Origin of the sequence: Cohnella nanjingensis, from assembly GCF_014212125.1 — a bacterium.
GTDB classification, from domain to species: Bacteria; Bacillota; Bacilli; order Paenibacillales; family Paenibacillaceae; genus Cohnella; species Cohnella nanjingensis.
Genome location: NZ_JACJVP010000040.1, coordinates 44,205 through 101,875, shown reverse-complemented (window position 1 = coordinate 101,875; position 57,671 = coordinate 44,205). Strand labels below are relative to the sequence as shown.

Sequence of the window (57,671 nt, the reverse complement as noted above, 5' to 3'; positions counted from 1 at the left end):
CCTGCCTCGCTACCGCCCTACCGCATCATCTCCGCCTCGCCGCCCATCTTTCCGTATTTGTCTCTGCCTCCCCACAGCCTGCCGCCGCGCTTATCCCTTCATGTCCGCCAGCCAGTTCGTCAAGTTGGTCAACTGTTCCTCCGTCAGCCTTTTGCCGAACCCCGGCATCCCGCCTCCGCCGTTCTTGATCTGCTTGTAGATCTGTTCCGGGGTCATGCTCGTACCTACCTCCGCGAGGCTCGGTCCCAGTCCGCCCTGCCGCTGATCGCCGTGGCAGGACAAGCAGTTGCTCTTGTACACCTGCGCGGCGCCGGCGGCATCGGCCGGTTGGGCCGGAACGGCGATAGACGCCGAAGGCTCCGCCGCTTCCTGCCGCGGCGGCAGCTGGCTGACCAGCAAGTACAAGCCAAACACGCAGGCGATCGTCACGATGCCTGCCAGTATCCATTTCCCCATCTCGCACCACTCCTTGTGTTGGACTTCTGCGCAGGATCGTCCACGCCTCTTCATTGTAGAAGGAGAGGAGAGGCTCTCGCTATGACCCGGTGGAGCTATGCCGGCCTGCATATGGCGCTACTCCTTCACCGAATTGTCATGAGTTCCCCCGCGATATAGCTAGGTTGAGGCATCCTGAAGCAATCGTTCCTCGGGGTAAGATGAGGAGGGCTGCAGGAGATGAGCCTGGATGGGAGTGGAGGAATATTGAGACGGCCGGCATGCACGGCGCTCTTAGTCGATCGCGACGAAGAGGCGAGAGGACGATGGCGGTCGCTGCTGGAGCTGGAGGACGACATTCGGATCGTCGGGGAAACCGACAACGGCGCCGCGGCGATCCGCTTGGTTCAAGCGCACGCGCCGCAGCTCGCCTTGATTCACCTGACGCTGCCGGACATGAGCGGCCTTGCGGTGCTCCGGCAGATGAAGGAGAGGCATCCCGCTCTGAAGGCCATTGTCCTATCCGAGACGGCAGACCTGGGGCGGCTGTTCGAAGCGATGAAGACGGGGGCGCACGGCTTTATGCTGAGCGACATGCATCCGGCGTGGGGACACGAGTATCTGCGCTCGATCGTCTGGGAGGACGCCTCCATGTCCAAAGCGCTCGTCGATCACTTCCTGAATGCCTTCATGGGCGCGTATATCCGGGAGCTTGCCGCCCAGCGGCCTCCGCTGCATGAGGAGTGCTTCATGCGCGAGAGTCCCGCCGGGCGGAAGGGGGAATAAGATGGAACCTGCCGATCGAGGCGTCCATTGCCGACGGTCTGCCGTTCAGAGGCATGCGGACCGTGCGCGCGAGGAAAAAAGAAAGGCGAAGTTCAAGCGAAGACCCGGCGGATGGGGATGGGCGGGCGCGTTCCGCAGCATGCTTTTCACGGGCCTTCTGTTGGGCGCATGCGCATCGGCCGCGTGGGGGAGCGGGGCCGAAGAGGCTGCCCCGCTCCAGCCGCTTATCGACGATACGCCGGCAGGAGGGACGCTCGTGCTGGTAAGCGATCGGGCGTATGCGGGGCCCGCTGTCATCGACAAGACGCTTGCGATCCGATCGGACGGCGAGGCGCTGGTCATCAACCATAGCGATAAGCCCGCGCTGTCGCTGCAAGCCGATGGCATCCGCCTCCAGGATCTCTTCGTGAAGGACGGCCAGATCGACCCGAAGAAGCCGGCCATTCTCGTCCAATCCGATCATAACCGCCTGGAGCGGCTGCGGATCGAGACCCAAGCCGGCGGCATCTACCTGCGCGAGGCCCACGACAACGCGATCTTGAACAGCCGTATCGAAGGGGCGCGCGGGGGTGCGAGCGAGGCTTATTCCAGGCGCGGCAACGGCATCGACCTGATGAATGCGAACCGCAATCGCATCGAGGGCAATACGCTCGTGCACGTTCACGACGGCGTGTATGTCGAGAGCAGCAACGAGACGCGCGTACAAGGCAACCACGCCGTCGATTCCCGGTACGGCTATCACTTCATGTTCTCGGGCAAGCCGGAGCTGCGGAACAACACGGGCTCGGGGAACGTGACCGGCGGCATGATCATGGGGGTCGAAGGCGCGGTTGTCGAAGGCAACCGCTTCGACAAGCAGAACGAGAACGTCAACTCGCAGGGCATCCTGCTTTTCGACGTGCGCCGCTCGATGATCGGCCATAACCGCGTCGAAGGCAATCGCGTCGGGATCTACATGGAGAACGCGACGGAGAACGCGTTGACGGATAACGAGATCGTACGCAACTTTATCGGGATGCAGATGATTCGTTCCCATGCGAATACGCTCCGAAACAGCGCATTTGTCGCGAACGTCAATCAAGCGCAATCCGTCGATAGCCAGGACAATGTGCTGGAGGGGAATTATTGGGACGATTTTCAGGGCTTGGACACGGACGGAGACGGCTTCAGCGAGATGACGTATGAGATCGATCCGTTTTTCCTCCAGTTGACGAAGGATACCGACGCCTATCAGGTTTTCTTCCAAGCGCCGGGCCTACCTTTCCTCGCCCAGATGTTCCGAGCCGATACGACGAATTGGCTGAAGGACAGGCGGCCTCTGCTCGCCTCTTCCTTCGTTCCGGACGGGCATGTAGACGAGGACGGCCGCATACTTATGCTTTTTGCCGGAGCGGCGCTGCTCCTCTCCACGCTATTTATCATTTATCGCTGGGGGTATAGAAGATCATGAAAAAAGCATTTGCCTGGATCAGCCTGATGATGGCAGCGATCCTGCTCATGGCCGGATGCGGCCAAACGAAATACGAGCCCGTCGCGATCGACGAGGCGGTGGACAAGTGCCCGGTGTGCAACATGGCGGTCGCGGACGATCAATACGCGGTGGAGATCATCCTTAAGAGCAAAAAGGCGCTCAAGTTCGACGATCTGGGAGATCTGTTCGTCTGGAGGAGGGACAATGGCACCCAAGATATCGGAGAACAGTTCGTCCGTGACTACCATACCAAGGAATGGGTCAAGCTGAGCGAAGCGGCGTATGTATATGACAAGACGATCCGGACGCCGATGGCGTTCAACATCATCTCGTTCAAAGAGAAGAAGGATGCGGAGAACTTCATCGCGACGGAAGGCAAAGGCCAGCTCCTGACCGCCAAGGACCTCGACAGCCGCAAGTGGGAACCGAACGAGGACATGATGAAGTCGATGATGGCGGAGCATGCGAACGAGATGAAGGACATGAACGGTATGGACGGCAAGGATATGAACGGTATGGACGCGGACGGCACGGGCGCAAAGGACGACGGCGGCAAGAAGACGGGCGCCGATTCGAAATAAGGAGTTGAATGCGGTGCGTCATACGCGTACGATCGCGCTTCGGGAGCTCAAGCTGGGCTTCCGCAATCCTTGGGCTTACTCGTTTATGGCTTTGTTCGCCGTATTCAGTCTGGCCCTGGTCCTGATCCAATCGAAGGCGGGCCTATCCGGGTATACGAGTACGACGGGGACGATGATCAACCTGATCCTCTATCTGCTGCCGCTCATGACGCTGCTGCTGGGCGCGTTCTCGTTGACCGCGGAGAAGGAGGAAGGGGGATGGCGGCTGCTGTCTTCCTTCGCCCTGAGCACCCGCGCCTTCATCTGCGGCAAATATATCGGCTTGGCCGGCGTTCTGATCTTGATCGTCTCGTTCGGCTTCGGCCTCTCGGGCATGATCGGCGCCATCTTCGGCCATGCGTTCCCGCCGTCGTCGTTCGGCCGCTTCCTCGTCTTCTCCGTGCTGCTAATCCTGCTGTTCCTGGGCATCTCCGCCATCCTAGGCGCGATCTGCCGCAACCGTTGGCAGGCGTTGACTTACGGGGTCGCAATCTGGTTCTTCCTCGTATTGGGCTGGCCGACGCTGCTGATCGCCGTGCTCGGCTTCTTGCCCTATCTGTGGATCAAGCCGGCGCTCATCGCGCTGATCTTCGCGAATCCGGCGGAGCTGAATCGGCTCTTCCTCATCGTGAAGATGGGGGGAGGCTCCATTCTCGGGCCGGAGTATTACCGCTGGGTGGCTTGGATTGAACGGCCGACAGGCAGTCTCGTATTCGCGGCTGTATGCGTCCTATGGATCCTCGCGTCCGTAGGCATCTCGATCATTCTCTGGGAGAGGGGGCGAAGAAGTGAGTGAACCATTGCTCTGCGTCAGCCAATTGTCCAAGTCGATCGGCCGAAGCACGCTGCTGCACCCTTGCTCGCTGGAGGCGGCTAGAGGCGAGATCGTGGCGCTCTGCGGCGGCAACGGCGCGGGCAAAAGCACGCTCATCCGGATGATCGCCGGCATCTCTCAGCCCACCCAAGGCCGCGTGCAGATCGGCGGGCTGAGCTGGGCGCAGCATCGGGCCGCCTATGCCGACAGCATCGGCTACATGCCGGACGAGTTCCAGTTCGGCTCGGCGCTGACCGCGCTGGAGACGCTGCGATTCTACGCGGCGCTGCGCCGCGTGCCGGACGATCGCGTCTTGGAGCTCCTGGACACGGTCGGCCTGAGCGAAGTCCGCGGCCGCCGAGTATCCACGTACTCCAAGGGGATGCGCCAGCGGCTGCTGTTCGCGCAAGCCATGCTGGCCCGCCCGCCGCTGCTGCTGCTCGACGAGCCGACCAACGGGCTCGATCCCTATTGGATGGAGGCATTCGGGCGGCTCATCCGCCAGGCGGCAGGGGAGGGGCAGACGGTCGTCTTCTCCACGCATCAGCTCAATATCGCGGAATCGTACGCCGATCGGGCACTGTTCATGGCGTCCGGGCATGTCCGATATGCGGGAGACGTCGGCGCGTTGAAGGCGCAATACCGGCACGACGGGGGATTGTACGGCGCGTTCCATGCGCTGGTCGCCGCCCAAGCCGAAGCATAAGGAGGAAGAGGAAGCTATGCGCAATCGGATACGACTACGAATGGGGTTCGGGGTGCGGATCGCTCTGTTCCTGGGGATCGTCTGCCTGCTCGCGGGATGTACGGAGTCGGGCAAACGCGACAAGCTGGCGTTCGGCGAGGTCGTGCTGTCCAGCGAGCCCGCGGCGCCTCATGCCAAGCAGGATACGAAGCTGACCGTGACCGTCAACAACGCGGACTATGCGGCGCGGGATGCGGAGGTTCAGTTGCAGATCAACGCGAAGAGCGCGCTCCCGAAGCTGATCGATACGGTGAAGGAAGGAGACGCATATACCGCGTCGTATTCGTTTCCCTCGGCGGACGACTATACGATTACGGTGCATATGAGCTATGAGGACGAGCACTTTTCCTTCGCCAAGCCGCTGAAGGTCGAGGAATAGCGTCTGCGAATGCATGAGTTGCTGAGAAAAACTGCTTAAGTCGCTTGCGGAAACACTTTGGCGGAGTCATAGGCTTCGCTGCTTTCGGCCAGACCGAACATGCGGGCGACTTTGCCGCACAATTTCATAAGCCGTTTACGTTTAACTTAAAAATAGCGGACATCGGGATCGGCAGTATGACTTTGTTTTGGGAATAGGAATCTTTCGAAGTAAGGCGACGATTGACCTTTTAATCGAAGTCCTTTTTCGATTTCAGTTGCAAAACGACGTGCATCTGCTACGTTTCGCTTGCCAGTAACGATGTCGTTCATCAAGTTTAAAGCCATAAAATTAGCCGCTTCTTGATCGCATTTAGCCGTAGCTTCGCCAGCAGTTCGGTCTGGATATAAGCTGCCATCGAACTGTGCCAATTCATCAAAAAATGGAACAGGCACTTTATAATCGATGGTTTGTTCCAAATAATCAAGATGGGGAGTCGGAAAGTTATGAAGTACTGTATCAAGATGAACAATCGTACGCTTCCAAGGACTATTGTTATACCAGATGATTTTTGTCCAGCTCGCATCGTTGGGTAAACCATATTTATTGATTAACAAATGAACAGTCTCTTTTTGTTCCCCGGTCCACCTCTCCAAAATTTGATCTATAATCGGATGAATACGGAGATGTTGATGATGATATCCGGTTAATCCGGTATCCATTTCAAATTCCTCCTGCCACATATCGTTTTATCATAATATATACAGATACAGGGCATCTGTGCATTTTAGGTGAACACCTGATACGTTTCACCTTAAAAAGGCTAAGCGAAACAATCGCTTAGCCTTTTAAGCATAGGCGGGTACGATTTTACGTTTTTTGTTCACATTCGGTTCATAAATGGGGGCCAAAATCGAGAAATAAAGACCAAGTAGAGGGGTATGACGCATATGAACAGAGATCACGAAAAGCAAGCAACGGGTGATGAGCGTTTCGTAAATAGCTTTTTCTATCGAATGGGAAAGTGGAGCGCACATCGAAAATGGCTCGTTATTTTGGCATGGCTCGTTATCCTGGCGGGTGTAAATATGGGCAGTAGCGCATTAAACGGTACGTTTAATGCACATTTGTCGCTTCCGAATTCTCCGACTCAAATAGGCGCAAACCTTATAAACAGCCATACGAATCAACCTATATCAAATTCGAATATCCAAACAGGATCGGTCGTCTTTCATGTATCTGACTCGACGCTCATGAATCAGAGAAGCGTAATAGAAAAGGCTGTTCAGTCGATCTCTTCTATAAAAAACGTTAAAACGGCAAGCGATCCTTTCAAAACGATTTCGCCCAATAATCAAGTGGCAATTTCTTCTATAGAATACGCATCAAACGTCACCACGTTGACGCGAAGCGATGCCGCAGCAGTCGATAGCGCAGTGAGCGAGGCCCGAGAGAAGGGAGTCTCGGTCGATTATGGCGGGGATTTAGGATCGGCTGCATCTCCATCTGCAAAGAACGCTAATTCCGAGATTATCGGCATTGGAATTGCGATCCTGGTTCTCCTGTTCACATTCGGCAGCGTTTTAGCGACAGTCGTACCCATTCTCAGCGCGGTGATCGGTGTCTTTGCCGGACTCGGTACGCTAGGAATTTTAAGTGCTTGGTTTCAATTTCCTAGCGAGTCTCCGACCATTGCCGTAATGATGGGCCTTGGTGTAGGCATTGACTATGCGCTCTTTCTCGGAACGAGGTTCCGGCAGCTCGTAAAAAATGGAGTCGAACCCAAAGAAGCGGTCGGTCAAACGGTAGCGACAAGCGGCCGCGCGGTCGTCATTGCTGCAATCACTGTTATCATCTCGCTCCTTGGGCTTTACGCGTCAGGCATCGTTTTCATCGGTCAACTCGGTTTGTCTGCATGCATTACTGTTTTCGTTGCCGCATTGTCGTCAATTACGCTTGTCCCTGCACTATTAGGCGTAGCAGGGAGGCATATCGATAAACTAAAAGTTCGTAAATACCCCGTTGCTGAGGCGAGTAGGGAGTCGACTGCATGGCAACGTTATGGAGAGAAGCTTAGCCGACATCCCGCTGTCTATCTCGCCGTTGCTGTCGTTTTTCTCATTATTCTCGCACTCCCGGTTATAACAATACAAATTGGTAATCCCGGCGTTCATGCAACTTCAAGTCAATACACGCAAAGAAGAGCGTCAGATGCGATTGACGCTGGCTTTGGCATTGGGTACCAAGCGCAACTGGCCATAGCCTTAAAAGTACCAAATGGTCAGACCGATTCACAAATCCAATCGACTGCTTTATCTTTAAGACAATCTCTTCTTTCTACGCAAGGTATTCAGTCTGTAACACCCTTGCAGCTCACCTCAGATCGCGCACTCTTATTGAGTAAGGCGATACCGACGACAAGCTCGACTGATCCCGCAACCGCAACGCTTGTTCATACCCTGCAAAATAAAATACTTCCAGATCAGCTCTCTGCCAAAGGCTATGCGGGATATGTAACAGGAGGGGTTGCATCGTCGTTTGCGCTCCAAGAATCCGTTGCGTCTTCTTTGCCGATTATTATCCTGGTTGTTGTTGCAACTGCAGTGTTATTTATGCTCCTTACGTTTAGATCGCCGCTTCTTGCCATAAAAGCAGGAGTCATTAATCTGCTTTCTATTGGTGCATCGTATGGCGTACTTGTCGCAGTATTTCAATGGGGCTGGGGATCAAGCTTCATTGGCATGCCGGAGGCCGTAACGATCGTGCCATACGTCCCTATGTTGATGTTTGCGATCATCTTCGGTCTCTCGATGGACTATGAAGTCTTCTTGCTCTCGCGCGTCCGAGAATCATGGATGGAAGGGAAGTCTAATAGCCAGAGTGTGATTAACGGCCTTTCGATAACTGGTCGCATCATTAACTGCGCTGCAGTCATTATGGCTTGCGTCTTTCTTTCATTCCTGCTTCTGCCCAGTGCAACCATTAAGATGCTGTCTCTTGGACTAGGCGTCAGCGTGATCATAGATGCCACTATCGTTCGATTAGTTATCGTGCCGTGTGCCATGTTTCTTTTCAGTCGCGCAAACTGGTGGACGCCTCGCTGGCTCGACCGTATTCTCCCGCACCTCGAACCGTAAGGAAAACGCAACATGAAATACAACAGGTACAGAAACCCTGAAGGAGATCTGCAAGGTGCTGAAAAAGAAGACGTTGAAAAAACTAGTAATCGCAGTTATGGCGATCCTGGTGTTGGCCGTCGTAATGTCCGTAACCAAGCCTTCAGTAGAAAGGTATAACCGTTGGGCTCTGGACCTGGTATCCAAAAGATCGGACCCCAAAAATCCTCTCATGGGTTTGGGCTTATCGATATTTGGAGAAGGCATGATCGACAAAGGGACTACGGTGTCCGATTACGGAGTCGTCAGGGTATTTCATACGGAGATCCTGGGCAAAAGAATAAAGGTAGTGGGAATTCTGGGCACCTTTATACCGATGGGGAAGCCGGAAACTTCGCCATCGGCGCATGAGGACTTCACCGGGGAGATGGAGTAAGTGGCAGCCAAAATAATGATTGTGGACGATGACCCCGATATTCGGGAGTTGATCCGATTTTATTTAGCCATGGAAGGCATAGACGTATTGGAAGCAAGCAACGGCGAAGAGGCGTTGGCGGAATTGGAGTCGTGGCAAGCGGACCTTGTCATCCTGGACATCATGATGCCACTCATGGATGGCTGGGAGCTGAGCCGCGAGTTAAGAAGGCGATATAAAGATATTCCGTTGCTCATGGTGACCGCGAAAGGGGAATCCGTCCACAAAGTGAGAGGCTTTCATCTGGGGACGGACGACTACGTGGTCAAACCATTTGATCCGATTGAGCTTGTCATGCGCGTGAAAGCGTTGCTCAAGCGTTACCGAATCGCATCCTCGCAAATCGTAAAATTCCATAATATCTTGATCGATCAAGCCACCTATGAAGTTACTGTGCAGAATCGGCGTATTGCGCTGCCGCCTAGAGAATTCGAACTGTTGTACAAGCTGGCTAGCCATCCCTCGCAAATATTCACCAGAGCTCAGCTTATCGAGCAGCTATGGGGAATGGACTTTGAAGGGGATGACCGTACAGTAGATGTACATGTTAAACGGCTGCGCGAGCGATTTGAGTCTATTACCGACGAATTCCGAATTTCTACCATAAGGGGGCTTGGTTATCGCCTTGAGGTGAAGCCGTGATTAGGTCGTTATATTTGAGAGTGGTGTTGACCTTCTCTATCGTGGTTGTCGTCAGCGTATTATTGGCTTATCCGATCGCGACCTATTTAAATATGGATCATATGAGAGCCGAAAAAGAGGGAAGACTGCTTAGAGCCGGAGAGAGGCTGGCTACGATGAGCAGGGAAGTGAAGACCGGCAATCTCGAACGATTCCTCGAAAACAGTACTGGACTCAGCGACGATTTCGCTCTGACCTTGTTTGACGACAGCGGCAAGTCCGTATCAATCGGATTGCTTGATGGCGGAGAGAACGTGCCTATTCTACGAGCGGCAGCGGAAAAAGTTCTTCAAGGCGAAATTTACAAGAGCTATCAAGCAAGCGACTGGTTCGTTTTTAGTCCGGTACGTATAGTTGTTGGAGTGCCTCTTGCCGTGGAAGGCAAGTCGTATGCGTTGTTTCTAAAGCCGAAACCCGTTGATGATGATAGGCGGATCGTCATCTTGGTGTTGTCCGTCGTGTTATTGATCGGCAGCGCTCTCATATTGATCGCATCGCGGTATATTGTGGGTCCGATCAAACAATTGACCAGGGCCACGCACCTTGTAGCCAGAGGCAATTTCAACATCAATATGAGGGTCAAACGTAAGGATGAACTTGGCTTGTTGACTGAAAGCTTTAATCATATGGCCGGCGAGCTCAAGCAGTTGGAGCAGATGAGGCAGGATTTTGTTTCGAATGTCTCCCATGAGATTCAGTCGCCGCTGACATCCATACGCGGATTTTCCAAGGCATTGAAGCAGCAACCTGATTTGAAGGAGGAGGTGCGCGATCGATACTTGGGGACCATTGAGCGGGAAAGCGAGAGATTGTCGAGGCTGGTCGATAATTTGCTGCAACTTGCGTCGCTCGAATCGGATCATCATCCGTTTCATTTCACCACCTTCGAGCTGGATGAGCAGCTGCGAAGAGCCGTCTTGGCATGCGAGCCGCAATGGGCGAATAAGCGATTGGAGATCAGACTGGATCTACCCAAGGTTAAATTGACGGCCGATGCCGATCAAATGAATCAAGTGTGGATCAATTTGCTCAGCAATGCGATCAAATTTACTCCACCGCAAGGCGTTATCCACGTAAGCTTGACCGTGTACACGGATAAAGTGACCGTCACCATCCTCGACAGCGGAATCGGCATTGCGGCAGAAAACAAGGAACGGATATTCGAACGCTTTTATAAAGCGGATGCATCCAGGCAACGTAAGATCGAAGGCAGCGGCCTGGGACTTGCGATCGTTCGCAAAATCATCCATTTGCATAACGGTTCGATCACGGTGAAGAGCGATGTCGGCAAAGGGACGGAATTCACAATCATCCTGCCAAATCATTGAGGAATTTAAGGAGGAGTATACGTTGATCCGTGGAGAGAAGCTAAAGTTAAGTACGGGAAGTCATCTGGTCACCATTTTATTGGGATTATGGCTAATCATCGGGGTTTTTATTGATGGTTTCGCGCATGGTCATTTGGACTCGACGTTGGAAACCTTCTTCACGCCTTGGCACGCCATTCTATATTCGGGATACATTGCCTCAGCATCCTGGCTCGTTTGGTTGATTTACCGTAATCATAAAAACGGCGTCACCGGATTGAAGAATATGCTGCCTAACGGATATGGACTTGGTTTTATTGGTGTCATCATATTCGCAATCGGCGGAGTTCTGGATGCCTGCTGGCATATTCTACTAGGCATTGAGAGAGGAATCGAGGCCCTCTACAGTCCAACGCACCTATTATTATTTCTAGGAGGCACTTTAATCGTTACTTCTCCTTTCCGAACGGTTTGGAGAGAGCTAGGCGATTCCCCTCGGCTGAAGGAGCTGTTCATTGGCTTGCTTCCCTAGCGATGGGGACTAGCTTCACCGGTTTTTTTGCGATGAACTTTTGGGCGTTTAATTCATCTAATCCAACATTGAAGTTTGGAGAAATATCAAATTCAAGTTTGCAAAGCATCTCGGATCCGGATTTGCAGCATTTCCTGGCTCAACAATCGCAAATTAGCGGAATCTCGGGAATATTGATTACGAATACGATTCTGCTTCTCCCCTTAATATGGATAGCGAGAAGGTGGAGGCTGCCTTTCGGAAGCTTTACGATTTTATTGAGCTTGCCTATCATCTTGATGGGCGTCTTGGATGTGGATTTCAAAATGTCGATAATCGGAATTGTCAGCGGATTAGCCGCCGATTTTATTTATAAAATATGGCGTGTCACGCCTGCTATTCGATATAAAAATCATGCCGTTTTTACAATGGTGCCTTTCTGTTTATTCAGTTTATACTTTCTCGACCTGCAAATCGCAACAAGCGGCATTGTATGGATTCCCGTTTTCTGGGGCGGATCAATCGTGTTATCCATGCTAAGCGGTTTAGTTCTTAGCGCATTTGCTTACAGTAAACCGCCTAAGCATGTGAATATGTCTATTTTGAATTAGCCTAATTCATATCGTTCTGTTGAATAGGATCAAGGAATTAAAAAAGCTTCCCTGCACAGGAAGCTTTGGTTTAACTCGACTGGTATTCGTCGGCATGGTTCTTCGCCACCGTCCGGTATTCCGTCACCCTGTTGCGGCCATTCGCTTTGGAAGCGTAGAGCGCCTGATCCGCTTCCTCGATCAGGCGTTCCGGCAGACCGCTTTCCTTCGGCTGGAGCGTAGCGACCCCGACGCTGATCGTGACAACAGCGCCAACCGTCGATCCTGCATGGGGAATGCTTTCGCTTTCAACGGCGGCCCGCAATTTTTGGGCAATCCTCAACGCTCCTTCGACATTCGTCTCCGGCAGGATAACGGCGAACTCCTCGCCTCCGTAACGGGCGACCGTATCCGATGGACGACCGACAATGCCTTTTGCAAGCGCCGCGACCTTCCGCAAGCAAACGTCTCCGGCCAGGTGTCCGTATACATCGTTGTAAGCTTTGAAACTATCGATATCGAACAAGATGAGCGACAATTCGCACGGCTTGTCGCTCCGTTCCGCCCTTCTCCATTCCTCATGAAGCGATTCATCGAAGTAGCGGCGGTTGGCGATCTCCGTAAGCCCGTCTAGTAGTGACAACTGATGGAGCGTCTCCTCCAACTTTTTCCGCTCCGTAATGTCTGTTGCCGTGCCGATAAAACCGATGGCCTCCCCGTCCAATAGAAGAGGCGACACGGTAAGCAATACCGTCAAGCGGGAGCCATCCTTCCGAATATAGGACCATTCCCGCCCCTCCGAGGGTTCTTCCATCGCGTAGTAAATGAACACATCCGCTTGGCTGAACGGTTTACCCTTCATTCTGGACAATTGTTCGGCACAGGCGGTTACTTCCTTGGGGTCGGTGAAGATCAGCGGCGTTTCCCGGCCGATCAACTCGTCGGCCTGGTATCCGAGCATTTTTTCCGCTGCCTTATTGAAATGCGTGATCCGTCCTTCAGAATCGCAGACGGTAACCGCCGTGCCTACCGCCGATTGAAAAATCGCCTCCTGAAGCGTAAGCAGAGTGCGATACCTGTTCTCGCTGTTTTCCAGTTCTTGCGCCAGCCGGTTGGAAGTGGAGAAAAACGCGATGAGCGCTGCCGAGAACAGTCCCCCCGAACCGATGAGCGTCAAATAGAGAGACGTGTCCGCCGAGATTCCCCACTCGAGGAATGACCTTAGCGTGATGAGACTCAAGCTCAGAAGCAAGGAGAGAAGCCAGCGCCGCCAATAGAGGCCGACATATTGCATAATCAATCCGCTCCCGATGCCTACCAATGCAATCGTGATGATCGCTGTTGTAGCCGAAGGGGTAAATCCGCCGAAGAAAGCTACCCGGCCGATCGCGACAAAGAGAGCTGTCACCAAAGAGGCAGGCAAACCTCCGAAGTAAGCGGAGCAGATCACGATAATATGCCGAAAGTCGATAACGGTATTCTCGTTAACCCTGAAACTGAACAACAGGAGCAGGAGGGCGCAGCCCCCATGCAGGGCTCCAATCAGCAGCCTCAACCGAAGGGAACGAGGGCCGTCATTCAAATAACGACGAAATAACTGATTGAAGAGAAAGAGGAACGCTGTTAATAGCGCGAAATTGGCAATCATATAGCGTAACAAGGGGCAACACTCCCAAAAATGGATAAATATTATGTCCAGTTTACTATGTTTGTAGGTCTAAAGAAATATATTTTCAAGTAGACAAAAACCCCGACATAGACATTCGCCATGATGGGAAGGGAAAACCCTGAAAAGAGAGAGAGGAGAGGTTTTAGGGGCGGGGTTTGAAAATTTCGCGTAGGACTTGGAGCGATTTTTTGCGGTCAAAGTCGTCGCATTGAACCAAGAGGGCCATTATTTCATTGAGGGTTTCATCTTCCGATTCGAGTTTAAACATAGTGAAAACGTCCATATTGCAAGCCGCGCCAATACGTTCCAGCGTTTTGATCGTCACATTTCGTTCGCCGCGTTCCAATGAGCCGATATAGGTATAGCTGGTACCGACCAATTCCGCTAATTGTTCTTGCGTCAGATTTTGGCTTCGCCGGCAATCTCGGATCACGTTGCCGACCCGTTGAAGTATTGCATTTCCCAAACGGATCACACCCTTTCCCTAATTGAGTGTAGTCAACTTGGGGAGAACTATGCAGATGAATGAAAGGTGCAATTTTGATTATTTATGAATCGTAAAGTATATTATTATCAGAAAAAAACACCTTTTATGATACTTTTGGGTAAAAATTGGATCTTAAAAGATTTACCGGCAAGCGCGTGAGAGGAAGAGGCGTGATGGTGGAGCGGGCCCTTGTCGAAGTTGGGGTGTAAGATGTCGCACGGACCGTCTTCGGGATATTTTATTGCGCGTTTGCATTCGCTCGCTTTGTATGGCATCAGGGAGGAGAATGCTGATGATGCTTAATTTTATTCTGAACATGTCCATGGAAGTTCGATTGACTTTTTTTCTCCTAGGCGCGGTCTGTTTTGTGATCTTGGGACTCTTGGATCGCCAAGAGCGGAGGCGGCAGAAACGCGCTCTGAAAGATCGCTCGATGCCCCAAAATAAAGGTGATATGGACAACGGCTGATCGGACAGATCATGGATGCGCAATGCGGCAGAACGGCGTTACCCGGTTCGCCTCGCAGCGCGAAGACGACCTCTGGCTATCGGCATTCCCTCCGATCGATTGCAGCGAACCGCATGCGGTTCGCTGTTTGCCGTTTCGTGGGTTTTTAGCAGTTTCGGCGCCTGCCTGTTATAGCATTTCTCTATACAACGAATTTTTTTATAGTTCTCTCTTTACAGAACCAACCTTCCTTCCTATAATGAAATCAACCGACGCACGCCCATTAATCATACTTAATGCATCGGAAATATCGGAACAATAATCTACAGAGAAACAGGGAGGAAATCATGAAGAAAAGCATCTCGACAGTATCCGCAATTCTGATTGCCGGTTCTATGCTCCTAGCCGCTTGCGCGAAAAACGACAATGCGGCCGGCCCGTCTCAGGCGAGCGGAGGCGCATCGCCAAGCGCATCCGCCTCGTCCTCGGCGTCCGCCAGCCCCGCCGCCGGCGCGGAAGGACTTATTCTCGCTTCCGATCTCTCGAAGCTCCCGGGCACGGCGCAGCAGCGGACGGACACGATCATCGTCGGCCTAACGGATCCGAGCGGCGCCTTCACGCCGTATTTCCATCAGAGCGGCTACGACGGCAACGTCTCCTCGCAGCTCTTCACGCCGCTCGTGTCGACGGACGACAAAGGCTTGCCGATCCCCGCGCTGGCGGAGAGCTGGGACATCTCCCCGGACAATCTGACGTATACGTTCCATCTGCGCAAGGACTTGAAGTACAGCGACGGCAGCCCGGTCTCGGCCGACGATGTCGCGTTCACGTGGACGATTCTGTACGACAAAGCCTACGACGGCGACGCGCAGGTGAACACGCTCGGCGTTAAGGGCGGCGAGGCTTACAAGGAAGGCAAGGCGGACAGCATCGAGGGGATCAAGGTCATCGATCCGCTGACGGTGTCCGTCACGCTAGAGAAGCCGAACGCATCGGCGCTCATCGTGCTCGGCTCCGACGTGCTGTCCAAGGCTTATTACGGCAAGGAATATAAGCCGGGCCAACTCGACTACATCAAGAACCTCCACGCCAAGCCGGTGGGCACCGGCCCGTACAAGCTGGAGAAGTTCATCCCGGGCCAGGAAGTCCGCTTCGTCGCCAACGAGTATTATTACAAAGGCAAACCGAAAACGGAGCACTTCATCTACAAGACGTCCGAAGGCGACACCTGGCAGTTTATCGAGACGGGCGAGATCGACTTCGCTTCGTTCAGCGCCACGCAGGAGAACATCGACAAGCTCAAGAGCCTGGGCTTCGTGAACATTCTTCCTTATACGCCGAGCACCTATGGCTACCTGCAGGTGAATCTGGAGCATGAGGCGCTGAAGGACAAGAAGGTCCGCCAAGCGATCGCTTACGGTCTGGACCGCCAGAGCATCTACGTCGACGCCAACCAAGGCGCGGGCGCCGTCGCCAACATCCCGTCGTCCCCGATCTCCTGGGCGTACACGGAAGACGGCATCAATCCGTACAAGTTCGACGCGGACAAAGCGAACGCGCTGCTCGACGAAGCGGGCTGGACCAAGGGCTCGGACGGCATCCGGCAGAAGGACGGCAAGCCGCTGTCGATCCACTACCTGGGGTCGAAGAGCAAAAACACCGATATCTTCATCGCGGTGGCCAAAGAGAACATCGAGGCGCTCGGCATCAAGTTCGAGCCCGAAGTGTTCGCGGACTTCAATTCGCTGGTATCCAAGGTGGAAGGCGGCGATTACGATCTCGTCTCGTTCTCCACGCCGATGTTGACGGATCCGGCGGACGGTCTGCTGCAATTCGTCGACGGCGAGATCAAGGGCTACGACAACCCGAAGTTCAAAGAGCTGTACGACAAAGGTCTCGCAACGAGCGATATCGAGCAACGGAAGGCGATCTACAAGGAGACGTTCCAGCTGCTTAACGACGAGCTGCCGGTCATCTTCACGAACTACAAGAAGACCGTCTACGCCTACAACGGCCGCATCCAGAATCTGTCGGTCAGCCCGTTCAACGGCATCGCGCCGAGCCTGCCGGACTGGTCGCTGAAGTAACGCCATCAACCGTCCCCTGTCCGTCATCCGGCGGCCAGGGGACGGCATGTTAAAGGAGCCGATCATGGGTACGTTCATCACCAAACGATTGCTCTACACCATCCTCATCCTGCTCGCCGCTTCCTTGCTCATCTTCAGCCTCTACGCATGGACGCCGGGGGACTTCATCACGGGCAACATCAAGCTGACGCCGGAGCGCAAAGCCGAGCTCCGGGAGATCTACGGTCTCAACAAACCGCTGCTCGAACGGTACGGGATCTGGATGAAGCACGCGCTGCACGGCGACTTCGGCTACTCGATGGCGCAGCAGAAGCCGGTGTTCACGCTGTTCAACCAATATATCTGGAACTCCTTCCTGCTCGCGGCCGTCTCGACCTTCTTCACCTGGCTGATCGCCGTCATCATCGGGGTCGTCGCCGCATACCGGCAGTATTCCTGGTTCGACACGCTCGTCATGGTCGTCATCTTCGCGGCGATGTCCCTGCCGTCGTTCTTTATCGGCTTGTTCCTGATCAAGATCCTGGCCGTCGACTGGAAGTGGCTGCCGCCCGGCGGCATGCTGACGACCGGGAGCAACGCGACCGGCATGGCCTACGCGGAAGAAGTCGTCCGCCACATGGCGCTGCCCGTCATCGTCATGACGCTGCTCGGGATCGGGTCGCTGACCCGCTATATCCGCGGCAACATGATTGACGTCATGAAGCAGGACTACATTCGCACCGCGCGCGCCAAAGGGTTGAAGGAACGTCAGGTGCTCTTCACCCACGCGCTCCGCAACGCGCTGCTGCCGGCCATCACGCTCGTCGGCTTCGAGCTGCCCGCGCTGTTCGGCGGCTCTCTCATTATCGAGAAGATCTTCAACTGGCCGGGGATCGGACAGCTGTACATGCAATCGTTCGGACTCCGCGACTACCCGCTGCTGATGGGGTTCACCGTGTTGATCGCGATCCTCACGGTCATCGGGACGATGCTGTCCGATATTCTGTACCGCGTGGCGGATCCGCGCGTCAGATTGCAATAAGGAGGAGTGGACGATGTCAACGATTACCGGCGGCGTAGCGGAGAGCGAGGTCGCCCCGGCCAAGCGGCCGCTCGCCCGCTCGTCGCTATGGCGGCTGGCGGCGAGGAAGCTGCTGAAGAACAAGCTCGCGCTCGCAGGACTGTTCGTCGTGGTCTTCATGTTCGCGCTGTGCTTCATCGGACCGCTGTTCTCGCCCTATACGGACAACAAGATCCATATGGCGCTCATGAACAAAGCGCCGAACCTGAAGCACTGGCTCGGGACGGACGCGCTCGGGCGCGACGTGCTCACCCGGGTCATGCAGGCCGGCCGGATCTCCCTGACGGTCGGACTCGCCTCCATGGTGTTGTCCGTCTTCCTCGGCTCGCTGCTCGGCGCGATCGCGGGCTACTATCGCGGTATCGCGGACCAGGTGATCATGCGGATCGCAGACCTGCTCATGACGATCCCGAGCTTGCCGCTGCTGTTCATCCTCGGCGCGCTCCTGTCCGAATGGAAGGTGCCCACGGATTACCGGATGTACATCGTCATGCTGATGCTGAGCTTCGTGAGCTGGCCGGGCCTGGCCCGGATGGTGAGAGGAGAGGTGCTGAGCCTCCGGGAGCGGGAGTTCATGCAGGCGGCGACCGTGCTGGGGCTGCGGGACCGGCGCAAGCTGTTCAAGCATCTCCTGCCGAACCTGGTGCCGCTCCTGATCGTCATCGCTTCCCTGAACGTAGGCGGCGCGATCCTGAGCGAGTCGGTCCTGAGCTTCTTCGGGCTGGGCGTCATGCCGCCGACGCCGACTTGGGGCAATATGATCGATTCGGCGAACAACTTGATCGACTTCCAGCAGCGGCCGTGGCTGTGGATTCCGCCGGGATTCTCGATCTTCGCGACGGTGATCGCCATTAACATATTCGGGGACGGGCTCCGCGACGTGTTGGACCCGAAGCCCAAGAAGTGAGGGATGCAGCATGGCGACAGCAGACTTGTTAGAGATCGAAGGCTTAAGCACGTATTTCGATACGGAGGAAGGCACGGTCCGGGCCGTGGACGGGGTGAGCCTGCGCGTCCGGCCGGGGGAGACCGTCTGCATCGTCGGCGAATCCGGCTGCGGCAAGAGCATCACCGCGATGTCGATCATGGGCCTGGTCGGGACGAACGGCACGGCGGGGCGCATCGCGGGCGGGCGCATCCGGTATGAGGACCGGGATCTGCTGCGGCTGAACAAGCACGAGCTGCGGACGATCCGCGGCCACGAGATCGCGATGATCTTCCAGGAGCCGATGTCCTCGCTGAATCCGGTGCTGCCGATCGGCGAGCAGATCATGGAGCCGCTGATCGAGCACCTGAAGCTGAGCAAGAAGGCGGCGCGGGCGCGGGCGATCGAGCTGATCGCGCAGGTAGGCATCGCGAGGCCGGAGCAGATCGCGAAGGCGTATCCGCATGAGCTGAGCGGCGGGATGCTGCAGCGGATCATGATCGCGATCGCCATCTCGTGCGGTCCTAAGCTGCTCATCGCGGACGAGCCGACGACGGCGTTGGACGTCACGATTCAGGCGCAGATCCTGGATATGCTGCGGCAGTTCAAGGCCGAGTCCGACATGTCGATCCTGCTCATTACGCACGACCTGGGCGTCGTGGCGGAGATGGCCGACTACGTCGTGGTCATGTATGCCGGCAAGGTGGTCGAGGAGGGCGAGGTCGTGGAACTGTTCGAACGCCCGAAGCATCCGTACACCCAAGGGCTGCTGAAGTCCAAGCCGATCATGGGCCAGCGTCAGGACGAGCTGTATTCGATCCCCGGTCAGGTGCCGAATCCGCTCGAGCTGAAGCCCTCCTGCTACTTCTACGAACGGTGCGAGCACGCGATGGATGTGTGCCGCCGCGCGGAACCGACGCTGAAGGGCGTCGGAGAGCAAGGCAGCGTCGCCTGCTGGCTGTACGAGGAGGAGGCGATCGTCCATGGCTGAAGCGCTGCTTGAAGTGAATCGACTGAAGAAATACTTCCCGATCAAGGCGGGGCTGTTGAACCGTACCGTCGGCCAAGTCAAAGCGGTCGACGACGTCAGCATCGCGATCCGTCCCGGCGAGACGTTCGGTCTCGTCGGGGAGTCCGGCAGCGGGAAGAGCACGGCCGGGCGCACGGCGATCCGGCTGACGGAGAAGACCGGCGGCGAAGTGAAGTTCAAGGGCGTCGATCTCCACACGCTGGGAGCGGAGGAGCTGCGCAAGCTTCGGCCGAAGATGCAGCTGATCTTCCAGGACCCGTACAGCTCCCTGAATCCGCGCGTGCGCATCGGCGACGCCATCGGCGAAGCGCTGCTGGATCATGGCTTGGCCCCGAAGGACGAGGTGCGGGACCGCGTGCTGGACGTACTGGCCTCGTGCGGCCTGTCGGCCTACCATATCGACCGCTTCCCCCACGAATTCTCGGGCGGACAGCGGCAGCGGATCGGCATCGCCCGGGCGCTCGTCCTGAATCCGGAGCTGATCATCGCAGACGAACCGGTCTCCGCGCTGGACGTGTCCATTCAGGCGCAGATCATCAACCTGTTCCGCAAGCTTCAGGAGACGCGGGGATTGACATACCTGTTCATCTCGCACGACCTGAGCGTCGTCGAGCATCTGTGCTCGCACATCGGCGTCATGTACCTGGGCTCGCTGGTGGAGACGGGATCGCGCGACGCGCTGTTCCGCGAGCCGCTGCACCCGTATACGAAGGCGCTGCTCTCGGCCGTGCCGATCCCGATCCCGAAGCTGAAGCGGGAGCGGATCGTGCTGAGCGGGGACATCCCGAACCCGGCCAACCCGCCATCCGGCTGCAAGTTCCATACGCGATGCCCGTTCGCGGTGGCGAGATGCAAGGAAGAGGTGCCCGCGTTCCGGAACGTGGGCGGGGACCGGTTCGTGGCTTGCCACTTGGTGTGAGTGGGAGTGGGAGTGGGAACGGGTATAGACCGGGCGGCGCCGCACGAGCGGGCGAAGACGGTTCGGGCATTGGGGCCGAAGGTTGGCATGAAACCATGGGCAGGGAGACAATGGCGGCATCGACTTGCAGAGCATCGCTCGTCGACAATGACTAGTACACAACGGCAAGAAGACAAGAACGACATGGAGACTCGCCTATGACGAACACGTTGGTTCCGCAGCCTTACGGGCTGCGATTGGAAATGATGCTGGCCCGTGGACTGTCGCCAGCGGAAGCGCTGGCGCTCATCCGCCGGGGAGACGCCGCCGCGCTCGGGGAGCGCGTGAATCCGGAGCTGAACTGGGAAGGGTTCGTCGTCTACGCGCAGGCGAACGACGACCGGATCGCGGCGGCCCTGCAGGATGGCTATGCGTTCCCGTTCCTCACGATCGGCGGCATGAAGAATCTGCTGTCCATTAAGTTCGGCCTCGCGGAAGAGCGGGATTACCGCTACGCGGAAGGACGGATCGAGGGGCTGCGATTAACGGCGGATGACTTGGCGGCGTTCAGACGGATGGTGCCGTCGTATTGGCAGTTCGCCTTGACGGAGGCGGAGAGCGGCGGCGGGCCCGATCGCACGGGCACGGCCGAGATCGCGATCGAGATGGATCAACGGGGCGGACGATGAACCAATTACGGAAGCAAAGAGAACCTCCATTTCCCATGAGCCGGGAATTGGAGGTTCTTGTCCTTAATAAGGGAAGATATAAAGGTAACTAGAGTAGATCGAGCAAGCCAGGGAACGGGCCCGGGCTTTTTTATTTTGGGCGCCCTTGGAGGTAGAGGGGACGTATCGACTCTCCCCTTGACTAGAAAGTTATATTCGGTAAGGCAGGGGAGAATGGAACAATGATCTGGATAATCAGGCGATTGCTTTGTAATTAAGCAAAGCGATGGTGTGATATAATGGGAACAGAGCATACTAACCGAGTGGTGGTGATCCGGCATGAAGACAGTTGAGGAATTGAACGAAATCTTCAAGGAAATTGAGCAATCCGTCCAGGACAAAGCCAAAAAAGCCGGCGCTCCTATTTTCTATATTGAAAATGGCAAGAGAATTCGGCAAGAGCCAACCGGTGAGCGGTTCGTTCTGGTCATTGATTCAGATGGAACCCCGGCCCAATATAAACTGTAGAGAAGGTGGCCAGCATGCCTGAAATGACTGTCTTTGCTGGCTGCAATGGCGCCGGTAAGTCGACACTAATTGATCATTATGGAGAAACATTCGATAATCTCATCAACCCTGATTTGTACGCAAGACAGATCAACCCAGAAGACCCACGTAAAGCGGATCTTACGGCCGGCAAACTTGCGTTGAAAGCCATTCGCGAATGCTTGAAGGACGGGGGGAGTCTTGCCGTTGAAACTACCCTGTCCAGTGACTTCTATTTGAAACGAATGGAAGAGGCTCGGGCGAAAGGCTATAGGATTGTTTTCTGCTTCATTGGGCTTCAAGACGTACAGATGCACATCGACAGGGTGCGAACGCGTGTCATTGAAGGTGGGCATTTCATAGCAACCTCAGATATCATTCGCCGCTATGATGCCTCGCTATCCAATCTCAAAAAGGCACTTTCCCTTTCAGATTATGCTGTTGTATTGGATAACACCGATCGGAGTCTACGCTCTCTTCTCGTGAGCGAAAATGGCGTCATTACTTCTCAAACCGAGCACTGGCCGGCATGGCTAGTCAATGCACTCCAATAGAAAACCAAAACCATTCTCTCTTCGGCTTGCCGAGTATGGAATGGTTTTCTATTGTCATCATTCAAATTTGTACGAATTGAGGGACCTAACCATGTTTTCAGCTATAATCAGAAACCAAAATTAGCGCGGAGAATGATGGCTTGTTTCCTGGATCGGAGGGATTGTCGCCATCGGCGCCTCGTTGCTGACTTTTATCAGTTACCGTTTTTCCAGGAAAGCGGCCGGCAGAAATTCGGCCAACTGAAAAGGGGAGAATGAGAAAACCGCTATCGAGGTTTGTCTATAGGGCGAAAAAAAACCCTTCAAGTCAGCTGCAGCCGTTAACTTGAAGGGGACATTTCGTTCATGATTGGAACCGATCAGCCGGTTACGCTTCCCCTTGCTCGACGAACAGCTCCCGATGCTTCTCATAGTCCGCGAGCTTGCAGGTCAACTTGAGACGCGTCCCCCCCGGCTCGTACTCAGTCTCCTGCACGTGGGCGTGCTCGTTGAAGTAGGCGACCAGACGGCCTTGATCGTACGGGATGATCACTTCGCCCTCCACGTAGTCGCCGAAGACATGGTCCCGGATCGACTGCACCAGCTCTTCGATGCCCTCGCGCCGGCCGGCGGAGAGGTAGACGACGTCCCCTTCGGTCCGGGGATAGCGTTGGTCCGTCAGGTCCGACTTGTTGTACGCGTAGACGACCGGAATCTCGTTCGCGCCCAGATCCTTCAACGTCTCTTGGGTGACCGCGATGTGCTGCTCGTATTCCGGATTGGCGCAGTCCACGACGTGAACGAGCAGATCGGCTTCCGACACTTCCTCCAGCGTGGAGCGGAACGCCTTGACCAGATGGTGGGGCAGCTGGCTGACGAAGCCGACCGTGTCCGCGAGCAGGAAGGTCTTGCGATCGGGCAGCGCGACGCTCCGGACCGACGTCTCGAGCGTCGCGAACAGCATATCCTTGGCCAGCACCTGCTTGTTCGAGCCGGGGTGGTAGGTCTCCATCACGGCGTTCATGAGGCTGGACTTGCCCGCGTTCGTGTAGCCGACGAGGCAGACGACGGGAACTTCGTTCTTCTGCCGCTGCTTGCGCTGAACTTGGCGCCGCGCGACCAGCTTCTCCAGATCGTGCTGCAGATGCGCGATCCGCTCCTCGATGCGCCGGCGGTCGAGCTCCAGCTTGGTCTCGCCCGCGCCGCGGTTCTTCAGGCCGGCGCCGCCGCCTTGCCGTCCGAGCGACTCCCGCAGGCCGACCAGCCGCGGCAGCATGTACTGCAGCTTCGCGACCTCGACCTGGAGCTGCGCTTCCTTCGTCTGCGCGCGCTCGGCGAAGATGTCGAGGATCAGGATCGTCCGATCGATGACCCGGCGTTCAAGCGCCTTCTCGAGGTTGCGGATCTGCGACGGCGAGAGCTCGTCGTTGAAGATGATCGTCGAGGCGTCCAGTCCTTCGGCCAGCGCCTTCAACTCCTCCAGCTTGCCCGCGCCGATGTAGTGGGCGGGGTTCACGCGCTCCGCCTTCTGGCTCAGCTCGCCGACCGCTTCGATCGCGCAGGCGTCCGCCAGGTTTCTCAATTCTTCCAGCGCGTATTCGAAGCCGGGCTGCTGCTGCAGGTGGACCCCGACGATGATCGCTCTTGCCGATTCATTCTGATTCTGTTGTTCTGCCAAATCCCATCATCCTCTCTTTATCGACGGTCATACAGAAACGGTTAGGCGTTAAACTTATAAATTCTGCATGACATACAAAAAACACAGGCGTCTTCCGCCTGCGTTCAAGGTCTTCAGATCAAGGACGACGAATCGCACAGCCGGCGATCCGTTCGCGATGGCGTTCATACTCAAGGTGGCGTGGGCCGGGCGGATCGCGATCCGCTCGCGCATTCTGCCGTTCTCGTCGAGGGTTACCTTCAACGATAAGACGCATCGCCTCTCCCGCCGGGGAGACGAAGCCGCTTATGCTTGAGTGTGGACAGACCTAATCTGAGTTCCCTGCACGCAGGCAGAGCTTCGGCGCTAATCATTGGGCGCGCAAAGTGCGAACTCGGATGTAGTCTATCACACGTAACCCTCCGTTCCTAAAAGTAAGACGATTCTAACATACGATATGGCGAATGACAAACAAATTTCGTGGCGCAACCCTTCGGATGCGACGTCCGCCTGAAGTTTCATGGCTCCTGCATAGGGCGCCGATCCCGCAAAAGGTGCAATCCGTCATGTGTTTACCCGGCGAGATCCGTGTTATTTTCGAGAGGTGACAGTCCAAAGGAGGCAAACAGCCGGATGAGACGACCCAACGGAATCCTCATACTCGCTTCGGTATTGATCCTCGCCGCGATCGGCGGCGCGCTCGCGTACCGAACCTACGCAGGGGACAAGACGGTACGTCCGACCTTCTACGAAGCGGAGGCCGCGGAGATGAGCGGCACGGAGCCGGCATCCTCGGGATCGGGTTACTCCGGTACCGGGTACGTGACGGGCTTCGATCAGGACGGGGATTCGCTGACCTTCCGCGTCTCTGCGCCGAAGGCGGGGCTCTATCAGATCGCGCTAGGCTACCGGGCGCCCAATGGCGACAAGACGCTCTCGCTCCAGTTGAACGAACAGCCAGCCGGGGATATCCCGCTGAAGGCATCCAACGCATTCGGCGAAGCGCCCGCAGGCAAGGTCTTGCTGCTGAAAGGCGAGAATCGATTAACCATCTTAAAAAACTGGGGCTGGTACGACATCGACTATCTGAAGGTGCAACCCGCGGCGAAGGCCAAGGCGCGCAAGCTGAACCGGGCGCTCGTCAACCCGAACGCATCCGCGGAAGCGACGGCGCTGTACCGGTATCTCCGCGAGCAGGACGGGGACCGCATCCTGTCGGGGCAGCAGGGGTACGACAACGTGTCTTGGATCCTTGATAAGACGGGCAAGAAACCGGCCGTCGTCGGCTTCGACCTGATCGACTATTCGCCGACGCGCGTCGCGCATGGCGCGAAGTCGAGCGAGATCGAGAACGCGATCGCCTGGCATGAACAGGGCGGCATCGTGACGTTCGCCTGGCACTGGAACGCGCCCAAAGATCTGATCGACGAATCCGGCAAGGAGTGGTGGAGAGGCTTCTACGCGGATGCGACGACCTTCGATGTCGCCTATGCGATGGACCATCCGGACTCCGAAGATTACAAGCTGCTGCTGAGCGATATCGACGCGATCGCCGCACAGCTGCAGAAGCTGCAGGAAGCCAAGGTGCCGGTCTTGTTCCGGCCGCTGCACGAGGCGGAGGGCGGCTGGTTCTGGTGGGGCGCCAAGGGACCCGAGCCGGCGAAGAAGCTGTACCGCCTCGTCTACGACCGGTTGACGAACGCGCATCATCTGAACAATCTGATCTGGATCTGGAACTCGATCGATCCCGATTGGTATCCGGGAGACGACGCCGTCGACATCGTGAGCTGCGACTCGTATCCGCCCGACGGGGATTACGGTCCGGTGATCGCATCTTACGATCGTCTGAACGCGTTGGGCGGCGGCAGGAAGCTGGTCGCCCTGACCGAGAACGGACCGATCCCCGATCCAGATCTCCTGGACGCGTACGGCGCGGGATGGAGTTGGTTCTGTACCTGGGAAGGCGACTTCCTGACCGACGGGAAGAAGAACAGCCTGGAGCACCTTGTGGAGGTCTACAACCACAAGCGGGTCGTGACGCTGGGCGAGCTGCCGGATTGGAAAACGTACGGGAGGTAATCGTAGGCATTTCTCCTGGAGGCGAAAGGGGCTCACTAAAGCAAATCACTAGGGTGCGGATGGGGTGGAACTCGTTCCATACGTTCGGGCGCGGAACATTCCTGCCAATCGGAAGGGGAAGACCAGAAGGAACGGGGGATTGCTTGTGAGCGCGACGGCGTTTATCAAAGGGATGACATACGGCTGGAACAGCAGCAGGGGCGCTTATCGCCAGCCCTACGCGCTGGATTCCCTGCGCAAATTAAAGGAAACCGGCAGCGAGTGGATCGCCTTGTCGTTCTATACGCTTCAAGCGAATACCCATTCGACGGAGATTCCGTTCGATTATGGGCATACGATGACCGATCGGGACATCGAACACGCGATTAAGCAGGCCAAGGCGTTAGGGCTCAAAGTTTGCCTGAAGCCCGTCGTCAACTCCAAAGATGGTATCTGGCGGGCGCACATCGGTTTCCCGGAGGAAGACGGGGCGAAGCCGTACTGGGATGCCTGGTTCGAATCGTACGGCAACTTCCTGTGGCATTACGCAGAAATCGCAGAGGAGCTCGGCTGCGAGATGTTCTGTATCGGCTGCGAGATGGTCAAGACCGAGCCGAAGACCGCGCACTGGGAGGCGCTGATCGCCCGGATCCGAACGGTCTACAGCGGACCGCTCGTCTACAACGCCAATCACGGCTCGGAAGAAGGCGTCGCGTGGTTCGATCTCGTTGACCTGATCGGGACGAGCGCGTACTATCCGGTAGCGAAGGCGCCGGGCGAGAGCGAGGACGCCATGTTCGCGAATTGGCTGCCGGTGCGGGACAAGTTGCGCCGGATGCACGAACGGTTCGGCAAGCCGATCGTCTTCATGGAGATCGGGTGCCGCAGCGCGCTGGGATGCGCGACGATGCCGTGGGACTTCACGCACGCGGAGCTGCCGGCCAGCGAGGCGGAGCAGGCGAACTTCTACGGCTCGGTGCTGCGGGCGTTCTGGGACGAGCCGTGGTTCTCCGGCTTCTTCTGGTGGGATTGGAGCGTCAAGCTCTACCCGACCGAGCAAGCCGCGGCCGACACCGGCTTCGACATCCACGGCAAACAGGCGGAACGCGTGCTGCGGGAATGGTATGCCAAGGCGAGATAGAAAGTGATGAAAAAGCCGCATCGATCAGCAGAATGCATCTGCCGGCCGGTGCGGCTTTTGCGTGGGGGCAGCGAGCGATAGCCGAAACGGGTTATCTCCGCCTCCGGAGGCCCGAAACCGCGGGCGATAACCGCCGAAACGGGTTATCTCCGCCTCCGGAGGCCCGAAACCGCAGGCGATAACCGCCAAAACGGGTTATCTCCGCCCCGGAGGCCCGAAACCGCGGGCGATAACCGTCGAAACGGGTTATCTCCGCCTCCGGAGACCCGGATCCGTGTGCGATAACCGTTGAAACGGGTTATCTCCGCCTCCGGAGGCCCGAAACCGCGGGTGATAACCGTCGAAACGGGTTATCTCCGCCTCCGGAGGCCTGAATTCACTGGCGATAACCGCCGAAACGGGTTATCTCCGCCTCCGGAGGCCCGGATCCGTGTGCGATAACCGCCGAAACGGGTNNCGCCGAAACGGGTTATCTCCGACGCCAATCCGCTCTCCCCATCCGCAATCCGGCTGCCCATTCCCGCCTCCGGCACGTCCAAGATGCGAGAGATCTGCCCCGCTGGATAATTCGACAATTTCCGATAGGCGAGCCGCCTCCTTTTTGTCATAATAGCGTTTGAGAGTGTTTTGAGAGCGGCGCAAGATATGCTGTCGGAACGGGACAAACGGGGACGAGAGGCGAGGCGCGAAGGATGGCGGACGGTTCGGCAAGAGACGGAATGAAGGGCCTATGGAAAAGGTGGCCCTTGGCGTATCGGGCGCTTGGATTGATGTTGATCCCGATTCTATCGTTCGTCCTGCTCGCGGCGATCAACGACTACACGGTGCCGGACAAGTCGGCGCCGGAGGCGCGGCAGGGTGCCGTTGATCTGAGCCAGTGGAAGTTCGGAACGAAGCGGACGGTCTTGCTGAACGGGGAGTGGAGCTTCTATCCGCTGAAGCTGTATTCCCCGGAGGACTTCAGGACCGGCCGGGTGCCTCCTCCGTCCGCTCCGTACGCGACCATCCCGAACGCGTGGTACGGCGGCAGCCCCGTCGACGAAGCGAGCCGGACCGCATACGGCACGTACCGGTTAACCGTGAAGGTGAAGGACGAGGAGCTCGGCTACGGCATCCGGCTGCCGAACGTGAACGGAGCCCACCGCCTCTACGTGAACGGACATCTCGTCGGCGGAGAGGGCCGCGTGTCCGACAACGAACGAGACTATGTGAAGGAAAACAAGCCGTACATGACGTTCGCCCGGGCGGAAGGCGGCCGGCTGGACATCGTGCTGCAATCGGCGAACTTCGCGAATCCGATCGGCGGGGGCTTCGAGGACGTCCAACTCGGGCTCCAATCGGACATGCTGCTGATCGACAGAATTCAATTCTCGGCCGAATTTTGCGGCCTGTTCATCCTGCTGTTGTTCGCGGGGTACCACATGACGATCTACGTGCTGCGGTTGAAGGACAGGGCATACCTGTACAGCTCGCTCTATTTTCTAACGATGCTGGTGCTGATGGTGACGGGCGGCGAGAAGCTGACGCTGCAGTTGCTGCCGGGACTGCCCTATTGGGCGTCAAGCAAGCTGTACGACCTCGGCGGATTCTCCAACATCGTGCTGCTGGGCATCTTCCTTCATCAACTGGACGCCAAGCTGTTGAATCGCAAGCATCTGCTCGTGCTGCTGGCGCCGATCTACGTCTATCTGGCGGCCGTCGTCGTCGTGCCGTACCCGGACTACCGCCTCGGCAACCTGCCATGGGATTACGCCTCGCTGGTAGCCGCATTCTATTTGTACCGCGCGATCCGGTTGTTCGCGAAGCGAGACGGGCGGCTCGGAAGGCAAGAGACCGTCCTGCTCATCGGGGTGCTCGTCTCCGTCGCGCTGATCCTGCTGTTCGGGGTCCTCTATTCGCTTAGCCTCGTGCAGACGGACATCGGACGGCAGATCTCGTTCCTCGCCGTGTTGGCGTTCATGAACGCGCTGCTCGCGCTGCGGCTGGCGAATGCGATGAATCGGACCGAGCAGCTGACGGATCAGCTGATCCTGCGGGACAAGCTGAAGGACGAGTTCCTCGCGAATACGTCGCATGAGCTCAAGACGCCGCTGCACGGCATTCAGAACATCGCCGCGTTTCTGCTGGACGAGAAGGCGGGCCAGCTTACCGACCGGCAGCGGAGCGAACTGTCGCTCATCCAGGATACGTCGACGAAGCTGTCGGCGCTCGTGAACGATCTGGTGGACGTCGTCCAACTGAAGCACGGGGACCTGCGTTTGCAGGCGGCCGCGCTCGACCTGCGCGTCGCCGCGCAGACGGCGTTCCAGGTGCTGGAGTTCGAGCTGGCCGGCAAGGACGTGCGGTGGGAGAACCGGATCGCGCCGGGCGCGTGCGTCCTGGCCGACGAGAACCGGCTGCGGCAGGTGCTGTACAATCTCATTCACAACGCGATCAAGCATACGAAGCGGGGTTGGATCACGGTCGGCGCGGAGACGGAGGGCGGGCTCACGACCGTCTGGGTGGAGGATACCGGGATCGGAATTCCCCCGGAAAGCCACGAGGAAGTATTCGGCTATTTCGAGCAGGTCGAACGGGAAGCGGCGCAAGACGGGTATACCGGCATGGGGCTCGGCCTCTATATCAGCCGCAAGCTGGTGGAGCGGATGGACGGTCGGATTTGGGTGGATCGGTCCGAACCGGGACAGGGCACGAGGATCGCGTTCACGCTGCCGGCGACCGCGCCGGCTGACGGTCCGACCGCCGAGGCTTGGGTAGCAGCCGCCGCGGAGAGCGGGAACCGAGTCCAACCGGCCCGGCTGGAGATCGTAGGCGAAGACCGCGCGCACACGGTGCTCGTCGTCGACGACGAGGCCGCTAACGTCCGGATCCTGCTGAATTTGCTTGGCGACGAGTACAACGTGCTGTCGGCTTTCTCGGCGACGGAGGCGCTGCGCAAGCTGGAAGAGAACCCGCGGATCGACCTGCTGATCCTCGACGTCATGATGCCGGAGATGTCCGGCATCGACCTGTGCCGTACCGTGCGGGAGAACCGATCCGTGCTGGACTTGCCGGTCCTCTTCGCGACCGTGAAGGACTCGCTTCACGATATCGAGCTTTGCTTCCGGGCGGGCGGGAACGACTTCATCGCCAAGCCGTTCGATCCGAAGACGCTCGCCGCGAGAGTGCGGACGCTGCTCGCGATGAAGTCGTCGATGGATCAAGCGATCGCGAGCGAGATGGCGTTTCTGCAGGCGCAGATCAAGCCGCATTTCCTGTACAACGCCATCAGCAGCATCGTCTCGTTCTGCTATACCGACGGGGAAAAGGCCGCTTATCTGCTGTCCGTGCTGAGCCGCTATTTGCGGATGGTGTTCGACCGGGACGGCCGTGCGCAGCAGGTGCCGCTGAAGCAGGAGCTCGAGCTGATCCGGGCCTACGTGGAGATCGAGAAAGCGCGGTTCGGCGACCGGCTGGTCTACCGGCTGCAGATCGATCCGGATCTCGAGACGTACTATGTTCCGTTCCTGACGATTCAGCCGTTCGTCGAGAACGCCATTCGGCACGGTCTGTTCGAGAAAGACGGCGTCGGCACCGTCACGTTGTCCGTGTGGGACGGGGACGGGTACCTCCGGTTCGAGATCGCCGACGACGGCGTCGGCATGCCGGACGACGTGCTGTACCGGGTTCGCTCCGGGGATCGGCCGGAACGGGCGGGCATCGGGATGACGAACGTCCGCAAGCGGCTCGCGACGCTGCCGGGCGCGAGCATCGCGATCGATTCGGCGCTGGAGCAGGGAACGAAGATTACCGTCTATTTGCCGAAGATCGAAGGGTCGTCACTGCCGGGAGTGGGGTAAACCGGTGAATCGGCGAATCGGCAAATAGGGCGAACGGTTTAAGCGAAGGAGGTGCCGCATGCTGCGCGTCATGATCGTGGAAGACGAGAAACCGACGTTGGATCTCATGGAAAGGCTCATCGGCCGGCATCCGTTGCTGGAGGTGGCGGGTACGTTTACGAGTCCGCTAGAAGCGCTGGCCCGATATGGGGAACTGAAGCCGGAAGTCGCGTTCCTGGATGTCGAGATGCCCAAGATGGGGGGCATCGAATTGGCGGACAAGCTGAAGGAGGTCGACGAGGAGCTGCAGGTCGTATTTACGACGGCCTATCCGGGTTACGCTGTCGATGCGTTCCGGGTACACGCGGTCGACTATTTGTTGAAGCCGGTCGCGCCGGAGGATCTGGAGCGGGTCGTCCCCCGGCTCGTCCACAACCGCGAGATGCGCGCCGCCCTGCGGCCGTCCGCGGGAACCGGGGAACCTGCCGTTCGCTGCCTGGGCACTTTCGAGACGCGAGGGGCGGACGGGAGGCTCATGAATTGGCCTACCCGGAAGACGGAGGAGCTGTTCGCCTACTTCCTCGCCTATCCGAACCGGCTGACGGACAAGTGGCGGCTCGCGGACCTCTTGTGGCCGGACTTGGAGGAGGATCGCTCGCTCCACAATCTGCACAACACGATCTACCGGCTCAAAAAAGCGCTAAAAGAAGCGGGGATCTCGGTATCGCTGACCCATACGAACGAAGGGTATGTATTCGAGGCGTCTCCTGCGCTATCGGATTGGGGGCAGCTTCGGGCATTGATGGCGTCCGCGTCGCGGGTCGACGGGAGGAACGCGCCGGAGGCCGATCGGCGGTTCCGCGCCTACCGCGGCGCCTTGTTCGGGGGTAGGGATTACCCGTGGAGCGCGAGCGCGGCATCCGAAGCCGCCTCGCAGTATGCTTCGCTCGTCCGAATGTTGACGGACTGGTACCGGGAACGCGGAGATTCGGCGTCCGCGAAGGAGACGCTGCGTCTCTATCTCGGCCAGGCGCCGCTGGATGAAGAGATGAACGCGGAACTGCTGCGGCTGTTCGCGGAAGCCGGAGAGACGGGAGCGTATCTTCGCCATTTCGAAGGCTACGAGCGCCTGCTGGCGGACGAACTCGGCATCGAGCCTCCGGCGGAACTGCGGAGATGGGCGCAGCAGTTGAGATGACGGAGGGCGGGGGCGGTCCCCGGACGGGAATAGGGTTCATAGTCGTCTTTATACACATTCGAACGGGGTGCGGGGATGAAAGCGAACGAATATTTCATGCCGACGGAATGGCGCGTCAAAGGAAATATCCAGGAAGTCTACGACGTATGCTCGAACTTCCTGGACTATCAGCGGTGGTGGCCCGAAGTGTATCTGAACATCCGGGCGGAAGGCGTTGACGAGGAGACGGGCAACGAGAGGTATGCGCTCCTCTCACGGGGGAAGCTTCCCTACAAGCTGAGATGGTTCTCCAGCAAGACGCACGAAGACGCTCCTCGCACGCTATCGCTTAAAGCGTCGGGCGACCTGGCCGGTCGGGGGACGTGGAGATTCGAGCAGGACGGGGAGTATGTCAACGCCCGCTTCGACTGGTACGTGAACGCCGAGAAGCCGCTGCTCAAGCGGCTGTCGTGGTTCATGAAGCCGATCTTCCGCTCGAATCACGATTGGGCGATGCGCAAAGGCTTGGAGAGTCTCAACCGGGAGCTGGAACGGAGACGGACGGCCCGGGGCGGCATGATCTGAAAGGCAAGGGGGAGGCTCTGTTAGAGGGCCTCTTTTTTTATGGATTAGATAGATTAACGCCTGGCGCAGGGAGGGCGAAGAGCAGTAAAATTTACCGCACAATCGGACGGGCCGGGGCAGGTCACCCCGTCTCGACGTATCGTCCTCTTCCGCGAAGACGCCAGGAAGGGAATAGAGTGCCGCGGTTTTGAGAGCGTTTTGAGAGCGGCGCATGTTACGCTTCGACACGGTTGGCGATTTTGTCGAAGGAGCGTTAGGAAAATGAAAAAGAAAGGCCAAACGGAAGGGCAAGGAGATCGGAAGGGCATTCGAGGAATGCGATGGCTGCGGGTCACGGCGGCATGGCTGCTCGCGGTGTCGCTCGCCGCGGTCGGCGTCCCGTCGGCGGCGAAGGCGGCGGTCGGCAGCGTCGGCATCGTTGGCGTTTCGCCGACCAACGGGAGCGTGCTCCAGGCGCTCGAGAGACTGGAGATCTCCGTGCTGAATCCGGACGGCGACTTGCTCGAGGATGCGACTTACCGCATTCAAAGGCTCGGTGACGGCCGGTATTTGACGGACGATCCGGCAAACCCGTGGACGGACGGATTTCCTGTCGACATGCCGCTGACGGACGGCGGGGGCGGCACGTACCATGAAGATCTGGCCGCGTGGCAGACGGAGGCGTTGCAGGAGGACGGGACGTACGAAATCTATTACCAGGTCAACTATTCGGACGGAACGGCTACGGTAGGGAGCACGAAGCCCGTCCGGTTTACGATCGACCGAACCGGGCCGAGCATTTCGGAGGCGACCGTAACGAGGGAAACTATGTTCCTAACGTGGACCGAACCGTTGAAGCACCCCGAAAATTTGACGGCTTCGGATATCGACGTGCGCGTCAACGGCGATTCCGTACCGCTCTCGTTCGCGGTACCGGTTCAAAACGAGCCGAATGCCCTCGTGCTGCTGCAGGATCCGATTGCCAAATTCGACGAAGTGACCGTGGCGTTCACGGCGGATTCGGCTCTGACCGACGAAGCTGGAAACGCGGTAAGTAAGGAAACGTTCTCCGTCGTCAACAGGACGCCGGGAACGTTCGAGGAGCCGCCGACGCTGCGGATGAAGCTGGAGGCGGGGCATTCGCTTCGAGCCGGCGAAGGGATCGTCCGTTTTACGCCTACGAGCGACGGCGGGACGTATTTGATATTTGACTGGCCGAGCGAATCGCTGAACCCGCCTACGTTTCAGAAGGCGAACATCCAGAAAAGCGACTTCGTCGTCCGGGAGGTGGGCGGAGAAACGGTGATCCACCCCGAGGCGGTTGCCGTGACAAGCGGCGTCGATCCGGACATTTATCGGATCGAGGCGGTGCTTCCGATCGGGACGAGTTTGTCCAAAGGGCATACCTATGAATTGGCTTTGTCGGACAGCGCGGGCGGCGACGAATTCACCATGCCCGACAACCCGACGATGGACGCCAACGCCTACTTGCAATTATGCGATCCGAACGGCGATTCGTACCTTTTAGACGAGTACGAGTTCGCGGAAGTGAGCTTGGTCGAGAAGGCGCCGGCCGATTTCGACGCGCTGCTCGAGGCGGTCCACTCCGCGCAGGAGAAGCATAACGCAGCAACGGAAGGCGCCGCGAACGGTCAATACGCGCCGGGCGCCAAAGCGGCGCTGCAGGCGGCGATTAATGCCGCGGCAGCCGTAACGGACAAGCCGTGGCTGGAGCAGGAGGAAGTCGATGCGGCGCAGGCCGTGCTGGAGAAGGCGGTTGCTGCCTTCGAGGCGAAGCGCGTCGACGTCAAACTGACGGCGCTGACGGAGGCGATCGCGACCGCGCAGGCGAAGCATGACGCCGCGACGGAAGGCGGCGCGAACGGGCAGTATGCGCCGGGCGCCAAGGCGGCGCTCCAGGAGGCGATTGACGCGGCCTCCGCGGTGCGCGGCAACGAGAAAGCGAGCCAGGCGCAAGTGAATGCAGCGCTGGATGCGCTGGAAGAAGCGGTCGCCACCTTCGAGGCGAAGCGCGTAGACATCGACTTGACGGCGCTGACGGTGGCGATCGCCGCCGCGCAGAAGGAGCACGACGCCGCGGTGGAGGGCGGCGCGAGCGGCCAATACGAAGCCGGGAGCAAGGCGGCGCTACGGATGGCGATCGCCGCGGCCGCCGGGGTCCGCGACGGCGCCGCTTCGACGCAGCCGCAGGTGGACGCGGCCGTCACGGCTCTGCATGATGCCGTACTCGCCTTCGAGGCGAAGAAAAACGGCGATGGAGAGACGCCTGGCGGAGGTGGAGGCGGAGACGATACGCCAGGCAGCGGCGGAGGTACCCCGGGCAGCGCTGGCGGCATCCAGTCCCAGGAAGAGACTTACGCGATCGACGTGCCGGTAGGCGAAGGGCAAGCGCGCACGCTGCAAGTCGTGCGAAAGACGGCCGCCGACGGGCGGGTACAGGATACCGTCGCGCTCTCGGAATCGTTCGCCGAGCAAGCCGCCGCGCTGCTGAAGCAGGCGGGATGGAGCCGGCTTGCGATCGTCATGCCCGAGAAGCATAAGACGGCCCAGCGGTTGTCGGTCGTCCTGCCTGCCGCGGCGGCGAACCGGCTCTCGGGCGCCGGTATCGCGCTCGAGTTCCGCACGGCCGAAGCGCGGCTGTCCGTACCGGCCGCCTCGCTCGGGGAGTCGGCGGAGGCGCTGACGTTCACGGTCGCGTCCGTCCGGGACGCGAACGAGCGGTCTAACCTCGAGCGGCGCGCGAACGGCACGCAGCTCGCCGGGACGGGGGCGGCCGCAGGCAAACGCGCGCTGGTCGGCGTTCCCGTCACGATCTCCGCTCCGCAGAAGCGTTCTTTCACGGTGGCGCTGCCCATGCCGGATTCGGCGGGAACGCCCGACGCGAGCCTCTATTTCGAGCACGGCGACGGTCAGGCGGAGCTCGTCAACGGCCGCGTACAGGAGCCGGAAGCGGGCGCGAGCGTTCGTTACCTCGGCCTTGACGCATCTGCGGGCGGCACCATCGCGATCGTGCGCAACGAAGCAGCGGCGGAGCCGGAACCGTCGGCCTTGCAACTGCTTAACGTTCCGTACTTGTCCGGCTACGCCGGCCGGCTGTTCAAGCCGCACGCGAGCCTGACCCGCGCCGAGATGGCGGCGATCGTCTCGCGGCTGGTCGACGGGACGACAGGCAGCGCCAAGGCGAGCTTCTCCGACGTTCCGGACGGCCACTGGGCCGGCGAGGCGATCCGCCGTACCGTCGCGCTGGGCATCCTGAACGGCGACACGGCCGGTGCGTTCCGGCCGGACCGGCCGATCACCCGCGCGGAGACGGCGGCGATCCTTTCGCGGCTGCTAACGTCTGCTAGCCCTAACGCGTCCGCCGAAGATTTCTCCGATACGGTCGGCCATTGGGCGCAGATGGACATTCGCAAAGTGAGAGCGGCTGGCCTGATGACCGGCTACCTGGACGGCACGTTCCATCCCGAACGGGCGCTCAGCCGGGCCGAGGCGGCCGTCGTCCTGAACAAGCTGATCGGCCGCGCGGCCGAGACCGGCGAGGAGCCGCGCTACGCGGATGTGCCGGCGACGCATTGGGCGTACGGGGCGATCCAGGCGGCGGCGATTCGATAATCAAACCAGGATTCTCGGGATTTAAAAAGAGCGGCTAAAAATCAAAAAATAACGGTGCAGGGATCTCGTCCCTGTGCCGTTTTTTTGATCCACGGTTGTGTTCTTGCGCGGGTTATGGGCAGTGAAAGCCGCAGAACGTATTTTTGAATGGTTCCAAACGAACGCATAACAAATAGGTGCAATTTTAATAAAATAATTTGCTAACGCGAATCGTTTTGTTATGATTAAGCTGTTAATGTCGTTCCGCCATCGAAGGGTGCCGCAAACGGCTTGTATGAGGCGATGGCGGCGGACGGTTCGCTGGCACAGCTCGGCATGCTCTTCGGGCAGGAGTATCTCGTCCGGGATTCTAGGGTGCAGCGGTATACCCGCATCAACCGGTCGCGGTTATTGCGGAGAAAGACCTGGACGATGTATATTGGAGCAGACAAAATTTACATCAGGAGAGATCGCCCTGTTTCTTCCCGAAGAGCGGTTCGGACGCGATTCCGCATCGAACGGCCCAATCGTGATCGCGCAGTACGGCGCGCAGGCGTACAACGACATATACTCAATGACGATAAAGGATGAAGATTGAGATGTCCAGAATAAGGGGAAAAGTGACGATCCAAGACATCGCGGACATGTCGGGCGTGTCCAAGTTCGCGGTGTCGCGCGCGCTGTCCGGCAAGAGCGGCGTGAGCGCTCAGACACGGGAAATGATATTGAAAACCGCGGGAGAACTCGGCTACTTCAAACTTAATGAGCCGCCGGGGCCGGCAGGGGAGCTGCGCGAATACGACGACGGCAAGCGGCAAGGGATGATTGTCGTCCTGTTCCCGAATATCCGCTACCAGAACAAGGAGTCCGCATACTGGGGGGCCGTCTTCGACGGCGTTTCCGCAAGGCTCGGGCAGAGAGGCCTGGACATCATGACGCTAACCGAGCCTTCCGGCGACCATCTGTTCACCCTGCTCAAGCCGGAGGCGATACAAGGTATCGTAACGATCGGCGAGATCTCGACGCAAATCTTGCTGGACATCGCGCGAATGGATATCCCGGTCGTCATGGTCGACCATAGCGATCCGGCATTCCATTGCGACACCATTTTTACGGATAACTTCAGCAGCATGAGGGAGCTTGTAACGAAGCTCGTCAGCAAAGGCTACCGTAGATTTCAGTTCGTCGGCAATATTAAGGATGCCCCTAGTTTTTTTGATCGATGGCTGGCCTATCGAACCGTGTTGGAGAGCTACCAGATCGCGTTGAACCAGGAGCCGGAGCTGATCGGTTCGGATGCCGGCGATATGTATGCTTTGTTTTCGAAATGGAAGCCGAAGGAGCTGCCGGAAGTATTCGTATGTTCCCATGACGCGAATGCCAGGTATTTGATTGAAGAACTCCGCAAACAACATTTCGATGTTCCGCGCGATTGCGTCGTAACAGGCTTTGACAATACCTGCGACACGCATCCGATCCTCGGCACGGTCAACGTGGACAAGGAGTTGCTCGGCATGCGGGCGGTCGACCAGTTGCTGTGGCGAATTCTGAACCGCGGCCCGGCCGTCGAAAGAAAATTGATCTACGGAGACGTGATCGTCCGAGACATGTATGGCTCTCCGCAAACGAATTCGCCGGTTTCCTGAGGGGGAGCTTCCCCCTCATTCGTTTGCCCTCCGTCTTCACCCCCTCCTTCACCAGCGGCCGCGAATCCCGACGGGACTTCGCGGCCGCTGGCTGTTCGGGCGTCACGAACCGACAGAAAACAAATAAAAATAACATAATACTAATGAAACATAACAAAATAATGATAATACCATAATAAAGTTATTATAAAACCAAAAAACAAATTGATGATATAGGGGATAGGTGATATTATTGTTATGAAGTTATCCAAAAAATAGTATCGTGCGGTGGTGGTGAAGGAGGTTTTCGGATCGATATGCAAGCGGGTTCTCGGGGGGATATCGGCAAGACCGGGTCCATTGACGTCCACGGTCTCAATAGCCGAGAGTCAAGTGCACGGCAAACATCCAATGGGAGGTTTTGCAATTGAGAAAAATGAAAGCACTTTCACTTCTTCTAGTTGCATTCATGCTTGTTTTGACAGCGTGCAGCGGTAGTAAAGGCGGCGAAGGCAGCGCTTCTCCAAGCTCCGATGCAAGCGCTACCACCCCGGCTTCTCCTTCAGATTCCGCATCTCCTTCGCCATCAGACGAGCCCGAGCCCGCTCCGGTCGATCTCGGCGGCCGCACGATCAAGATCTCCGCGTGGTGGGGAGATATCGAGGGGAAAACGGCAGGGGAGAAAGCCGCTCTAGAGAAAAGAGCGGAATTGGAGAAAAAATACAACGTCAAAATCGAATGGGTGAACATCCCGTTCGCGGAGTACCTGGATAAATTAACGACGTCCATACTTGCAGGCGAGCCGATGGCGGACATTACGATGATCGAGTTCAAGCGCGCGCTGGCGCCGGTCAAGCAAGGGCTGTTGCTTCCGCTCAGCGAATTCACGCAGGAGTCGAACGACATCAACAACGAGCAGAAGCGCGTCACGAAACTGCCTGCGATCGCCGGAACGGAATATTCCTTCGGTACGCCGTTCGTTTCCGCCGTGGGGATGTACTACAATCGCGACCTGTTCAAGAAGCTGGGACTTCAGGATCCCCAGGAGCTTTATAACGGCGGTCAATGGAATTGGGACAAGTTCCTCGAATTGGCGAAGCAAGCGACGCGCGACACGAACAACGACGGCAAAGTCGACTCCTGGGGTTATGCCGGTTGGCCGGCGGATGCCGCCCGTCACCTTGGCGTATCGAACGGAGCGGTGTTCGTAAACGAGCAGGACCTGTCGTCGGGCCTCTCCGATCCGAAGCTGACGGAAGCGCTCGAATTCGTCAATCGCGTCTGGAACGTCGAAAACGTCGTAAAGGTGAAAACCGGAAACAAGACGGACTGGAACGAGACGAACACGTTTAAGGACGGGGACGTTGCGATGTCCATCAACTATGACTGGAATGTGGGCGACCTCCCGTTCGAAGTCGGCATCGTGCCGATTCCGGCCGGTCCGCAGAGCGACGGCAAATACACCTACGCCAACACGGCGCAAAACGGCTATTTTATTCCGAAAGGCGTAAAAGATCCGAAAATCGTGTACCAGATTTTCGAAGAGATGCAGGATCTGCCGCAAACCGAAGAGTACCTGGGCCAAGATTGGCTCGAGGGACGCTTCAAGAACGAAGCCGACATCAAGATGGCGATCGAACACGTGAATGGAACCGGCCGTCTCTCGCTGGAGGAAGGCGTTCCGGACTTCCCGTTCTATGCGATCATGGATGATATCATCAAGGACAACAAATCCGTAGCCGCGACGATCGAGAAAAACAAGCAAGCCGCCCAGGCCGCGCTGGATAAGCTGAAATAATCAAAGCGGCCGGAATTTCGAGAGGAAGGGGTGCGCCGGAAGTTGCGGGTGCATCCCTTTTTTTCGCCATACACCCGCAGATTGATCCGCCGCAATGGGGGGCTGACATTGAGAGGTAAATTACCGCTGAAAAAAATGGCATTAACGGCGATCGGCATCGTCGTGGCCGTCGGGCTGATCTTGTACTGGACCCGGCCATCTGCCCAACGTTCGGTTAACGCGGAAGATCAGGGATTGGCTAAAGGATCGTGGATGTCGTTGCAGCAAGGGCGCGGAGATTATGCGGATTATACGGCACAACATGCAAGCGGCGTCTTTCCGAAACGCGAACTCATCGTCGAAGCGTCCGACTATGCCAAGATCGAAGGGGACGGGTTCGAGAAGCTCGATCAGTTCGAAGGGACAAGCGGCTCCTCCCTGATAACGGGGGAAAAGGGGCGCGTCGACTGGAACGTCGAAGTGCCGGAGACGGGCTATTACAATATCGCGGTTCAATATTATCCGGTGCAAGGCAAAAGCTCCAGCATCGAACGCATGCTTCTGATTGACGGAGACGTTCCGTTCGAGGAAGCGAATTACTTGCAATTCGACCGCATCTGGGCGAATGAGCTGCAACAAGTGAAGCGGGACAACCGCGGCAACGATTTGCGTCCGCAGCAATCCGAGAAGCCGGAGTGGCGCGAGACGCTCCTCGAAGATTCAGACGGCTATTACGCGGAGCCTTTCCGTTTTTATTTCACGGCAGGCTCGCATACGCTGTCGCTCGTGTCGCAGCGGGAACCGATGGTGATTCGCCAGTTGAAACTGTTCAACGTTCAGTCTCCCGCGCCGTATGCAGAGTCGTTGAAGCGTTATGAGCAAGAAGGGGTGCAGGCGTCCAAGAATCAGCTCATCACGATCCAGGGCGAAGATGCGACCGCGAAGTCTTCCCCTACGCTGTATCCGCAAGCCGACCGCTCCAGCAGTGCCGTGACGCCTTACAGCCCCAAGCTGATTCGCGTCAACACGATCGGAGGCAATAACTGGCGCATGCCGGGACAGTGGATCGAGTGGGAAGTCGACGTTCCGGAGGCCGGGATGTATCAAATCGCATTCAAGGCCAGGCAGGATTTCGTTCGCGGCATCTATTCGACCCGTCGTCTCCTCATCAACGGGGAAGTGCCGTTCCTGGAAGCGGAGCAGGTGCCGTTTCGATTCAAAAGCGGCTACCGTCTGGAGGTGATGGGCGGAAAAGAGCCGTTCCAATTCAAGCTGCAAAAGGGCAAAAACGTCATTCGGCTGGAAAATACGCTTGGCGATTTCGCGCCGTTGATCCGGGAAGTCAGGGACAGTTTGTATAACCTGAATGCGATGTACCGCAAAATCGTCATGATCACCGGTACGTCGCCGGATGCGTACCGCGACTATCGGGTAGACCGGCAAATTCCGAATCTGCTTCAGACGTTCCAGGCGGAAAGCGACAGACTGAAAGCCGTCAGCAAGCAATTGCGCAATCTGTCGGGCGGAAGCGGCGACTCGGAAGCGCTGCTGAAGACGATGTCGGTGCAGCTGGAAGAATTGGTGAAGGACCCCGACACGATTCCGCGCCGGCTCACGTCATTTAAGGTGAATACCGGCGGATTGGGCACCTGGCTGCAGAAGGCGCTGGAGATGCCGCTGCAGATCGATGCGGTTTACGTGGCATCGCCGAACCGCAAATTCCCGGGTTCCGGTTCCGGCCTGTTCGCTGGATTGAAGCATGAAATTACAACGTTCGCGTATTCGTTCATCATTGACTATAACCAGATCGGCAATGTCGCGACGGAAGTCGACCAGCGGTCGATTACCGTCTGGATCGGCAGCGGCCGCGACCAGGCGAACACGCTGAAAGCGATGATCGATGAGACGTTCACCCCGCAGACCGGCATCAACGTCAACTTGAAGCTGGTTCAGATGCACACGCTGTTGCCGGCGACGCTGGCCGGCCAAGGGCCGGATGTGGCGATGCAGATCGGCAACGATCTTCCGGTGAATTACGGGATGCGGCACGCGGCGGCCGACCTGACGGCATTTCCGGATTTCCGGGAAGTGGCCGCAAGGTTCCGCGAGAGCGCGCTTGTGCCCTATACGTTTGAGAAGGGCGTCTACGCTCTGCCTGAAACGCAGACGTTCAATATGCTCTTCTACCGGAAGGACGTTCTGAAAGAACTGGGCCTCCAGGTTCCCGAGACTTGGGACGACGTGTACCGCATGCTGGCCGTGCTGAACAAAAATCATTTGCAATTCGGCCTGCCGCCCATGTTTACGCCGCAGTATCCCGGCCAGAACATCCCGCCCAATCCGATCTACGCCACGCTGCTCATGCAGAACGGCGGTCAGTTCTACCGGAACGGCGGCAAACAGTCGGATCTCGATTCGAAAGTCGGCATCGATACGTTCAAATCGTGGACGGAGTTTTATACCGATTACAAGCTGGAGCGAGAATTCGATTTTGCCAACCGGTTCCGAACCGGCGAAATGCCGATCGGGATCTCGGACTACTCGCTGTATAACCAGTTGTCCGTCTTTGCTCCGGAAATTCGCGGCATGTGGGGCTTCGTGCCGATTCCCGGCAAGGTGCAGCCGGACGGCACGATTCGCCGGGAAACGCCGAGCGCCGGCAGCGGCACGCTGATGCTGCAGAGCGCCAGAGACAAAGAAGCGGCATGGGAATTTATGAAATGGTGGACCGGCGATGAAACGCAAACGACGTTCGGCAGAGAAATGGAAGCGCTGATGGGCGCGGCTGCCCGCTATCCGACCGCCAATATCAAAGCGCTGGACAGCCTGCCGTGGCCGGTAGACGATTATGAGAGCTTGAAATCGCAGTTTGATTGGGTGCGCGGCATTCCGGAAGTTCCCGGCGGCTACTTCACCGGAAGGCATTTGCAGAACGCGTTCTATAAGGTCGCGGTCAACGCGAAATCCGAAGCGCGCGAAGCGATCACGGAGTATGCGCAGTATATCCAGGATGAAATTCGCGCGAAACGCAAAGAATTCGGCCTGCCGGATTAAGGGGAGGGGTCAACATGCCGAACGTCACCATCACGAAAGATCGGCCGGGGACAGCCGCCGGCAAAACCGAACCGCGCGCTTCGTCCTGGCGGGCTTTGAAGCTGCGGGAGATCAGAGCGCACAAGCATTCCTATTTTCTGATGATGCCTTATATGCTCCTGTTCGCCTTGTTTACGGTTTTACCGGTCTTGATGTCGTTGATTATCAGCTTTACGTATTTCAACATGCTGGAGTTTCCCCGCTTCATCGGCTGGCAAAATTATTCCCGCCTGTTCCTGGAAGACGACGTGTTCTTGATCGCGCTCAAGAACACGATCCTCTTCGCGGCGATCACGGGACCGATCAGCTATTTGGCTTGTTTCGTCTTTGCGTGGATCATCAACGATATGCGGCCCAAGCTGCGGGCGTTTATGACTTTGGTGTTCTATGCCCCTTCCATCTCCGGCAACGTCTTCTTTCTGTGGCAATTGATTTTCTCCGGCGACCGGTACGGGATCGCCAACGGGTTTCTAATCAAGATGGGGATCATCCTGGAGCCGATTCTGTGGCTGAAGACGGAACAGTACATTTTGCCTATCATCATCCTCGTCCAGTTGTGGCTGAGTCTCGGCACCGGGTTTCTGGCCTTTATCGCCGGCCTGCAGACCGTGGACAAGACGCTGTACGAAGCGGGCGCGGTCGACGGCATCAAAAATCGCTGGCAGGAGCTGTGGTTCATCACGCTGCCTTCCATGAAGCCCCAGCTCATGTTTGGAGCAGTCATTCAGCTCACCGCGTCGCTGGCGGTCGCCGACGTCTCCATCTTCCTGGCGGGCTTCCCGAGCGTCAACTATGCCGCCGAAACGATCGTCACGCATCTGATCGATTTCGGAACGATCCGCTTCGAGATGGGCTTCGCCTCTGCCATCGCGACCGTGCTGTTCATCTTGATGGTGGGCACGAACCTGGCGGTTCAACGACTTCTGCGAAGAGTGGGGGAATAGACGGATGAGGTTGGCGCTGCCGCTTCGCAAAAAAAGGGTCAATCGCTCGGCGATGGGGACGTTCTGGTTGTTTGTCTTCCTCGCCATCGTAGGCGCATTTATGGCATTGCCGCTGGTGTACGCGATCAACGCCGCCTTCAAGCCGCTGGACGAGATTTTCTTGTTTCCGCCAACGTTGTTCGTCCGGCATCCTACGTTCGATAATTTCATCGACTTGAAGACGCTGCTTGGCCAGTCCTGGGTTCCGTTCACCCGCTATATTTTCAACACGGTGTTCATTACCGGCGTGGGCGTCGTCGGCCACGTCCTGCTGGCGTCGGCCGCCGCTTATCCGTTAGCGAAGCACCGCTTTCCCGGGAAAACGGTTATCTTCACGATCGTGGTTCTTTCCCTCATGTTCGCCGTTCAGGTAACGGCGATTCCGAACTATATGGTCATGTCGTGGATCGGGCTGATCGATACGTATTGGGCCGTCATCGTGCCGGCTTTCGCCTTCCCGCTCGGCCTCTATCTCATGAAGCAGTTCATGGAACAAATCCCGGACGCGCTGCTGGAATCCGCCAAGATCGATGGCGCCAACGAATACCGGATCTTCTGGCAAATCGTCATGCCCAACGTCAAGCCGGCCTGGCTGACGCTGATCATCCTCCTGTTCCAGCTGCTGTGGGGGACGGACGGCAACGGCTTCATCTACAGCGAGCAACTGAAGACGCTCCACTACGCCTCAAACCAAATCATACTCGGCGGCATCGCCCGTGCGGGCGTCGGCTCGGCCGTCGCCTTGATCTTGATGAGCGTGCCGATCACGCTGTTCGTGTTCTCGCAAAGCCGCATTATCGAGACGATGGCGACGTCCGGGATGAAGGACTAAGGGGGGAGGATGGTGTCTATCAAGAGAGCGTTCCTGCTTGCGGCGATCGCGGCCTTGTTCCTGTCGGCCTCTGTGCCGTCGGCTTCGGCAAAGGCGCCGTATGAAGCGTATACGTACGATTATTATTCGGATTCTGTGCCGCTGCCCGCCCCCTACTTGCCGGATCGGGCCGTGACTGGCAGCAGTCTGGGCGTCGGCGAATTCAATCAGCCGAACGACATGTTCGTCACGGAAGACGAGTCCGTCTACATTCTCGACAGCGGCAACGCCCGCATCGTTTCGCTGGATAAGGACTGGAACGTCCTGCGGGTCATCCAGAAGTTCGACAATCATGGTAAGGAAGACGGGTTTGCCGGTCCTACGGGCATTTTCGTTTCCGACCGAAAAGAGATTTACGTGGCGGATACCGATCATAACCGTGTCGTTATGCTGTCGAATGAAGGCAAGCTGCTGCGTATTTTCGAAAAGCCGCAATCGGACATTTTGCCGAAGGACTTCAAATTCGCCCCGCTCAAAATCGCGGTCGATCAAGCGGGCCGAATGTTCGTCATCTCCCGGGGAGAATTCGAAGGGATCATGCAATTTGACGAGAAGGGCGCGTTTATGGGGTTTGTCGGCACGATCAAGGTGTCGCCGAATTTGGCGGACCGGCTGTGGCGGATGCTGTCCACGAAAGCGCAGAAGGAGCAGATGCAGCTGTTCATCCCTACCGAATTCTCGAGTGTCGATATGGACAAGAAGGGGTTCGTGTACGCAACGACCATCGACATCAACTCGGATGATACGATCAAGCGCCTGAACCCGTCCGGACAAGACGTCATCAAGCGGTTCGGCTACTATCCGAACAAAGGCGATATCCGATATCGGAGGTTCGGCAACAACTCGGGACCTTCCAAGCTGGTCGACATCAAGGTGCTGGACGGCGGGCTCTACATGGCGCTCGATTCTAACCGGGCGCGCCTGTTCGGCTATAACGACGAGGGAGAATTGCTGTACGCGTTCGGGGGCCGCGGTACCCAACTCGGCGTGTTCAACACGCCGGTGGCGGTGGAGCGGATCGGGGAACGGCTGGCGGTGCTCGACAGGGGCAAAAACAATATCGTCGTGTTTCATCCCACGAGGTTCGGCAGCTTGGTGAATCAGGCTACCAAATATCACTATGACGGGGACGATACGGAAGCGGTCAAATTGTGGAAAGAAGTGCTGCAATTGAATACGAACTATGACATCGCCTATCTGGGGATCGGCAAGTCGCTGCTCATGGAGAAGAAAAACAAGGAAGCGATGGCGTACTTCAAGCTGGGGATGCAGCGCAAAGATTATTCCGTCGCCTTCAAGCGGCATCGCAGAGAAGTGATGAAGGAGCATTTCGGCACGTTCATGACGGTCCTGGTCGTCCTGATTGCCGGGTTCGTAACATTCCGGGTTGCGCGGCAAGTCATTCGAAGGAGGACGGGGAACCGTGAAGCAAGACTTTCTTAAGTTTCCGCTCCATCTCATTTTCCACCCGTTCTCCGGCTTCTGGGACATGAAGTTTGAACGCAAGGGGAAGCTCGCGGTCTCCTTGACGATCCTGGCGCTGCTCGTTCTGACGACCATCCTGCAAAAGCAGTTCGCCGGCTTCCTGGTCAATTTCGTCGATCCGCGGATGCTGAACAGCCTGGACGACCTCCAGTACACGTTGCTGCCCTTCTTGCTGTTCTGCATGGCCAACTGGTCGATCACGACGCTCATGGAAGGCGAAGGCAAATTCAAGGAAATCGTCATGACGACAGGGTATGCGCTGCTGCCGATTGTGCTTATCAACCTGCCGATGACCTTCATCAGCCGGTTCATGACGCAGGAAGAGACGGCATTCTACTGGCTGATGAACAGCGCGGCCAGTATCTGGTTTGTGTTCCTCCTGTTCGTCGGCATCATGACCGTGCACCAATATTCGCCGTCCAAAGCTTTTCTTACCCTGTTTTTGACGGTCATTGCCATGGCCTTCGTGGTCTTCATCGGCACGCTGGCGTTCAGTTTAGGCGCGCAAATTTATTGGTTCATTTATGATGTTTATCGCGAAATCATCTTCCGGGCGTAAAGGAGGCCGCATCCTTGAACAAACGATGGAAAGGGTACGCGGTGCTGGCCTGCGTCGTCCTAATCGGCCTATTCGCTCTCTATTTCCGGCTAGCCGCGAAAGGAGCGCCGGCCGTCGATATCGCCGCTTATGCGGCAGCAGACAAAGAGCCGTTGCCGGCGAAGGCGCTGCAATTTTTGCCGGACAACGGCCAGGCGGTTCCCGGCATGAAGCTGGCGGCGCAGACGAATGACGCTGCGCTCTATTTCAACCCGGACACGGCCGAAATCGGGGTGCTCGACCGGCGCGGCGGAAAATTATGGAGAAGCAATCCCGCCGACCGGGACGCGGACGCCATCGCGTCGCCGGAAGAAAAGCAGCGTCTTTCTTCGCAAGCGTCGATCAACCTTCGCGATTCGATGGGCACCTTGACCGCCATGACGAACTTTGCGGAGAGTATCCAGCGCAAGCAATTCCAGGCCGAAGCGATCGAGAACGGCATCCGGGTCACATTCACGCTAGGGGACATGTCGCTGGGCATGGATGCGTTGCCGAAGCGGATCAGCAAGCAGCGCATGCAAGACAAGGTGCTGAGCAAGCTTGATGATGCGACGGCGAAGTACGTCGGCAACCGCTACTTTCCGCTGAAGGACAATCCGAAAGTGCTGGAACGCCTGGATGCCGCCGTGAACAGGGCGTTGGTGCTCAAGCGAATGCTTGAAGCGTTCGCCAAGGCGGGCTATACGGCAGAAGATTTGGCGTTGGACAATGAGGAGAACGGAATATCAAGCGGCGCCGGATTGGGAAAGCCGAACTTCGCGATTCCGATCGAATACCGGCTGGACGGAGGTTCGCTCGTCGTAACGGTGCCCGCGGGCCAAATCAAGGAAAGCAAAGGGTATCAAATTCGCTCGCTCGAACTGCTGAATTTCTTCGGCGCGGCGGGGACGAACGAACAAGGCTACATGCTCGTGCCGGACGGATCCGGAAGCCTGATCGATCTCAACAACGGGAAGTTCAAGGAAGAGGTCTACGTGCAGCGGGTATACGGCGACGACGAGAACCTCAATTCCCGGCGCCGCGGCCAGGTAGCCGAATCCGCCCGGCTCCCCGTATTCGGTCTGAAATCCGGCGACGCCGCCTGGCTCGCCGTCATCGAGAAGGGTGACGGAATCGCCAGCATCCAGGCGGACGTCAGCGGCAGACAAAACGCCTACAATCACGTCTACGCCAGCTTCCAACTGCGCGGAGAAGACTGGTTGGATATTTACAAAGGCAACACGGTCGATTCGGTCAAGCTTTTGACGGATTCCCGCTACGAGGGCGATCTGCAAGTCCGTTACAGCTTCCTGTCCGACGGCGATGCCAATTATTCCGGCATGGCCAAGCGATATCGGGAGAAGCTGGTGCAGGACGGCGTCTTGAAGCCTCTAGCAGTTGGCCCTAATCTGCCGTTCTATCTGGATGTGCTCGGAGCCGTAGACAAGCGCAAATCGTTCCTTGGCATTCCTTATAAAGGCATGGTGCCGATGACGACCTTCGAGCAAGCCGGTCAGATCGCCGACCAACTGAAGAGCAAAGGCATATCCAACCTGCAGATGCGATATGTAGGCTGGTTCAACGGAGGGATGAACCATAAGGTTCCCGCCCATGTCAAAGCGGACGCCGATCTGGGCAGCAAGTCCGACCTGAAGAAGCTGGCGGACCGGCTGCAGTCGATGGGGGGCAAGCTGTATCCCGATGTCGCCTTCCAGCATGTGCTTCGCGACGATAGGAACTTCAAGCCGGCCTCGGACGCCGCCCGGTTCGTCACGCGCGAGCAAGCGATGCTGTCGCCGATCGATCGCGGATTTAGCGCGATGAACAACCTGCGCGGCGATTTCTACTTGCTTTCGCCGGCGAAGCTGCCCTATTTCGTGGACCGGTTTATCGACGGCTACAAGCGTTACGGATTGGATGCAGTATCGCTGCGCGATCTGGGCGATTTGCTGCATGCCGATTACCGGGTGAGCCGCGTCGTCTTCCGGGATACCGCAAAAAACGTCGTAACGGAGCAGCTTGACAAGCTGAAGGCCCAATATCCGAACCTCCTGCTCACGGGAGGCAACGCCTATGCGCTGCGTTACGCCGACCAGCTGGTAAACGTGCCGATGGGTTCCAGCGGGTTCAACATTGCCGATCAAACCATTCCGTTCTATGAGATGGTCCTTCACGGCTACAAGGAATACGCGGGCTCTCCGATCAACCTGGATGACGAGCAGGACACAGCCGATCATTTGCTTCGTTCCATCGAATATGGCGCCGCTCCCCATTTCATGTGGACATATGAATCTTCATCCCGATTGAAGTTTACGCCCTATGACGCCATGTTCTCGACGCATTACGCAGATGGGCTGGATTCGGCAGCCGACATGTACGCCAAAGCGAACAAAGAGCTGGCGGGTTTGCAATCCAGGACGATCGTCGAGCATATCCAGCATGAGCCGGGCGTCGCGGAAGTCCGTTACGATAACGGGACTTCGGTCTATGTCAACTATACCGACAAGCCGGTCGCCATAAACGGCGTTACGATTGAGGCGAAAAATTTCGCGGCGGGCGGTGACGGCAAATGAACGTCAAAAAACGCACCTTAAAGCAGAAACGGGCGGCGCTCGGCATCGTGTTTATTTTGCCGTGGCTGCTTGGATTCGTGTTCCTGTTCGCCACGCCGCTGATTCAATCGCTGCATTTCAGCTTCAATGCGCTGAAAGTGTCGCCGGGCGGCGGATATACGCTGGACTTCATCGGATTGAAAAACTTCAAGGATGCCCTCTATGTCGACCCGAATTTCAATCGGCTGCTGACCGAATCCGTCACGGGAATGGCGTGGAACGTTCCGATGATCCTGTTCTTCAGCCTGTTCGCCGCCGTGCTGCTGAACTCGAAATTCACGGGGCGTCCGCTTGCGCGGGCCGTCTTCTTCCTGCCGGTGATACTGGCTTCCGGCGCCGTCGCTTCCGCGCAGGCGTCCGGCTTGATCCAGATGACCGGCAGCTCGGAAGTCGCGCAGGAGCTCGGATTGGCCCAGACCGGATTCGATCCGCTCATCGTCGTCGATCTGCTCGCGCATGCGGGCATGCCGGACCTGCTGATCGATTATATCGTGGATGCCGTACAGCGAATCTACGAAATCATACGCAGCTCCGGCGTGCAGATTCTCATTTTCCTCGCCGCGTTGCAGTCGGTGCCCCACACGATGTACGAAGTGGCCAAGATGGAAGGCGCGACGCCCTACGAGACGTTCTGGAAAATCACGTTTCCGATGGTGAGTCCGCTGATTCTGACCAACGTCATCTATACGATTATCGATTCGTTCACAGATAGCAGTTTGACCCGGATGATCTACACGACCGCCTTTCAGTCGCAGAACTTCGGTCTCAGCGCCGCCATGTCGTGGATCTATACGTTCGTCATCAGCATCATTCTCGTCGTTGTAGGCGCGCTGATTTCCCGAAGGGTATTCTACAACACCTAACGGACGCAAGGAGGAGAACGCCATGAAAGCGGCAGCCATGAAGAACGAGAAAGTGACCGTGCAGCTGTACAAAGCGCGCAACATCACGACCGGCGCGCTATGGTCGATTGTTCGCTATATTCTGATCATCGGGATCTCGTTCGTCATCGTATACCCGATCCTCAAGCAAATCTCGGTCGCCATCAAAGACAAGTCCGACATTTACAATCCGACCATCTACATGATCCCCGTCCATTTCACGATGGAAAATATTCGACTGGCGATGGACATTTTGCACTACGGGCCGCTTCTGAGAGATACCCTGCTGTTCGTCGTCTCCACGACGCTCCTTCAAGCAGCCTCCTGCGCGCTTGCGGGCTACGGTTTTGCCAGGTTTTCTTTTCCGGGAAAAAATATATTGTTCACTTTCGTCATTCTGACGATTTTGATTCCTTCCAGCACGCTTATGGTGCCGATGTACCTGCATTTCAGGAATTTCGACGTCCTCGGGATCGTTCATCTCTTTACCGGCAAAGAAGGCATCAACATGCTCAATACGTACGCGCCCTCTCTGATTACCGCGGGATTGGCCAACGGATTAAAGTCCGGATTATACATTTATATTTTCCGGCAGTTTTTCCGCGGCATGCCGGGCGAGATCGAGGAAGCGGCGCTCATCGACGGAGCGGGCGGCATAAGGACTTTCTTCAGGATCATGCTGCCGAACGCGGTTCCCCCGATCGTGACGGTACTGCTGTTCGCCTTCGTTTGGCAATACAACGACACGTTCTATTCTTCGCTCTTCATGAGCCAGGGCAACCTGATGGCGATCAAGATCGCGTCGCTGCCGGCAGATGCGAACCAATATTTGCCCGCTTTGCTCGGCGTCGGCGGCGGGACGAACGTGAAGGCGGATCCGAACCACGTTTCCATGCTTGTCGATACGGGTATCTTGCTGGCGATCGCGCCTCTGATCCTCATGTACCTGTTCGTTCAAAGGTACTTCGTCGAAAGCGTAGAGCGGACAGGCGTCGTCGGCTGATCGATGCGCGGTCAAGGCGAATCAAGGAAAACGAAAGAACACTAAACCTGTGCATCCAAGAAGGGAGCTGCAATGGCAACGATGAAGGAACAAATGAAGGATCGCAGGTACAAGGTAAAGCCGTATTTGATCAATCCCATAGCTGACGAAATCGCGCGTAGGCTGATGGCGTACTTGTGCAGCACTTACGGGAAACGCATGCTGACGGGACAGCAAATCGGCGTCCTGTCTACGCCGGAGATGGACGTGATTTATCGGGAGACCGGGAAGTATCCGGCGGTCGGCGGCTTTGACTTCATGAACGACTCCCCTTCGCGTACGGAGCGCGGCACGAAGGGGACGGATACGAGGTTGGCGCTGCAATGGTGGCGGGACGGCGGCATCGTCACCTTCTGCTGGCATTGGAACGCGCCGAAGGACTTGCTGGATCAGCCGCCGGACAACGGCTGGCACCGCGGATTTTATACCACGGCGACCGCGTTCGACATCGCGAGGGCGATGGACCATCCGTCCTCGGAGGAATATGCGCTGCTGCTGCGGGACATCGACGTCATCTCGGGCCTTCTCGCGAGTTTGCGAGAAGCGGGGGTGCCGGTGCTGTGGCGGCCGCTGCATGAAGCCTCGGGCGGCTGGTTCTGGTGGGGCGCCAAGGGGCCGGAGCCGTACATCAAGCTGTGGAAACTCATGTACGACCGGATGACGAACGTTCACGGACTGCACAACCTCATTTGGGTATGGAACGGCCAGCACAAAGACTGGTACCCCGGAGACGCGTACGTCGATATCATCGGCGAAGATATTTATCCGCCTGAGCGGCAGTACGGTTCGAACGCGGACCGGTTCCGCCAGGCGCTCGAATATACCGATGCGGATAAGATCATCGCGCTCACGGAGAACGGAACGCTGCCCGATCCCGACAGGATGATCGAGGACGGCGCGCGCTGGGCATGGAACTGCACCTGGTATGGCGAGTTCGTCCATCGGCCGGATGAGGCTGGCCGGGCGATCTTGTCCGAGCGGTATACGGAACGCGAGATGATCCTGAAGCTGTATCGCCACCCGTTTGCCGTGACGCGCGCCGATCTGCCCGACCTGGTCTCGTTCCCGCTGCCCGGAGCGGCAAACTAGCAACATAAGAATGAGGGATTCGATGCACACCTTCCCTGATCTCAATCATTCCCTGACGACGGCCATGCAGAAGATCGAAGCGGAAGCGGAGGGCGAGGCAGGAAGCCACCCATTCGTGGAAGGAGCCAAGTCGCTGCTTCGCGAGCACTGCGGGGGCGGCGTCTGCCTGAAGGAGATCGCCCGGCAGCTGTATGTCAATCCTGCCTACCTTGGCCGGTTGTTCAAGACGTACGGCAACGTGTCCTTCAACGACTACTTGGTCCAGGTCCGGATGGAGAAGGCCAAGGAGCTGCTCATGACGACGAACAAACGGATCTACGAGATCGCGCCCGAGGTCGGATACCGCCAGCTCGATTGGTTCTACAAGAAGTTCAGGGAATATACCGGTTGCAGTGCGAAGGAATATAAATTGAGGCAAACGAAATCGGTTTAGCGATCCGCTTGATGGATGGGGGCCGGACGGCATGCTTTACTGGATGTATTAAACGGTCCCTGATAGACGTGACGGAAGCACCGTGCGGCGGAAGATTATTTCCGCTGCTGCGGTGCTTTTTTTATGGGCTTGTCGATCTTCGTAGATCGCCAGTTTCGCTTTATCCCAGTCGGATTTCGGCAGAGGGGCGGGCTGTGGTAGGATAAAGGAAAAATGAAATGGGAGTGGAACGCATGGAAGCGACCGCGCAGGACGTCGCCGCCTGGATGGTGAAGGAGATCGAGTTCCGAGCCAAGCTCAGCCAGAGCGACGCCGTCGCCTATATCCGGGAGCGCTTCGGCGAACGATTCGTCTTCGTCAACGAACGCGGCAACGTCTCCCTCGAGAGAGAAGTCGTCAAGGCGTTCCGCAAGCTGCACGCAGGCCGGGTGGCCTGGGACCGCGACGGCTTTTTCTGGGGTTGGACCTAGGGGGCGACGGCTTGGCGCATCGAGGTTGTGTTATAATAAGGGAACGAACAATCGCGCCACACGGAGGCTGAAGCATGCTGAGTTTCGAACAAAAGATCGCGATCGCGGATACGTTCCCGGAATTGACGCGGAAGGACGTATCCCTCGGACGCGTGAATTACCATTACGAGCAGAGCGCGTACGAGAAGAAGACGGTCATCTACCATCTGCATCCGAAAGGCAAAGGATTCGTCTACGCGGGCCAACTGGACGGCTATCCGACCGACGACAAAGGCTTCGTGAATATTACCGACTATACCGAAGCGGACTTCCGGTCGATCGTCGCCGCCTCGATCCGTTCGCTGACGGGCGAAGCGGCGCCGATCGTGCGCGAACCCGAGCGGGAAGAGGTCTGGAGCAATGCCAAAAAACAGAAACTCTCGTTGAAATACGAAGAGGAGGACGGCATGTGGTACATCTTCGCCGGACTCAATCTGGACGCGGCTTTCGAGACCTACGCGGAAGCGCAGGAATACCTGGAGGACGAGGGATTCTCGCGCATTTAGGCGATCGTCTCCGGTTGCTATTCTGGCGCTAATGTAATATGATGGACATATTGACGCTTATCGGATTTTCACATATTGTCCAGGGTTATACGGGGAGCTCGGGTAACCTTGTGCGGCATGTGATTTTTTATTTTGAGCGCCGTACATCGCCTGCATTCATTCCGGGTATCGTAACAGGGTTGCCTATCGCCAAGAGAAAGAGGGGTCAGTCATGTACAATTCACGGAAGAAGCCGTTGGAGGAAGTCCAACAGGAGCTGACGACCATTTGGTCTTGTACGAACGAGCATTGCAACGGGTGGATTCGAGACAACTTTTCCTTCTCGGCGCAGCCGCAATGCCCGCAGTGCGGACACGACATGGCGAAGACCGAGAAGATGCTTCCCGTGGTCGTCAATACGAGTCCCACCCAATCCAAAGACTAAGCGTATACGCGCGACTTTCCTTAAGACACTGACCTCCTCGGTCAGTGTCTTTTCGGCGAATGGGCTCTTCGCCCCTCCTCGCGCGCCGCATTCATCGGAGCGGATCTGTCTATGAGAATTCACGTTGTCGTCGCGGACGACGATCCCCACATCCGCGAGCTGCTGCGGCTCGTCCTGCGGCAGGAAGGCTACGTCGTGCTGGAAGCCGGCGACGGCGCAGCCGCTTCGCGGCTGCTCGAACGCGAGCAAGCGCATCTCGCGATCGTCGACGTCATGATGCCCGGCATGAACGGGATCGAGCTGTGCAGAGAGATTCGGGAGCACTACGATATTCCCGTCATCCTCTTGACGGCGAAGGGAGAGCTAACGGACAAGGAAGACGGCTACGCGGCCGGGACGGACGACTACCTGGTCAAGCCCTTCGAGCCGAAGGAGCTGCTCTTCCGCATCCGGGCGCTGCTTCGCCGTTACCGCCTGGTCTCCTCCGAGGTCATCGGACTCGGCGGCGTGCAGATCGACCGCAAGAGCTATGAAGTGAGGGTCGACGGCGAGCCGATCACCCTGCCGCTGAGAGAGTTCGAGCTGCTGGCGCAGCTGGCGAGCAATCCCGGCCGGATCTATACGCGGGACCAGCTGATCCAGCTCGTCTGGGGAGCGGACTTCGCCGGCGACAGCCGGACCGTAGACGTGCACGTCAAGCGCCTCCGGGAGCGGTTCGCGCATCGGCAGGACGACTTCGTCATCACGACGATCCGCGGCCTGGGGTACAAGCTGGAGGTGCCGGAAGCATGAAGACCTTATATTTCCGCATCGTCGTCACCTTCGTCCTGGTCGCGATGGTCAGCGGCATCTTCGGCCTGCTCCTTACCAGCGTCTACTACGAGTTCAAGCTGCGCGCCGACAACGAACGCAAAGTGCTGGACATCGGGCGGAATATCCAGACGCTCTATGAGGACAATCCGGCGCTCGATCTGGACGCGTACCTGACTCGGGTCGCCGCGCTCGGCTTCCAGATCTACGCGGTCGGGCCGGACGGACGGAACCGGACGTACGGCTCGCCGTTCAAGCGCGGCACGCTGTCCGCCGCGCAGGTGCAGGCCGTCCTGGACGGCGGCGTCTATCATGGCATGGCCGAGGAGAATCGCAAGCTGGAGCTTCTCGCCTTCTTCGAGAACAGCGTGCGCAATACGGTCGGAATGCCGCTCCGGACGCCCCAGGGGCCGGCGGCGCTGTTCGTCCGGCCGGATCTCGCGCAGCAGATCGGCGAGGTCCGCATCATCGTGGCGGTGCTGCTCTGCGGCACCTTCGCGGTCAGCCTGGTGCTGATCGCGGTGCTGTCGCGCTACATCGTCCGCCCGGTCAAGGAGTTGACCCGGGCGACGAGACGGATCGTCGAGGGCGACTACGAGATCGGGCTCTCCGTCGGGCGGCGGGACGAGATCGGCGATCTGGCGCAGCATTTCTCCCGGATGGCCCGCGCCATCCAGCAGTTGGACGAGCGCAGACAAGCCTTCGTCGCGAACGTCTCCCACGAGATTCAGTCGCCGCTCACCTCGATCCAGGGATTCGCCCGCGCGGTTCGCGAAGGGGAGGGGACGCCGGAGGAGCGGGAAGGGTACCTCGGCGTCATCGAGGAGGAGAGCAAGCGGCTCTCCGCCCTGAGCAAGCAGCTGCTGACGCTCGCGTTCCTGGACAAGGAGGGCGCGGAGCTGAACAAGACGACGTTCCGGCTCGACGAGCAGCTCCGGCAGGCGATCATCCTGCTCGAGTGGCAGTGGTCCGAGAAGTCGCTCGCGCTGGAGCTGGATCTCCCGGACACCGATATCGCGGCGGACCGCGCGCTGCTCTACGAGGTGTGGCTGAACCTGCTCGCCAACAGCATCAAGTTCTCGCGCGCGGAAGGGACGATCGGCATTCGCATCGCGGATGGCGGCCAAGGCCGCGTGGCGGTCGAGATACGCGATACGGGCGCCGGCATTCCCGAATCCGAGCTGCCCTATATCTTCGAGCGGTTCCACAAGGCCGATCCGTCGCGCGACCGCACCGCCTCCGGCAGCGGCCTGGGGCTTTCCATCGTCAGCCGGATCGTGGCGCTGCACCGGGGCGAGGTCCGCGTCCGCAGCACCCCTTCGGAAGGCACCGTATTCACGGTCACGCTTCCTCGGATGTAATCTTCGAATGTAATCTCCCATTCATCGTTCGTTCATGTTCCGGCCCGCCGAGCAAGTCGCGAAGCGGGACGGCCTGCCGCTGCAATAGATCTAGAGCCGCTCCGTCGTCGCGTCCGACGAGGAGCGGCTTTTGCCATGGCGGCAGGCTGCCGGGGGTCGGGTAGCCGTTGCGTGGGAGATCCAGTATACTGAAGGAAATGTTCGAGGGGAAAGAGATGCGATGACGGACAATCGGATAGTGGATGTGGCCCGGAGAGCGAGCGTGTCCGTCGCGACGGTATCGCGGGTATTGAACGACAGTCCTCTCGTCAGTCCGAAGACCAAGACGAAGGTGATGCAAGCGATCGAAGAGATGAAGTATACGCCGAACGCCTCCGCCAAGAATCTCCGCTCCAAGAAGACGATGACGCTGGGCGTCCTTGTGTCCGACATCCTCATCTCCTACTACACGGAGATCATCAAGGGCATCGAGAACGCGGCGAACCGGCTCCACTATAAGCTCATCATCTGCGACGCGCAGAACGAGAAGGACAAAGAGATCGCGTACATGTCGCTATTGATGGACCGGACGGTGGACGCCATGATCCTCGTCACGCCGCTCATGTCGGACCGGGAGATCGCGGCGTACGCGGACAACGGCTATCAGATCGGCTTGATCGGGCGAGCGGTCGACCATCCGGATATCCCGTGCGTCTTGACCGACAACGTCAAGCTGGCCCGCGAAGTCGTGAACCATCTGATCGGGCAAGGCCACGGCGAGATCGCCTTCCTGAGCGGGTACGCCGACGCGATCGACAGCTACGAGCGGCTGGAGGGTTACATGAAGGCGCTCCGCGACGCGCGCTTGCCGTTCGATCCCGGCTTGATCGAGAACGGCAACTTCAACGAGACGGGCGGCTATGCGGCGTTTAAGCGGCTGCTGGAGAAGGGCGCGCGATTCACGGCCATCTTCGCGGCCAACGACGAGATGGCGATCGGCGTCTATCGGGCTTGCGAGGAACTGGAGATCCGCATCCCCGGTCAGCTCGCCGTCGTCGGCGTCGACAATGAACGGGTCAGCAAATACATCACGCCGAAGATGAGCACGGTAGAGCAGCCCAAGTACGCGATGGGCGCGCTGCTGGCCGAGAAGCTGATCGATCGGGTCAACGCCAGCGACGAGCCGGCAGAGCGCATCTTCAAGCTGGATTCGCAGCTGATGATTCGCGCTTCGTCGCAGTCGAACGTCGAATAGACGAGTATTCAAGCTGCAGTCGCATGTGAATGGGGAGCGACTGAGCAGTCTATACGAGCGAATGTAGGTAGT

50 protein-coding genes are annotated in these 57,671 nt (G+C 57.7%); 45 read left to right on the top strand and 5 right to left on the bottom strand.

From position 1 onward, the window contains the following. Positions 1 to 90: 90 nt before the first annotated feature. The gene (locus tag H7C19_RS23265; RefSeq protein ID WP_185671466.1) at positions 91 to 456 is read right to left on the bottom strand and encodes a c-type cytochrome; all 366 of its coding nucleotides are present in this window, start codon (positions 454 to 456) and stop codon (positions 91 to 93) included. A 219-nt stretch (positions 457 to 675) separates the two neighbouring features. Here H7C19_RS23265 and H7C19_RS23260 point away from each other — a divergent pair, with 219 nt between their 5' ends. The 6 genes from H7C19_RS23260 to H7C19_RS23235 are packed head-to-tail and all read left to right on the top strand — an operon-like array spanning position 676 to position 5,250. Further along, positions 676 to 1,221 (top strand): response regulator, encoded by a 546-nt coding sequence (locus H7C19_RS23260; RefSeq protein WP_185671465.1) that lies wholly within the window; start codon positions 676 to 678, stop codon positions 1,219 to 1,221. Position 1,222: 1 nt separating this feature from the next. Then, positions 1,223 to 2,671, top strand: a complete 1,449-nt coding sequence (locus H7C19_RS23255; RefSeq protein ID WP_185671464.1) for a right-handed parallel beta-helix repeat-containing protein — start codon at positions 1,223 to 1,225, stop codon at positions 2,669 to 2,671. Beyond that, complete coding sequence (locus tag H7C19_RS23250; RefSeq protein WP_185671463.1) at positions 2,668 to 3,273, top strand: nitrous oxide reductase accessory protein NosL; 606 nt, start codon at positions 2,668 to 2,670, stop codon at positions 3,271 to 3,273. The genes H7C19_RS23255 and H7C19_RS23250 overlap by 4 nt, the downstream gene beginning before the upstream one ends. Before the next feature lie 13 nt (positions 3,274 to 3,286). Then, entirely contained in the window at positions 3,287 to 4,108 is an 822-nt protein-coding gene (locus tag H7C19_RS23245) for an ABC transporter permease (protein ID WP_185671462.1), read from the top strand. Continuing rightward, the gene (locus H7C19_RS23240; RefSeq protein ID WP_185671461.1) at positions 4,101 to 4,832 is read left to right on the top strand and encodes an ABC transporter ATP-binding protein; all 732 of its coding nucleotides are present in this window, start codon (positions 4,101 to 4,103) and stop codon (positions 4,830 to 4,832) included. Before H7C19_RS23245 ends, H7C19_RS23240 begins: the two co-directional genes overlap by 8 nt. A gap of 16 nt (positions 4,833 to 4,848) precedes the next feature. Then, on the top strand, positions 4,849 to 5,250 hold the full coding sequence (locus H7C19_RS23235; RefSeq protein WP_185671460.1) for a hypothetical protein: 402 nt from the start codon (positions 4,849 to 4,851) through the stop codon (positions 5,248 to 5,250). A 146-nt stretch (positions 5,251 to 5,396) separates the two neighbouring features. On the opposite strand, the gene H7C19_RS23230 is transcribed toward H7C19_RS23235, so the two are convergent. Then, positions 5,397 to 5,951, bottom strand: coding sequence for a hypothetical protein (locus H7C19_RS23230; RefSeq protein WP_185671459.1), 555 nt, complete (start codon positions 5,949 to 5,951; stop codon positions 5,397 to 5,399). Positions 5,952 to 6,179: 228 nt separating this feature from the next. Here H7C19_RS23230 and H7C19_RS23225 point away from each other — a divergent pair, with 228 nt between their 5' ends. Genes H7C19_RS23225 through H7C19_RS23200 form a run of 6 tightly spaced genes read left to right on the top strand, consistent with a single transcriptional unit; the run spans position 6,180 to position 11,930 of the window. Further along, positions 6,180 to 8,366, top strand: coding sequence for an MMPL family transporter (locus tag H7C19_RS23225; RefSeq protein WP_185671458.1), 2,187 nt, complete (start codon positions 6,180 to 6,182; stop codon positions 8,364 to 8,366). Between the two features lie 55 nt (positions 8,367 to 8,421). Continuing rightward, a complete protein-coding gene (locus H7C19_RS23220) occupies positions 8,422 to 8,781 on the top strand; it encodes a hypothetical protein (RefSeq protein ID WP_185671457.1) in 360 nt (119 codons plus the stop codon). 15 nt (positions 8,782 to 8,796) lie between these two features. Continuing rightward, positions 8,797 to 9,462, top strand: a complete 666-nt coding sequence (locus tag H7C19_RS23215) for a response regulator transcription factor (protein ID WP_185671477.1) — start codon at positions 8,797 to 8,799, stop codon at positions 9,460 to 9,462. A gap of 14 nt (positions 9,463 to 9,476) precedes the next feature. Further along, positions 9,477 to 10,829 carry a sensor histidine kinase gene (locus tag H7C19_RS23210; RefSeq protein ID WP_221469427.1) on the top strand — a complete coding sequence of 451 codons (1,353 nt, stop codon included), beginning with the start codon at positions 9,477 to 9,479 and terminating at the stop codon, positions 10,827 to 10,829. A 22-nt stretch (positions 10,830 to 10,851) separates the two neighbouring features. Continuing rightward, positions 10,852 to 11,340 carry a hypothetical protein gene (locus H7C19_RS23205; protein ID WP_185671455.1) on the top strand — a complete coding sequence of 163 codons (489 nt, stop codon included), beginning with the start codon at positions 10,852 to 10,854 and terminating at the stop codon, positions 11,338 to 11,340. 2 nt (positions 11,341 to 11,342) lie between these two features. Further along, entirely contained in the window at positions 11,343 to 11,930 is a 588-nt protein-coding gene (locus H7C19_RS23200; RefSeq protein WP_221469426.1) for a hypothetical protein, read from the top strand. Positions 11,931 to 12,000: 70 nt separating this feature from the next. Here the strand turns inward: H7C19_RS23200 and H7C19_RS23195 are convergent, their stop codons facing one another. Together H7C19_RS23195 and H7C19_RS23190 are read right to left on the bottom strand one after the other, a co-directional pair. Beyond that, entirely contained in the window at positions 12,001 to 13,569 is a 1,569-nt protein-coding gene (locus H7C19_RS23195; protein ID WP_185671453.1) for a diguanylate cyclase, read from the bottom strand. A 151-nt stretch (positions 13,570 to 13,720) separates the two neighbouring features. Continuing rightward, on the bottom strand, positions 13,721 to 14,053 hold the full coding sequence (locus H7C19_RS23190) for a helix-turn-helix domain-containing protein (protein ID WP_221469425.1): 333 nt from the start codon (positions 14,051 to 14,053) through the stop codon (positions 13,721 to 13,723). A gap of 807 nt (positions 14,054 to 14,860) precedes the next feature. Here H7C19_RS23190 and H7C19_RS23185 point away from each other — a divergent pair. The 8 genes from H7C19_RS23185 (at position 14,861) to H7C19_RS23150 (ending at position 22,281) form a co-directional block, all read left to right on the top strand. Next, entirely contained in the window at positions 14,861 to 16,600 is a 1,740-nt protein-coding gene (locus H7C19_RS23185; protein WP_185671451.1) for an ABC transporter substrate-binding protein, read from the top strand. Between the two features lie 64 nt (positions 16,601 to 16,664). Continuing rightward, complete coding sequence (locus H7C19_RS23180; protein WP_185671450.1) at positions 16,665 to 17,621, top strand: ABC transporter permease; 957 nt, start codon at positions 16,665 to 16,667, stop codon at positions 17,619 to 17,621. A gap of 13 nt (positions 17,622 to 17,634) precedes the next feature. Continuing rightward, positions 17,635 to 18,567: an oligopeptide ABC transporter permease gene (gene opp4C / locus H7C19_RS23175; RefSeq protein WP_185671449.1), complete on the top strand. Its 933-nt coding sequence runs from the start codon at positions 17,635 to 17,637 to the stop codon at positions 18,565 to 18,567. Positions 18,568 to 18,577: 10 nt separating this feature from the next. Continuing rightward, the gene (locus H7C19_RS23170) at positions 18,578 to 19,576 is read left to right on the top strand and encodes an ABC transporter ATP-binding protein (protein ID WP_185671448.1); all 999 of its coding nucleotides are present in this window, start codon (positions 18,578 to 18,580) and stop codon (positions 19,574 to 19,576) included. Further along, positions 19,569 to 20,534: an ABC transporter ATP-binding protein gene (locus H7C19_RS23165; protein WP_185671447.1), complete on the top strand. Its 966-nt coding sequence runs from the start codon at positions 19,569 to 19,571 to the stop codon at positions 20,532 to 20,534. The genes H7C19_RS23170 and H7C19_RS23165 overlap by 8 nt, the downstream gene beginning before the upstream one ends. A gap of 197 nt (positions 20,535 to 20,731) precedes the next feature. Beyond that, a complete protein-coding gene (locus H7C19_RS23160) occupies positions 20,732 to 21,202 on the top strand; it encodes a hypothetical protein (protein ID WP_185671446.1) in 471 nt (156 codons plus the stop codon). A 318-nt stretch (positions 21,203 to 21,520) separates the two neighbouring features. Continuing rightward, complete coding sequence (locus tag H7C19_RS23155; protein ID WP_185671445.1) at positions 21,521 to 21,709, top strand: hypothetical protein; 189 nt, start codon at positions 21,521 to 21,523, stop codon at positions 21,707 to 21,709. Positions 21,710 to 21,723: 14 nt separating this feature from the next. Next, the gene (locus H7C19_RS23150) at positions 21,724 to 22,281 is read left to right on the top strand and encodes an ATPase (RefSeq protein WP_185671444.1); all 558 of its coding nucleotides are present in this window, start codon (positions 21,724 to 21,726) and stop codon (positions 22,279 to 22,281) included. A gap of 367 nt (positions 22,282 to 22,648) precedes the next feature. On the opposite strand, the gene hflX is transcribed toward H7C19_RS23150, so the two are convergent. Beyond that, positions 22,649 to 23,938, bottom strand: a complete 1,290-nt coding sequence (hflX, locus tag H7C19_RS23145) for a GTPase HflX (RefSeq protein ID WP_185671443.1) — start codon at positions 23,936 to 23,938, stop codon at positions 22,649 to 22,651. A gap of 157 nt (positions 23,939 to 24,095) precedes the next feature. Between hflX and H7C19_RS34420 the strand changes: the two genes are divergently transcribed. From H7C19_RS34420 to H7C19_RS23020, 25 genes are all read left to right on the top strand, one after another. After that, positions 24,096 to 24,233 (top strand): hypothetical protein, encoded by a 138-nt coding sequence (locus tag H7C19_RS34420; RefSeq protein WP_221469424.1) that lies wholly within the window; start codon positions 24,096 to 24,098, stop codon positions 24,231 to 24,233. A gap of 317 nt (positions 24,234 to 24,550) precedes the next feature. Next, a complete protein-coding gene (locus H7C19_RS23135) occupies positions 24,551 to 25,996 on the top strand; it encodes a glycosyl hydrolase (protein WP_185671441.1) in 1,446 nt (481 codons plus the stop codon). A 145-nt stretch (positions 25,997 to 26,141) separates the two neighbouring features. Then, the gene (locus H7C19_RS23130) at positions 26,142 to 27,116 is read left to right on the top strand and encodes a glycoside hydrolase family 113 (RefSeq protein WP_446681760.1); all 975 of its coding nucleotides are present in this window, start codon (positions 26,142 to 26,144) and stop codon (positions 27,114 to 27,116) included. Positions 27,117 to 27,862: 746 nt separating this feature from the next. Next, the gene (locus H7C19_RS23125; protein WP_221469423.1) at positions 27,863 to 30,955 is read left to right on the top strand and encodes a hybrid sensor histidine kinase/response regulator; all 3,093 of its coding nucleotides are present in this window, start codon (positions 27,863 to 27,865) and stop codon (positions 30,953 to 30,955) included. Between the two features lie 58 nt (positions 30,956 to 31,013). Next, positions 31,014 to 32,132 carry a response regulator gene (locus tag H7C19_RS23120; RefSeq protein WP_185671439.1) on the top strand — a complete coding sequence of 373 codons (1,119 nt, stop codon included), beginning with the start codon at positions 31,014 to 31,016 and terminating at the stop codon, positions 32,130 to 32,132. A gap of 75 nt (positions 32,133 to 32,207) precedes the next feature. Next, positions 32,208 to 32,696, top strand: a complete 489-nt coding sequence (locus H7C19_RS23115) for an SRPBCC family protein (RefSeq protein ID WP_185671438.1) — start codon at positions 32,208 to 32,210, stop codon at positions 32,694 to 32,696. A 261-nt stretch (positions 32,697 to 32,957) separates the two neighbouring features. Continuing rightward, the gene (locus H7C19_RS23110; RefSeq protein WP_185671437.1) at positions 32,958 to 36,308 is read left to right on the top strand and encodes an S-layer homology domain-containing protein; all 3,351 of its coding nucleotides are present in this window, start codon (positions 32,958 to 32,960) and stop codon (positions 36,306 to 36,308) included. Positions 36,309 to 36,886: 578 nt separating this feature from the next. Continuing rightward, positions 36,887 to 37,933 (top strand): substrate-binding domain-containing protein, encoded by a 1,047-nt coding sequence (locus H7C19_RS23105; protein ID WP_221469422.1) that lies wholly within the window; start codon positions 36,887 to 36,889, stop codon positions 37,931 to 37,933. 448 nt (positions 37,934 to 38,381) lie between these two features. Then, positions 38,382 to 39,710, top strand: a complete 1,329-nt coding sequence (locus H7C19_RS23100; protein WP_246469697.1) for an ABC transporter substrate-binding protein — start codon at positions 38,382 to 38,384, stop codon at positions 39,708 to 39,710. A 135-nt stretch (positions 39,711 to 39,845) separates the two neighbouring features. Then, positions 39,846 to 42,743, top strand: coding sequence for an extracellular solute-binding protein (locus H7C19_RS23095; protein WP_185671474.1), 2,898 nt, complete (start codon positions 39,846 to 39,848; stop codon positions 42,741 to 42,743). A gap of 14 nt (positions 42,744 to 42,757) precedes the next feature. Beyond that, positions 42,758 to 43,726, top strand: a complete 969-nt coding sequence (locus H7C19_RS23090) for a carbohydrate ABC transporter permease (protein ID WP_185671435.1) — start codon at positions 42,758 to 42,760, stop codon at positions 43,724 to 43,726. A 4-nt stretch (positions 43,727 to 43,730) separates the two neighbouring features. Beyond that, positions 43,731 to 44,597, top strand: a complete 867-nt coding sequence (locus H7C19_RS23085; protein ID WP_185671434.1) for a carbohydrate ABC transporter permease — start codon at positions 43,731 to 43,733, stop codon at positions 44,595 to 44,597. 9 nt (positions 44,598 to 44,606) lie between these two features. Beyond that, on the top strand, positions 44,607 to 46,079 hold the full coding sequence (locus H7C19_RS23080; protein WP_185671433.1) for an NHL repeat-containing protein: 1,473 nt from the start codon (positions 44,607 to 44,609) through the stop codon (positions 46,077 to 46,079). Next, the gene (locus H7C19_RS23075; RefSeq protein WP_185671432.1) at positions 46,060 to 46,680 is read left to right on the top strand and encodes a YIP1 family protein; all 621 of its coding nucleotides are present in this window, start codon (positions 46,060 to 46,062) and stop codon (positions 46,678 to 46,680) included. The genes H7C19_RS23080 and H7C19_RS23075 overlap by 20 nt, the downstream gene beginning before the upstream one ends. Positions 46,681 to 46,694: 14 nt before the next feature. Then, positions 46,695 to 49,271 carry a DUF5696 domain-containing protein gene (locus H7C19_RS23070; protein WP_185671431.1) on the top strand — a complete coding sequence of 859 codons (2,577 nt, stop codon included), beginning with the start codon at positions 46,695 to 46,697 and terminating at the stop codon, positions 49,269 to 49,271. Then, positions 49,268 to 50,173 (top strand): carbohydrate ABC transporter permease, encoded by a 906-nt coding sequence (locus tag H7C19_RS23065; RefSeq protein ID WP_185671430.1) that lies wholly within the window; start codon positions 49,268 to 49,270, stop codon positions 50,171 to 50,173. Before H7C19_RS23070 ends, H7C19_RS23065 begins: the two co-directional genes overlap by 4 nt. A 37-nt stretch (positions 50,174 to 50,210) precedes the next feature. Continuing rightward, on the top strand, positions 50,211 to 51,194 hold the full coding sequence (locus tag H7C19_RS23060; RefSeq protein ID WP_185671473.1) for a carbohydrate ABC transporter permease: 984 nt from the start codon (positions 50,211 to 50,213) through the stop codon (positions 51,192 to 51,194). Positions 51,195 to 51,266: 72 nt separating this feature from the next. After that, positions 51,267 to 52,322, top strand: a complete 1,056-nt coding sequence (locus tag H7C19_RS23055) for a glycosyl hydrolase (RefSeq protein WP_246469696.1) — start codon at positions 51,267 to 51,269, stop codon at positions 52,320 to 52,322. A gap of 22 nt (positions 52,323 to 52,344) precedes the next feature. Further along, the gene (locus tag H7C19_RS23050) at positions 52,345 to 52,755 is read left to right on the top strand and encodes a helix-turn-helix transcriptional regulator (RefSeq protein WP_185671429.1); all 411 of its coding nucleotides are present in this window, start codon (positions 52,345 to 52,347) and stop codon (positions 52,753 to 52,755) included. Between the two features lie 233 nt (positions 52,756 to 52,988). Beyond that, positions 52,989 to 53,225, top strand: coding sequence for a DUF6953 family protein (locus H7C19_RS23045; RefSeq protein WP_185671428.1), 237 nt, complete (start codon positions 52,989 to 52,991; stop codon positions 53,223 to 53,225). 74 nt (positions 53,226 to 53,299) lie between these two features. Next, positions 53,300 to 53,770, top strand: coding sequence for a hypothetical protein (locus H7C19_RS23040; protein WP_185671427.1), 471 nt, complete (start codon positions 53,300 to 53,302; stop codon positions 53,768 to 53,770). 211 nt (positions 53,771 to 53,981) lie between these two features. After that, complete coding sequence (locus tag H7C19_RS23035; RefSeq protein WP_185671426.1) at positions 53,982 to 54,194, top strand: cold-shock protein; 213 nt, start codon at positions 53,982 to 53,984, stop codon at positions 54,192 to 54,194. Between the two features lie 111 nt (positions 54,195 to 54,305). Beyond that, positions 54,306 to 54,986: a response regulator transcription factor gene (locus H7C19_RS23030; protein WP_185671425.1), complete on the top strand. Its 681-nt coding sequence runs from the start codon at positions 54,306 to 54,308 to the stop codon at positions 54,984 to 54,986. After that, the gene (locus H7C19_RS23025) at positions 54,983 to 56,365 is read left to right on the top strand and encodes a sensor histidine kinase (protein WP_185671424.1); all 1,383 of its coding nucleotides are present in this window, start codon (positions 54,983 to 54,985) and stop codon (positions 56,363 to 56,365) included. Before H7C19_RS23030 ends, H7C19_RS23025 begins: the two co-directional genes overlap by 4 nt. 220 nt (positions 56,366 to 56,585) lie before the next feature. Further along, a complete protein-coding gene (locus H7C19_RS23020) occupies positions 56,586 to 57,599 on the top strand; it encodes a LacI family DNA-binding transcriptional regulator (protein ID WP_185671423.1) in 1,014 nt (337 codons plus the stop codon). The last annotated feature ends 72 nt before the right edge of the window (positions 57,600 to 57,671 follow it).

What these genes read in the sequence shown, in the direction of transcription:
- H7C19_RS23160 (WP_185671446.1), top strand. Translation starts at nt 20,732, where the DNA reads ATGACGAACACGTTGGTTCCGCAGCCTTACGGGCTGCGATTGGAAATG.
- H7C19_RS23135 (WP_185671441.1), top strand. Translation starts at nt 24,551, where the DNA reads ATGAGACGACCCAACGGAATCCTCATACTCGCTTCGGTATTGATCCTC.
- H7C19_RS23150 (WP_185671444.1), top strand. Translation starts at nt 21,724, where the DNA reads ATGCCTGAAATGACTGTCTTTGCTGGCTGCAATGGCGCCGGTAAGTCG.
- H7C19_RS23120 (WP_185671439.1), top strand. Translation starts at nt 31,014, where the DNA reads ATGCTGCGCGTCATGATCGTGGAAGACGAGAAACCGACGTTGGATCTC.
- H7C19_RS23170 (WP_185671448.1), top strand. Translation starts at nt 18,578, where the DNA reads ATGGCGACAGCAGACTTGTTAGAGATCGAAGGCTTAAGCACGTATTTC.
- H7C19_RS23020 (WP_185671423.1), top strand. Translation starts at nt 56,586, where the DNA reads ATGACGGACAATCGGATAGTGGATGTGGCCCGGAGAGCGAGCGTGTCC.
- H7C19_RS23040 (WP_185671427.1), top strand. Translation starts at nt 53,300, where the DNA reads ATGCTGAGTTTCGAACAAAAGATCGCGATCGCGGATACGTTCCCGGAA.
- H7C19_RS23045 (WP_185671428.1), top strand. Translation starts at nt 52,989, where the DNA reads ATGGAAGCGACCGCGCAGGACGTCGCCGCCTGGATGGTGAAGGAGATC.
- H7C19_RS34420 (WP_221469424.1), top strand. Translation starts at nt 24,096, where the DNA reads ATGGCGTTCATACTCAAGGTGGCGTGGGCCGGGCGGATCGCGATCCGC.
- H7C19_RS23235 (WP_185671460.1), top strand. Translation starts at nt 4,849, where the DNA reads ATGCGCAATCGGATACGACTACGAATGGGGTTCGGGGTGCGGATCGCT.
- H7C19_RS23080 (WP_185671433.1), top strand. Translation starts at nt 44,607, where the DNA reads ATGGTGTCTATCAAGAGAGCGTTCCTGCTTGCGGCGATCGCGGCCTTG.
- H7C19_RS23100 (WP_246469697.1), top strand. Translation starts at nt 38,382, where the DNA reads ATGCTTGTTTTGACAGCGTGCAGCGGTAGTAAAGGCGGCGAAGGCAGC.
- H7C19_RS23180 (WP_185671450.1), top strand. Translation starts at nt 16,665, where the DNA reads ATGGGTACGTTCATCACCAAACGATTGCTCTACACCATCCTCATCCTG.
- H7C19_RS23225 (WP_185671458.1), top strand. Translation starts at nt 6,180, where the DNA reads ATGAACAGAGATCACGAAAAGCAAGCAACGGGTGATGAGCGTTTCGTA.
- H7C19_RS23025 (WP_185671424.1), top strand. Translation starts at nt 54,983, where the DNA reads ATGAAGACCTTATATTTCCGCATCGTCGTCACCTTCGTCCTGGTCGCG.
- H7C19_RS23095 (WP_185671474.1), top strand. Translation starts at nt 39,846, where the DNA reads ATGGCATTAACGGCGATCGGCATCGTCGTGGCCGTCGGGCTGATCTTG.
- H7C19_RS23035 (WP_185671426.1), top strand. Translation starts at nt 53,982, where the DNA reads ATGTACAATTCACGGAAGAAGCCGTTGGAGGAAGTCCAACAGGAGCTG.
- H7C19_RS23200 (WP_221469426.1), top strand. Translation starts at nt 11,343, where the DNA reads ATGGGGACTAGCTTCACCGGTTTTTTTGCGATGAACTTTTGGGCGTTT.
- H7C19_RS23090 (WP_185671435.1), top strand. Translation starts at nt 42,758, where the DNA reads ATGCCGAACGTCACCATCACGAAAGATCGGCCGGGGACAGCCGCCGGC.
- H7C19_RS23250 (WP_185671463.1), top strand. Translation starts at nt 2,668, where the DNA reads ATGAAAAAAGCATTTGCCTGGATCAGCCTGATGATGGCAGCGATCCTG.
- H7C19_RS23265 (WP_185671466.1), bottom strand. Translation starts at nt 456, where the DNA reads ATGGGGAAATGGATACTGGCAGGCATCGTGACGATCGCCTGCGTGTTT.
- H7C19_RS23060 (WP_185671473.1), top strand. Translation starts at nt 50,211, where the DNA reads ATGAAGAACGAGAAAGTGACCGTGCAGCTGTACAAAGCGCGCAACATC.
- H7C19_RS23115 (WP_185671438.1), top strand. Translation starts at nt 32,208, where the DNA reads ATGAAAGCGAACGAATATTTCATGCCGACGGAATGGCGCGTCAAAGGA.
- H7C19_RS23050 (WP_185671429.1), top strand. Translation starts at nt 52,345, where the DNA reads ATGCACACCTTCCCTGATCTCAATCATTCCCTGACGACGGCCATGCAG.
- H7C19_RS23110 (WP_185671437.1), top strand. Translation starts at nt 32,958, where the DNA reads ATGAAAAAGAAAGGCCAAACGGAAGGGCAAGGAGATCGGAAGGGCATT.
- opp4C (WP_185671449.1), top strand. Translation starts at nt 17,635, where the DNA reads ATGTCAACGATTACCGGCGGCGTAGCGGAGAGCGAGGTCGCCCCGGCC.
- H7C19_RS23260 (WP_185671465.1), top strand. Translation starts at nt 676, where the DNA reads ATGAGCCTGGATGGGAGTGGAGGAATATTGAGACGGCCGGCATGCACG.
- H7C19_RS23105 (WP_221469422.1), top strand. Translation starts at nt 36,887, where the DNA reads ATGTCCAGAATAAGGGGAAAAGTGACGATCCAAGACATCGCGGACATG.
- H7C19_RS23255 (WP_185671464.1), top strand. Translation starts at nt 1,223, where the DNA reads ATGGAACCTGCCGATCGAGGCGTCCATTGCCGACGGTCTGCCGTTCAG.
- H7C19_RS23185 (WP_185671451.1), top strand. Translation starts at nt 14,861, where the DNA reads ATGAAGAAAAGCATCTCGACAGTATCCGCAATTCTGATTGCCGGTTCT.
- H7C19_RS23215 (WP_185671477.1), top strand. Translation starts at nt 8,797, where the DNA reads ATGATTGTGGACGATGACCCCGATATTCGGGAGTTGATCCGATTTTAT.
- H7C19_RS23065 (WP_185671430.1), top strand. Translation starts at nt 49,268, where the DNA reads ATGAACGTCAAAAAACGCACCTTAAAGCAGAAACGGGCGGCGCTCGGC.
- H7C19_RS23030 (WP_185671425.1), top strand. Translation starts at nt 54,306, where the DNA reads ATGAGAATTCACGTTGTCGTCGCGGACGACGATCCCCACATCCGCGAG.
- H7C19_RS23155 (WP_185671445.1), top strand. Translation starts at nt 21,521, where the DNA reads ATGAAGACAGTTGAGGAATTGAACGAAATCTTCAAGGAAATTGAGCAA.
- H7C19_RS23085 (WP_185671434.1), top strand. Translation starts at nt 43,731, where the DNA reads ATGAGGTTGGCGCTGCCGCTTCGCAAAAAAAGGGTCAATCGCTCGGCG.
- H7C19_RS23055 (WP_246469696.1), top strand. Translation starts at nt 51,267, where the DNA reads ATGGCAACGATGAAGGAACAAATGAAGGATCGCAGGTACAAGGTAAAG.
- H7C19_RS23230 (WP_185671459.1), bottom strand. Translation starts at nt 5,951, where the DNA reads ATGGATACCGGATTAACCGGATATCATCATCAACATCTCCGTATTCAT.
- H7C19_RS23165 (WP_185671447.1), top strand. Translation starts at nt 19,569, where the DNA reads ATGGCTGAAGCGCTGCTTGAAGTGAATCGACTGAAGAAATACTTCCCG.